A 57,671-nucleotide genomic window follows, 5' to 3' on the forward strand; every position below is an offset into this window, starting at 1 on the left:
GACGAGTTGTTCCATTCCTGTTGCCATTCGGGATCCCTCCGAATAAAGAGTAGACAGTTTCTTCGGACAGATTGTCTCATTCCTGGGCCATCCATGCCCGGGGTGCAGTGTGCCGTTCTGACGGTAAAAGTCGGGGAGCGGCAAGCTGGTCCGATGTTGCGGGTCATCATGCTTACTATGCAACGCAGCGCTTTTAACTTCAATCGATTGGTGGCTTTTTTATGCGCTGGCCGTATGCTGGCGGCCTTGAACGCAGGAAAATTCAGGTCGAATTGGAGGCCGGATAGCCGATTTGAACAAAAAATAGAGTTGACTCGACCGGCCGATTCAGGTAAACGTTAATGAATACAGGCCATTGGCGATTATAGAAGACAGTTATGTTTGTTATGTTCAGCACCACCATCACCACCATTATTACCGGCACCGTGTGTGTTGGGGCGGGCTGACACGCACACGAATTCTACAAAAAGCCCGCACATTCCATGTGCGGGCTTTTTTTTTGACCTTTTTATTTTTGAATAAGTTTGCTTTCTACCGCACTGATTATGCAGTCAGGTCGTCAGTGAATACGGAACGTTGGGAGTAGGGAATGCGAGTACTAAAGTTTGGCGGCTCATCGCTAGCAGATGCGGATCGATTTTTACGGGCGGCAGAAATCATTGCCAATAATGCCCAGCAGGAAGAAGTGGCGGTGGTGCTATCGGCACCGGGCAAGGTGACCAATAAACTGGTGTCGGTGATCGACAATACGGTGAAAACCGGGGAGTCAGAGCTGCAGCTTGCCGACCTGGAAGCCGTGTTTCATGACCTGTTCAGCGGACTGAAAGCCCGGGTTCCCGCTTTTGATAAAGCCCTGGTCGATGCCAAGCTCGCCAGTTCGCTGGGCCAGTTGCGCCAGTATGTCCACGGTATGAAGCTGCTGGGCCTGTGCCCGGACAATGTCTATGCCAAAGTGATCAGCAAAGGCGAGCGCCTGTCGATTGTGGCGATGAAGGCGCTGCTCGAAGCCAAAGGCCAGCCGGCCAGCTTGATTGACCCGGTTGAATACCTGCTGGCGCATGGCGATCATCTGGAAGCGCATGTCGATATTGAAGCCTCAACCCAGAATTTCGTTCAGTCTCCGTTGCCGCAGGGGCATGTCAATATCATGCCGGGCTTTACCGCCGGTAACGATAAAGGGGAACTGGTGACGCTGGGGCGCAACGGCTCGGATTATTCGGCGGCGGTGCTGGCTGCCTGCCTGCGTGCCGAATGCTGTGAGATCTGGACCGATGTCGACGGGGTGTATAACTGCGACCCGCGTCTGGTGCCGGATGCCCGGTTGCTGAAGTCACTCAGCTACCAGGAAGCCATGGAGCTGTCTTACTTCGGCGCCTCGGTGCTGCACCCGAAAACCATCGCTCCGATCGCTCAGTTCCACATTCCGTGTTTAATCAAAAACAGTTTTAACCCGCAAGGGGCCGGTACCCTGATTGGCCAGGACACCGGGGAAGACAAGCTGGCGATCAAAGGGATCACCACGCTGAAAGATCTGACCATGGTCAACGTTTCCGGTCCGGGGATGAAAGGCATGGTCGGGATGGCTGCCCGGGTGTTTGGCGCCATGTCGGCAGCCGGTGTGTCGATTGTCCTGATCACCCAGTCTTCGTCGGAGTACAGCATCAGTTTCTGTATCGAGAGTGAGGACAAAGCGGTGGCCCGTGAGGCGCTGCACAATGTGTTTGAGCTGGAGCTCAAGGAAGGCTTGCTCGAGCCGGTCGAGTTTCTGGACAACTCCGCTATCGTTACCCTGGTCGGTGACGGCATGCGTACCTCCCGCGGCGTCGCATCGCGCTTTTTCACCTCGCTGGCTGAGGTTGATGTCAATGTGATTGCCATTGCCCAGGGCTCGTCCGAGCGGGCGATCTCGGCGGTGATCCCGGTAGAGAAAGTTTCCGAAGCGGTCAAGGCGTGTCACGAAAACCTGTTTAACAGTAAGCACTTCCTCGATGTGTTCGTGATTGGAGTCGGCGGCGTTGGGGGCGAGCTGGTGGAGCAAATCCGCCGCCAGCAAGACAAACTGGCGTCCAGCGGGATTGTGATCCGGGTGTGCGGTCTGGCCAACAGCAAAGGTCTGTTGCTCGACAGCAACGGCCTGCCGCTGGAGAACTGGCGTGATCTGATGGGTCAGGCCCATGAGCCGCTGACGCTGGCGCGAATGATCCAACTGGTGCAGCGCCATCATATTATCAACCCGGTGGTGATCGACTGTACGTCGGATCAAGGCATTGCCGAGCAATATGTGGACTTTTTGGCCGCCGGTTTCCACGTGATCACCCCGAACAAGAAAGCTAATACTGCCAGCATGGCCTACTATCATCAGCTGCGTCAGGCAGCCCGTGGGACTCGCCGAAAATTTATGTACGAGACCACCGTTGGGGCCGGTCTGCCGGTGATTGAGAACCTGCAGAACCTGATGGCGGCCGGTGACGAGCTGGAGCGCTTCTCCGGGATCCTGTCCGGCTCGCTGTCTTATATCTTCGGCAAGCTGGACGAGGGCATGAGCTTTAGCGAAGCGACCACCGTGGCGCGCAATAACGGCTTTACCGAGCCGGATCCGCGTGACGATCTCTCCGGGATGGATGTGGCCCGCAAGCTGTTGATCCTGGCTCGTGAATCGGGACTGGCGTTGGAGCTGGATGATGTTGAGGTGGAGCAGGCGTTGCCGCCGGGCTTCGATGCGTCCGGGAGCGTCGATGACTTTATGGCCCGTCTGCCGCAGGCCGATGCATACTTTAGCCAGCTGTCGGCCGAAGCCGCAGCGGAAGGTAAGGTACTGCGCTATGTCGGAGAGATCGATCACGGTCGTTGCTCGGTGAAGCTTGCTGCGGTGAACCCGGACGATCCGATGTTCAAAATTAAAGACGGTGAGAATGCCCTGGCTTTCTACAGCCGTTACTATCAACCGATCCCTCTGGTCCTGCGTGGTTATGGCGCGGGGACTGAGGTGACAGCCGCCGGTGTGTTTGCCGATCTGATGCGGACCTTGGGCTGGAAGCTAGGAGTTTAAAATGAGTGTTGTTGTTTATGCACCCGCCTCAATTGGCAATGTGAGTGTTGGTTTTGATGTCCTGGGGGCGGCGGTGTCTCCGGTGGACGGCACCCTGCTGGGCGATCGGGTCCAGGTCGCCGCCGGTGAGCAGCCCTTCTCGCTTCGTTGTGTCGGTCATTTTGTCGACAAGCTGCCGCAGGTGACGGAAGAAAACATCGTCTATCGCTGCTGGCAGGTGTTTTGCCGGGAGCTGGAAAAGCGCGCGCTGCCGTGCTTGCCGGTGGCGATGACCCTGGAAAAGAATATGCCGATTGGCTCCGGGCTCGGCTCCAGTGCCTGCTCGATTGTCGCGGCGCTGGATGCGCTGAACCGTTTTCACAATCTGCCGCTTGACGAAACTGAGTTGCTGGCGCTGATGGGCGAGATGGAAGCGGAGATCTCCGGCAGCCTGCACTATGACAATGTGGCACCCTGCTACCTCGGCGGGCTGCAGTTTATGGTCGAGCAGCTCGGGATCATCAGCCAGTCGGTACCGTGCTTCGAACAATGGTACTGGGTGATGGCCTACCCGGGGATCAAGGTCCCGACCGCGGAAGCGCGGGCGATTTTGCCGTCACAGTACCGCCGTCAGGACGTGATTGCCCACGGCCGTTACCTGGGCGGCTTCATTCATGCGTGTCATACCCAACAACCTGAGTTGGCGGCGGCGATGATCAAAGATGTGGTGGCGGAGCCCTATCGTGAACGATTACTGCCGGGGTTTGCCGAAGCCCGGCAATATGCGCTACAAGCTGGGGCGTTGGCCAGCGGGATCTCCGGTTCCGGACCGACCATGTTTAGCATCTGTAACGACATTGGAGTGGCCCAGCGTATTGCACGTTGGCTCGAAGCCCATTATGTTCAGAATGATGAAGGATTTGTCCATGTCTGCCAGCTGGACGGACAGGGATCACAAGTAACTGGAAGTGAGCTATAACCATGAAGTTGTATAACTTAAAAGAGCACCAAGAGCAGGTTTCGTTTGGTCAGGCGGTCCGTCAGGGACTGGGTCGTAACCAAGGTTTATTTTTCCCGAACGAGCTGCCGGAGCTGGGTGATATCGACAGCTTACTCGAGATGGATTTTGTCAGCCGCAGCAGCAAAATTCTGTCGGCTTTTATCGGCGAGGAGCTGGCTGCGGAAACGGTAGCCCAGATGGTCTCGAATGCGTTTCAGTTCCCGGCACCGATCGCCAAAGTCAAAGACGGGGTCTATGCGCTGGAATTGTTCCACGGCCCGACGCTGGCGTTTAAGGATTTCGGTGGCCGGTTCATGGCTCAGTCCCTGGCCGCAGTCACCGACGATGACGGCCACATTACCATTCTGACCGCGACCTCCGGTGATACCGGCGCTGCGGTAGCCCATGCGTTTTACGGCATGGACAAAATCAAGGTGGTGATCCTGTATCCGAAAGGCAAGATCAGCCCGCTGCAGGAAAAACTGTTCTGTACCCTGGGCGGTAACATCACCACGGTGGCTGTCGAAGGCACGTTTGATGACTGTCAGGCGCTGGTGAAGCAGGCGTTTGATGATGAGGCGCTGCGCCAGGATGTGGGCCTGAACTCGGCCAACTCGATCAACATCAGCCGTCTGATGGCGCAGATTTGTTACTACTTTGAAGCGGTTGCCCAACTGCCGAAAGCCGAGCGCGAGAACCTGGTGGTGTCGGTCCCGAGCGGTAACTTCGGCAACCTGACTGCCGGGCTACTGGCCAAAGCACTCGGCTTGCCGGTCAAACGCTTTATTGCCGCCACCAACGTCAATGACACCGTCCCGCGTTACCTGAAAGACGGTGAGTGGGCGCCAAAGCCGACGGTACCGACGCTGTCTAATGCGATGGATGTCAGCCAGCCGAATAACTGGCCGCGAATTGAAGAACTGTGTCAGGTGAAAGGATGGGGCCTGAGTGAGCTGGGTTATGGCGCGGTGACCGATGCCCAGGCGAGTGAGACCCTGCGTCAGATGGATGCCGAAGGCTATTTGTGTGAGCCGCATGGCGCAATTGCTTACCGGGTCCTGACCGAGCAACTGGCCGAAGGCGAAACCGGTCTGTTCCTGTGTACCGCTCACCCGGCGAAGTTCAAAGAAGTCGTTGATGAGATCCTGGGTAAAGACATTGCGCTGCCGGGTCCGCTGGCCAAGCACAATGCCATGGCGCTGTTGTCGCTGGAGCGTGACAATGATTTCGACCAGCTGAAGGCTGTCCTGCGTAGCGTGCAGGACTAACTGGAGCGGTGTTGAATCAGGCTTGAGCTTGGGGGATTCCTTGAGCCGAGCTGAAAAAAACACCAGTCGGTTGGTTCCGGCTGGTGTTTTTGTTTGTGGGCTCGGGAGGCATCGGATCGCAGTGAGAGAGGCTTCGTATGATCCTGAGCGCCAACTGGCTGCCAACCTGCCGCCAACCAACAACGGCGCCCGAGGGCGCCGTTTTAGATCTGTTTTTCTACGATCTGTTTTCTATGATCTGCTTTCGCCGGAAATTACAGGCTGTTGGTGAAGGTGCGGGCGATCACGTCCTGCTGCTGCTCACGAGTCAGTGAGTTAAAGCGAACGGCGTAGCCGGATACGCGGATGGTCAGTTGCGGGTATTTTTCCGGGTGTTTGGCCGCATCTTCCAGAGTTTCGCGTTTGAGCACATTCACATTCAGGTGCTGGCCGCCTTCAATTTTCGCTGGTGCTTCGATAGCCACTTCACGGAACTCATACTCGCCCAGATCAGTTGCTGGGATAACCTGGTCGGCTTCGTAACCAGCTTTCGCTGCAACACAACGCGCTTCATTGTTTTCAGTATCGAGTAGCCAGATCGAGTTGAGTAGATCGTCGTTTGCTGCTTTTGTAATTTGAATACCAGTGATCATGACTTACGCCTCCGCAGGATGTCGTTTAATTATTTCGATTTCGGTGTCGAGCTGGGTAATATATAACCGGTTTGCGATAGGCTGTCGTTGATTTAGATCAATTTACAAAAATAAACCCATATTTAAAAAGTGGTTTTATTTTGAGTTTGGTCAATAAATTGTTAATTTAGATATATTTATTGGGTTTATGTATAAATTCAGCGTTTAATCAAAATCCAATATTTTAGTAATTTTACTACACTTTAGGGTCCTGCGGCTTGAACCGTGGCGGCCTCCGGCAGGGGAACTTGCCGACAAAGGAGCACCATGAAGTTTATTGGAGCACATGTTTCCGCCGCGGGCGGCGTGTTCAATGCGCCGCAGAACGCGGCCCAAATCGGGGCCAACGCCTTTGCCCTGTTTACCAAGAACCAACGCCAGTGGGTTGCCAAGCCGCTGACGGCGGATGTGATTGATGCGTTCAAAGCCCGCTGCCGCCAATATGGTTTTCGGCCGGAGATGATTTTGCCGCATGACTCGTACCTGATTAATCTCGGCGCCCCTGAGGCGGAGAAGCTGGAGAAATCGCGCCAGGCTTTTATTGACGAAATGCAGCGCTGTCAGCAGTTGGGGCTGACCCTGCTGAATTTCCATCCGGGCAGCCATTTGAAGAAGATCTCGGAGCAGGCGTGTCTGGCGCTGATCGCCGAGTCGATCAATGTAGCGCATGCCGCAGTGCCGGATGTGGTCGCCGTGATTGAGAATACGGCCGGGCAGGGCACCAACCTGGGCTGGCGCTTTGAACATCTGGCCGCCATTATTGAGCAGGTCGAGGATCAATCCCGGGTCGGGGTGTGTATCGATACCTGTCATACCTTTGCCGCCGGCTACGATTTACGGACCGCGGCCGCAACAGAAGCCACGTTTGCTGAATTTGATCAGGTGGTCGGGATGCAATACTTGCGGGGCATGCACCTTAATGACTCCAAAGGTGGGCTTGGCAGCCGGATTGACCGCCACCAGTGCCTCGGCGAGGGTGAGATCGGTTGGGAATGTTTCCGCTACCTGATGCAAGACAGCCGATTTGATGACATCCCGCTGGTGCTGGAAACCATTCAGCCCGAACGCTGGGCCGAAGAAATTACGACGTTGCGTCGCTTTGCCTCCGCCTGAATGGCTTGATCCGGCCCGCACGGGTTGGCTCGGGCTTGGTGGGGCGGTATCTTCTTGCTAGAAAGCGCTCTAAAATAGGCGTTTGAGTGAATTTTCAGGAGTCACCACAGCCTTATGATGAGCTGGCAGGACATTCTTACCCGCGAGCAGGCGGAGCCCTATTTTCAGCAACTGACGCAGACGCTGGCAGATGAACGCGCGGCAGGAAAAGCCATTTATCCGCCGGAGTCGGAAGTCTATCGTGCTTTTGACCTGACCCCGTTGTCTCAGGTGAAAGTGGTGATTTTAGGACAAGACCCCTACCACGGACCGGATCAGGCGCACGGGCTGAGCTTCTCGGTCAAGCCCGGGATCAAGCCGCCCCCGTCACTGGCCAATATGTATAAAGAGCTGGCGACCGATATTCCGGGGTTTGAGATCCCGCAGCACGGCTGTCTGACCCACTGGGCAGAGCAGGGGGTGTTGCTGCTCAACACGGTGCTGACGGTAGAGCAGGGCAAGGCGCACTCTCATGCCAAGCTCGGTTGGGAAACCTTCACCGACCGGGTCATCGAAGCGATCGATCAGCAGCTTGATGGCGTGGTATTTCTGCTGTGGGGTAGCCATGCCCAGAAGAAAGGCAAGAAAATTAACCGTGACAAGCACCACGTGCTGACCTCGGCGCACCCGTCCCCGTTGTCGGCTTACCGCGGCTTTTTCGGCTGTCAGCATTTCTCCAAGGCCAATGCGCTGTTACGGCAAATGCACAAACCTGAGATCCACTGGGTGCTGAGCGTTACGGCGTGAGTCGGTTGTACGTCAACTCCGGGTGAGTTGGTTATTAAATAATCAAGATCAAGGCATTATCCGTTTTCAGGGCTTACACTCAAGAGATAACGAGGAGAAGTATCTTGGGAGGGAGCAATAATGATGCTGGAAAGTATTCACACAGAGCATGGCTATATAACCCGGTTGCTGAATATCCTGCAGCAAAAGCTGGTGGCGATTCAGCAAGGCAAGGAAGTGAATTATCAACTGATCAAAGATATTGTGGACTATCTGCAAAAGCATGCAGAGTACTGTCATCATCCGAAGGAAGATGCGCTGTATCACTATTATCAGTCTCATTATGGTGATAGCCGTGAAATGAAAGATTTGGCGTTGGAGCATGCCGAGCTGGCCAAACTGACCCAGGAGTTCTCAGAGACGGTTGATATGATCCTGATGGACGCGGTGATCCCGCTTGATGTGTTCGCTAGTAAGCTCAATACCTTTGTGAAACGGCAAAAAGCCCATCTGGAGTTTGAGGAAAAATACATTTTGCCGTTGATTCGGAAAACTTTTACGGCAGCGGACTGGGTGGCTGTGTCGACGCAATATGAAGAGTATGCCGATCCGTTGTTCGGTGATCAGGTATCGGAGCGCTATCGCTCGCTGGCAGAACGGTTGAATGCCTGAGTCGTTGCTACCGGGCACAACAGGATAGGAAGTAACCGTCACTGGGCGTCAAAGCGTGCCGGCATGGTGCCGGCGCGTGACGTTATCTGGGCATGTATTTGGAAACGAATCGTTAGTTAGAGATCAATCTCGTCGGCATAGTCACGAAACATATCAATTTCTGCCAACTCTTTACGAAGCCGCTGTTTGTCCTTGAGCGCTTCAATCTCACGCCACTTCCGCTTCACCGGTTTGCTGCGGCCCGTACGACGCGGCATGTCTGTTGCAAGAATGTCATCGAATGCATAGCTATCCATAAAGCACCTCTTTCTTACAGGTTGGTCTAAGTTAAATATCATACTGAGGCTAAAAATAAAATCGCGATGTTTCGCAAATGTTACTTATTGATGAAATTTTTATGTGCAGGTGATCGCAATTCGGATCGGATTGATTGAAATGTGTTCAGTTTGCGCGGCGAATTGCCGTCAAAATCGGGAGGACGGACCGGATCGCAGGGCGTTGCGATTGGCTGCTGATAAGGCGATTGGCACATATTCTAAGTGAGCATATTGATTTTTGACGGCGTTCTTTGCATGATCCTGCGCCACCTGCAGTAATCGCCGAGGATGGTTCTCACATCCGGCCGCTGCATTCAGGCCGTGCTGCCGTCTGCGAAAGCACCTGCCTGTCTTAGCACCATACAACAGAATAGCAATGAGAATGGTTGTGCCAAGCAACCCGTTTTAAGGATCCGACCTGTGCACGAACGTGATGACGGGCCGGACTTGTTTTTGATGATTTTCAAGGGGTAGATGTGTCAAGCCAGATTAATTTTATCAACGATCTGTTATGGGGCTCCGTGCTCATTTATCTGCTGATTGGCGTCGGGATTTTCTTCACCTATCGCCTGGGCTTCATTCAGTTTCGCCATTTTGGCCATATGTTCAGTGTGATGAAAAACAGCCGGAAGTCCGATCCGGCCGGGATCTCTTCTTTTCAGGCTCTGTGTACCAGCCTGGCGGCCCGGGTCGGTACCGGGAACATGGCCGGGGTTGCCGTCGCCCTGACGTTCGGCGGACCGGGGGCGATTTTCTGGATGTGGCTGATTGCCATGCTGGGGATGGCGACGGCGTTTGCCGAGAGTGCCCTGGCCCAGCTGTACAAGACCCGCGATGACGATGGCAACTATCGTGGTGGCCCGGCTTATTACATGGAAAAAGGGCTGGGGATGCGTTGGATGGGCGTGGTGTTTTCCGTCTGTCTGATCATTGCTTTCGGCCTGGTGTTTAATTCCGTTCAGGCCAATTCGATCTCCCAAGCGATGAATGTTGCGTTCGGCTGGAACCCGACCTATGTCGGCGTTGGCCTGGTGATAATGGCCGGGGTGATCATCTTTGGCGGCATGCGCACCATTGCCCGTACGGCCGAAGTGCTGGTTCCGGCGATGGCCTTGTGTTACCTGCTGCTGGCTTTGTTCATCATGGCGATGAACCTGGAAAAACTGCCGGAGATCCTGGGGATGATTTTCCGCAGCGCGTTTGGCCTGCAGGAAGCGGCTTCGGGCGCGTTGGGCTATTCGATCGCCCAGGGGATGATCAACGGTTTGCAGCGTGGTCTGTTCTCCAATGAGGCCGGGATGGGCTCGGCTCCGAATGCCGCGGCTTCTGCCACGCCTTATCCGCCGCATCCGGCGTCTCAGGGCTATGTACAGATGCTGGGGGTGTTTATGGACACGCTGGTGATCTGTTCGGCGACGGTGGCGATTATTCTGATGTCGGGCGAGTATGTGCCGCACGGCGAGGTGACCGGGATCGAATTGACCCAGCGCGCACTGAGCGCCCAGGTCGGCGACTGGGGGGCGGTGTTTATCGCGGTAGCGATTTTCTTCTTTGCCTTTACTTCACTGGTGGCCAATTACTCTTATGCGGAAACCAACCTGATCTTCCTCGAGCATAACCATAAGGCCGGGCTGACGGTATTCCGGCTGGTGGTGCTGGGCATGGTGATGTTTGGCGCGATGGCTGATCTGCCGACGGTCTGGAAAATGGCGGACATCTCGATGGGGATGATGGCGATCATCAACCTGCTGGCGATTGTGCTGCTCTCGGGCACGGTGGCGAAGCTGGCCCGTGATTACAACAAGCAACTGAGCCAGGGCAAGGTGCCGACCTTCGACAGCAATGATTACCCGGAGCTGCATGCTCAATTGGAAGAAGGGATCTGGGATCAGTCAGACAAGCGTTAATCGCTGTTGCCTATCAGAGAAATCCATGAAGCCACGCGACAATCGCGTGGTTTTTTTTGTTAGCAATGTTACCCTTCTGGGGAATGAACCTTACGGGAAGAACAGCTTATGTTGATTGTGGTGTCACCCGCCAAAACGCTAGATTATGAATCGCCGCTGGCGACACAAACCTACACCCAGCCGATGCTGACCGACCATGCCGCCGAACTGATCGCCGCCTGCCGCGAGCTAACGCCGATGGACATTGCGAGCCTGATGAAGGTCAGCGATAAGATTGCCGGTCTGAATGCAGCCCGGTTTGCGGACTGGCAGCCGGATTTTACCCCGGACAATGCCCGTCAGGCGATCCTGGCCTTTAAAGGGGATGTCTACACCGGGTTAGATGCCGAGACCATGAGCGAAGCCGATTTTGCCTATGCCCAGCAACACCTGCGGATGCTGTCCGGTTTGTATGGCCTGCTGCGTCCGCTCGATCTGATGCAGCCGTACCGTTTGGAAATGGGGACCAAGCTGGCGAACCCGCGCGGCGCGAACTTGTATCAGTTCTGGGGCGGGATCATCACGGACATGCTCAACGAGGCGCTGGCGGCACAAGGGGATAATATCCTGGTGAACCTGGCATCGAACGAGTATTTCAAGGCGGTGAAGCCCAAGCAACTCAAGGGTGAGGTGATCACCCCGGTGTTTAAAGACTGCAAGAACGGCCAGTACAAGGTGATCAGCTTTTATGCCAAGAAAGCCCGCGGCCTGATGGCACGCTACATCATCGACAAGCAGGTTGATTCGGTCGACCAACTCAAGCAGTTCGATGTGGCCGGGTACTATTTTGCTGCGGATGAATCTACCGCCAAAGAGCTGGTGTTCAAACGCGAAGCGCTGTAGCAGACCGAGAGTCTTGATGAAAAAAAACGGGCCGGTGTATACCGGCCCGTTTGTATGTCACGGATGCCCGCTGTAAAACAGCAAAGCGATTCAAGTCATCGACTTACTTCTTGGTTTTTTTCTTTTTCACCGCCGTGGTTTTCTTGGCGACTTTTTTCTGGGTCTTCTTTTTCACCGTCGATGGCTTCTTATGCTGCGGGCGCATGCCTTCGATGAAGCGCTCCGGCACTTCCTCTTTCATGTAACGGCTGACGCGCTCAATCATCGCCTGATCGTGGGCTTCAATCAGGGAAATTGCGGTGCCTTTTTTACCGGCACGGGCAGTCCGACCGATCCGGTGCAGGTAGATGTCCGCCGTGCGCGGCATATCGAAGTTGATCACGTGGCTGACGTCTGGCAGATCAATCCCGCGGGCGGCGACATCGGTGGCAATCAGCACGTTGACCGTCCCTTCACGGAAGCGGCTGATGGCGCTGTTGCGCGATGCCTGGGCCATTTCACCCTGGATCCAGCAGCATGGGATCTTCATCGCTGTCATTTGGTCGCGCAGGGTTGCCAGACGCTCACGGGTTTTGACAAAGATGATCGTGCGCTCAGCCTGGTGCTTGAGGATGTGCTCCAGCAGGGCCAGCTTGTGTTCCATCTGATCGCAGCGGTGGTAGATTTGGTGGATCTTTTTGCGCTCGCGACGCGGCGGCTCGGCGTTGACTTCGACCGGCTCATTCAAAATGGTGCGGGAGAAATCGCGTACGCCTTTGCCTTCTAAAGTCGCGGAGAACAGCAGGCTCTGGCGGCGCCAGCGGCATTCGTTGTGCAGTCGCTCGACGGTTTTACCAAAGCCCATATCCAGCATCCGGTCGGCTTCATCGAGGATCAGACATTCAATTGCCCGGCAGTCAAAACGCTCGGCCTCGATGTACTCCATCAGGCGGCCCGGGGTTGCGACCACGATATCCTGGGTTTTGCCTAGCAGCTCGGCGTGCTCATCGTACGAGATCCCGCCGGTGATGGTGAAAATCTTCAAATCGGTAAACTGGGCCAGGGCGCGGGCTTGATCGGCAACCTGAATCGCCAGCTCACGGGTGGGTGTCAGTACGAGAACTCGGGCCGGTCCCGGCTTTTTGCGCGGGAAATCCTGCAGGTGCTGGATCATCGGTAATAGAAAAGCGGCCGTCTTTCCGGTGCCGGTCGGAGCGGAAGCCAGTACATCTCGACCGTCCATGGCATGAGGGATAGCCTGGGCTTGAATCGCGGTTGGACGATCGTAGCCGATTTTTTCAATCGCGCGTAATAGCTCGCTATCTAGCTCTAATTCGGAAAAGTCTCTCACCAGTCGTTTCTCCTCGGGTATAAGACGAACGCCGGTCATGCGGGGTGGCTCTGTCGGCACATGACCAAAATGCAGGAACATAAGGGGCGGCATTATAGAGACTATTGCCGCTCCGATCACCGGTTTCCCGGTAAAAACTTTCGCCGGGCCGATTTGCCCCGGTGGCGCTGCCTGTTACAGCTTGAGGTAAAAATCCCGGGTCAGCGCGCAGAAAGCTTCCGAATACTCCCCCTGATGGTGAATGGACAGGTGCTCGATCGTGGGCGGGCTTAGGGGCGGCACCGGGGAAAGCGCGATCAGCAGGCGGCTGATGGGTTTGCGTTCGGTGCTGCGGATTTCGCAGATCCGGTGGCAGAACAGCTGGTGGCTTTCGGCCTCGTGCAGCAATTGGCGGCCTTCATAGTCAGGCAAAATCAGGCTGGCCAGACCGGTCTCGTCCAGCAGGTGGCGGATTGCGGCCAGCAGGCGGTCATGGCTTAAGGTATCGGTATGGCGGGCGGTTGCGCGGGACGGGCAACTGGCTTGCTGGCCATGGTTAAAATAGGGCGGATTGCACACGATGGCGGCGAAGCTGCCGGCCGGTTGCTGTACGCCCCAGGACGTCACATCCTGCGCCGTGCAGTGTAGTCGCTCGGCCCAGGGAGAGCGGGCAAAGTTATGGTCGGCTGCCTGGGCTGCCTGCGGGTCGATGTCGATGGCCGTGATCCGAGCTTGGCCGTGTGCCGTTCGCTGGGCGGCCATCAGGGCCAGCAATCCACTGCCGGTGCCGATATCGAGGATCGAACCGTGGAGCGGCAGTGCTGCCCAAGCGCCGAGCAGGACACCGTCGGTGCTGACCGGCATGCCGCAGCCGAAATCATCGATGTGAAATTGTTTGAATGTAAAGCCTTTGGCCATGGTGTTTACCGTAGAACGCTGTGTTGCCGTTGGGGTCAGGGCACAGGGGAGCCCACTGTGCATGGCGGCCATTATAGCGGGGATTGGTGAGCGGAGCAGCCCCGGTGGCAGCGTTGTGCTTCCGCCCCGCGGCGAATGCGCATGGGGGATGTTTGGTGTGATTGATGCGTTGTTGTATTGTGTTTTTTGTCAATCATAGCGATTGATGCTATTTGATATCTTTTTGATAACATAAATTTATTAGCTGTATACTCTGATACCAAATTTCAATTCGGTTGAATATGTTGGTTTTTGTATATCTACGCCAAAGATTGTGGTGTTTTTGACTGGATGGTTGCTTATTGTTCTCTTTTTCTTCATTATGCTGAGAGGCATATCACATTTAGCAATAAGTAATGAATGCCATATAACTCTAATATCGCAGACACATCATACAGATAACAAACGAGTGGGAAGGTGCAGTTTGAATAAAACACTCAAGATGACAGACATAATAGCGCTGGGTTTCATGACCTTTGCGTTTTTCCTCGGTGCCGGCAACATCATCTTTCCGCCTCAGGCGGGCTTGGCTGCTGGTGACAACCTGCTGCCGGCGATGTTCGGTTTCCTGGTTACTGCGGTTGGCTTGCCGCTGATCGGGATTATTGCGGTCGCGGTTGCCGGCGGTGGCTGGAAAGGTTTGACCCGTGACTTGCCACCGGCGGTGGCGACCCTGATGGCAGTGCTGATCTTCATTATTATTGGTCCCGCTTTTGCAGCACCGCGTACAGGTCTTGTGGCATATGAAATGGCGGTGAAGCCGTTTATCGCCGATGCCGGGCAAACCAGCCTGACGCTTTTCTCTGTAATCTTCTTTGCAGTCGCCCTGTTTTTTGCCTGGTCACGCGGCAAGCTGATCGACATGATCGGGAAGTTCCTGACCCCGGCACTGTTTGCAGTACTGGCGGTGCTGGCTGTGGCTGTGTTCATTAACCCGCAAGGCGAGATTCTGGCGGCGCAGGGTGATTACGCCAATATGGCATTCACCAAAGGCTTCCTGGAAGGTTACAACACCATGGATACCTTCGCGGCCCTGATGTTCGGGATGCTGATTGTTGATGTGATCCGCAAGAAAGGGGTGACGGACGAGAAAGCGACCTGCACCTACCTGATCTATGCCGGGATCATTGCGGCAGCAGGTTTGGCCTTCGTGTACATTTCCCTGTTCTACCTGGGTGCAACCAGCTCGGCAGTTTCTGCCGGTGCCGATAACGGCGGTGCGATCCTGGCTGCCTATGTACAGGCCCTGTTCGGCCCGGTTGGCCAGCTCATCCTGTCGATGATTGTGTTGCTGGCCTGTCTGACCACGGCAATCGGCCTGATCAGTGCGTGTGCGGACTACTTCAGCTCGCTGACGAAGCTGAGCTATGAAAAGTGGGCCGTGATCCTGGCTGTGGTGTGTGCTGTGGTTGCCAATGTCGGCCTGAACCAGCTGATTACGCTGTCGATTCCGGTGCTGTTTGCCCTGTATCCGGTGGCTGTTGCCCTGGTTGCCCTGACCTTTGTCCGTCGCAAGATGGCCAATCCGCGCATGGGCTACCGCATGGTGCTACTGGTATCGCTGGTATTCAGCCTGATTGATGCAGCGAAGTTTGTCGGGATTGACGTTTCCGCGCTGCACGTGCTGCCGCTGTTCGACTACGGCATGGCGTGGGTGCTGCCGACGCTGGCGGCGCTGGTGGTGTCTTTCTTCATTGGCGGCACTGAGCAGGCAGAGGCCCGCACGGCATAAGTTACCCAGTGACTGGATACGAAAACGGGATGCCTTGGCATCCCGTTTTGTTTTATGCGTTTTGGAGTTGGTTTGACCGCGCTTTGGATAACGTTGCTTGGATTGCCGAGCGGGTGTCCCCCGACGGTGTCATTACCGCCGGGCAAACCGGTCAGAGCGTCTCGCTGTACTCGGTCAGGATTTGTTCGCACCACTGGGTAATACGGTCATCGCTCAGCTCGTACTGGCTGTCTTCGTCCAGGGCCAGACCGACGAAGAATTTCCGATCGTCGGTCAGGGCTTTCGAGGCTTCAAAGTTGTAACCTTCGTTCGGCCAGTAGCCGACATACTGAACGCCGGTCGGCAGCAATTGATCATGCAGCATGCCCATGGCGTCGAGGAACCACTCGGTATAGCCCTCCTGATCGCCCAGGCCAAACAGGGCTACGGTTTTGCCGCTCAGCGACAGCCCGTCCAATTGATCCCAGACGGCTTCCCAGTCTTCCTGCAGCTCACCGAAATCCCAGGTTGAAATCCCCAGGATCAGCATGTCGAAATCATTCATCGTGCTGGGATCTGTTTCTTTGATGTTGTGCATTTCGACCAGCTCAGCGCCGATACACTCCCGGATTTTCTCTGCCGCCATTTCGGTATAACAGGTGGTTGAGCCGTAGAATAAGCCAATTTTCATGCTGCGAGTCCAGTTGCTTTGTGCAGTTTAACAGTACCGGGGATTTTACCTAGGTTGATGCCGGTTGCCTAATGCTGTCGATGCAGCTCGCCGCCATGACGACCTTTCCTGACAGAAGAGCCGTTGCTTTTGCCGGGAAATCAACTAACATGTCGAAAAGTACTGTTTATTTATCCATGTTTTTGTGGGTGTAGGTGAGGCGCGCGTGGAAAACGATGCAAGGCTGCTGGAGCAGTTTCTGGATGCCATGTGGATGGAGCGGGGGCTGTCGGAAAATACGTTGACCTCGTATCGTAATGATTTAAATAAGCTCTGTCACTGGATTGAGCAAGAGCGCAGCAGTTTGAGCTCGGTGTCGGTCGATGACTTGCAACGCTATCAGCAATGGCTGTTCGATGCGGATTACAAACAGACTTCCCGGGCCCGGATGTTGTCGGCGATCCGCCGTCTGTTCCAGTATCTGCACCGGGAGAAAATCCGGGAAGATGATCCCAGTGCGCTGCTGATCGGCCCCAAGTTGCCCAAGCGGCTGCCGAAAGACATCACTGAAGCCCAGGTGGATGCGCTGCTTGAGGCGCCGGATCCGAACGATCCGATTGAGCTGCGGGATAAGGCGATGCTGGAGCTGCTGTATGCCACCGGGTTGCGGGTGACTGAGCTGGTCAGCCTGACGATGGAAAATGTCAGCCTGCGCCAGGGCGTGGTCCGGGTTACCGGCAAGGGCGATAAAGAACGCCTGGTGCCGATGGGCGAAAATGCGGTGGACTGGATTGAGCAGTTCCTGGCCAGCGGCCGTCCGACGTTGCTGGGCGAGAAAAGCTCGGATGTGGTGTTTCCGAGCAGGCGCGGTAAGCAGATGACCCGCCAGACCTTCTGGTACCGGATCAAACACTATGCGTTGATTGCCGGGATCGATGCCGACACGCTGTCGCCGCACGTCATGCGCCATGCGTTCGCCACCCATCTGCTCAATTACGGCGCAGATCTGCGGGTGGTGCAAATGCTGCTGGGCCACAGCGACCTGTCGACCACCCAGATTTATACTCATGTTGCCACCGAACGGCTGAAACAACTGCATCAGACGCACCATCCGAGGGCCTGATTTGTGTCCCTGACCAGAGTCGGTACAATGCCTTAAGTTGGTGACAGGCTGACGATGCACTTATACTCAAAAGGTTCGAGGTGGGTCACGGGTTACCCGGTCATTGCCGACGGGGATTGAACTTCGAAAGATTTCCGGACTCTGAGGGTCTTACTGGTTTCTATATTTTTGCTGAATGAAGGAAAGAGTCGATGCACTTATTGGGTCGTACGATACTTGCAACTGCGGTCGCGATGACGGCGTTTACGGCGGCTGCCAAACCGGATGAAGCTGCGATCAAGCGTAAACTGGGGGCCATCGGCCTGGCACCGTCGTCGATCAGCAGCTCGCCCATGCCGGGGATGAATGAAGCGGTCACCGAGCGCGGCATCGTCTATGTTTCTGACGACGGAAACTATTTCCTGGTGGGCCACCTGTATGACAACGCCGCTGCCAGCCCGGTCAACCTGACCGAGCAGAAAATGGCGCAGCTCAACAAGGCGAAACTGGCCGGGATGGAAGATGAGATGATTGTCTATCCGGCCAAAGATGAAAAATATGTGGTGACTGTCTTTACCGACACCACCTGTGGTTACTGCCGCAAGCTGCACAGCGAGATGCAGGCTTATAATGATGCCGGGATCACCATTCGCTACCTGGCGTTTCCACGCGGCGGCGAGCGCTCGCGGAACTTTGGCGAGATGAGCGCGATCTGGGCGGCGAAAGATCCGGCGAAAGCGATGGATGCAGCCAAAGACGGCAGTTTCGACGCCAACGGCCAGCCGCAGCGCGCGGATCTGGTGCGCAAACACTATGAGCTGGGGGTTGCCATGGGTGTGAACGGCACGCCGGCTCTGGTCCTGGAAGACGGTACCATGTTGCCGGGCTACCAACCGGCTAGCCGACTGCGCCAGCTGCTGGATAGCCGCGGCTAAGTCCGGACAGCTCAGCCAACCTGAATCAGACCCGGCTTCGTGTCAGCGAAGCCGGGTTTTTTATCGCGGTTGGATGGTATACTCCCCCTCAATTTTCTTGATTTGGTACAGAGCGCACCTTGTTATGATTGAAATAAAACGTCGCCCGGCGGCGGATATCAGCGGCTTTTCCGATGCCATCCATCCGTTGCTGAAACGCATTTATGCCAGCCGGGGCGCGACCACGGACCGCGATCTGGAGCGTGGTGCCCGGGGACTGCACGGTTTCAATCAACTTCACGGGATTGACGCCGCGGTGGCGCTGCTGGTGTCGGCGCTGGCCGAGCAGCGGCGGATCATCGTGGTCGGCGACTTTGATGCCGACGGCGCGACCAGCTCGGCGTTGTCGGTCCTGGCGCTGCGAATGCTGGGCAGCCGTAATGTCGATTACCTGGTGCCGAACAGGTTTGATGACGGCTACGGCCTGAGCCCGGAAGTGGTTGATCAGGCCGAGGCGCGCGGCGCCGAGCTGATTATGACCGTCGATAACGGGGTCTCGTCGATTGCCGGGGTCGCCGCGGCCAAAGCCAAAGGTATGCAGGTCCTGGTCACTGACCATCACCTGCCGGGCGACACCCTGCCGAACGCAGATGCCATCGTGAATCCGAACCTCCACGCGTGTGATTTTCCGTCCAAGGCGCTATGCGGGGTCGGCGTGGCGTTTTACCTGATGCTGGCGCTGCGGGCAGCCTTGCGGGAAGCCAACTGGTTCGCCGAGCAGGGGCTGGCGGAGCCGAATCTGGCAGAACTGCTCGACTTGGTTGCCCTCGGCACGGTGGCGGACGTGGTGGCGCTGGATGGCAACAACCGGATCCTGGTTCATCAGGGATTGCAGCGGATCCGGGCCGGCAAGTGTCGGCCGGGGATCCGGGCGCTGATCGAGGTGGCGAACCGCGACCCGGCCAAGCTGGTCTCGAGCGACCTCGGGTTTGCGCTCGGGCCGCGCATCAATGCGGCCGGGCGGCTAGACGATATGTCCTTTGGGGTAGAATTGCTGCTGTGCGATAACATGCCGGCCGCGCGGCGCATGGCCTCTGAGCTCGACGCGTTGAACCAGACTCGAAAGGAAATCGAGCAGGGCATGAAAGAAGAGGCGCTGGCAATCTGTGAGCGGCTCAAATTCAATCAGCAGGATATGCCCTACGGCCTGGCGCTGTTCCAGCGTGACTGGCACCAGGGCGTGATTGGCATTCTGGCCTCGCGGATCAAAGAGCTTTATCACCGTCCGGTGATTGCCTTTGCCGATGCCGGAAACGGCGAAATCAAGGGCTCCTGCCGTTCCATTCCCGGGCTGCACATGCGGGATGTGCTGGATGGGATTGATACCCAGAATCCGGGCATGATCCTCAAGTTCGGCGGCCACGCCATGGCGGCGGGGCTGACCATCCCGGAAACCCAGCTCGAAGCGTTCAGCCGGGCGTTCGATCAGGCCGTGCGCCGTGAACTGGATGAAGATGCCCTCAAAGGCGTGTTGCTGAGTGACGGGGAGTTGTCGCCGCAGGAGCTGAACTTGCCGACTGCTGAGCTGCTGCGCGCCGGCGGTCCCTGGGGCCAACAGTTTCCGGAGCCGATGTTTGACGGTGTGTTCCGTCTGCTGCACCAGAAACTGGTGGGGGGCAAACACCTGAAAATGATGTTGGAGCCGGTCAGTGGCGGCAGCGTGATCGACGGGATTGCTTTTAACATCGATCTGCGGCGCTGGCCGGATGCCTCGGTGCAGCAGGTGCATCTGGTCTATCGGCTGGACGTCAACGAGTACCGCGGTAACAGCAGTGCCCAGTTGATGGTCGAGCATCTCGAGCCGCAGTAAGCGCTTAATGCTTGTCCCGGATCGCGCTGCAATGGCCGATCCGGGAAAACAAATTTTGCAAGTCAGTCCGCATGCTGTTTCTGTGATCGGAGTTAAATAATAAAAATCGCCGATTCCCTTTCTTCCCCTCTGTATATTCTATCTACAATTCGATAGAATCCTTCGGTTATGTCCATTTCGGCAGTGAAGATTGGCAATGTTCGAGATTAATCCTATTAAAAATCGTCTTGAGGATGTATCAGCGCGTACTGATGTCCTTAGGGGGTATCTTTGACTACGATGCTAAGAAAGAGCGTCTGGAAGAAGTCAATGCAGAGTTAGAGCAACCGGATGTATGGAACGAGCCTGAGCGCGCCCAAGCGCTGGGGAAAGAGCGTGCATCTCTGGAAGCGGTAGTGGAAACCATTAACCAGCTGGATCAGGGCGTTGAAGACGTCGAAGGTCTGCTGGAGTTGGCGGTTGAAGAAAACGATCAGGAAACGTTTGACGAGGTTGAACCTGAGCTCCAGGAGCTGGAAAGCAAACTGGAGCAACTGGAGTTCCGTCGGATGTTTTCTGGCGACCATGACAGCGCAGACTGTTATATCGACCTTCAGGCTGGCTCGGGCGGTACCGAAGCCCAGGACTGGACTTCAATGATGCTGCGCATGTACCTGCGCTGGGCGGAAGCCAAAGGCTTCAAGACAGAGGTCATCGAAGTGTCCGAAGGCGATGTTGCCGGTTTGAAATCGGCTACGGTCCGTATCAGCGGCGAATATGCCTATGGTTGGCTGCGCACGGAAACCGGCGTTCACCGTTTGGTTCGTAAGTCGCCGTTTGACTCCGGCGGCCGTCGCCACACGTCGTTCGCTTCGGCATTCATCTATCCGGAAGTCGATGAGAATATCGATATCGACATTAACCCATCAGATCTGCGGATTGACGTGTACCGTGCCTCAGGGGCCGGTGGTCAGCACGTCAACACCACTGAATCTGCGGTACGGATTACCCACGTGCCAACCAATACCGTGGTGCAGTGTCAGAACGATCGCTCTCAGCATAAAAACAAAGATCAGGCGATGAAACAGTTGAAAGCAAAACTGTTTGAGCTTGAGATGCAAAAGCAAAATGCTGAGAAGCAAGCCAATGAAGATGCCAAGTCTGACATTGGCTGGGGCAGCCAGATCCGCTCTTACGTGCTGGATGATTCCCGAATTAAAGATTTACGTACCGGGGTGGAAAACCGCAACACCCAGGCCGTACTGGACGGCGATTTGGACCGTTTTATTGAAGCTAGCCTGAAATCAGGTCTGTAACCGTATCCGGTTAATAATTAAAGGGTTTCCCCATGACAGATCAATTACAAGATGAGAATAAGCTGATTGCCGAACGCCGCGCGAAACTGGATAAGATTCGCGAAGGCTGTAAAGCAAGCGGCCACCCGAATGATTTCCGTCGCGACAGCCTGGCGGCAGACCTGCAGGCGCAGTTTGGCGAGTTGAGCAAAGAAGCACTGGAAGAAGCAGGCAACGTGGTTGCCATTGCGGGCCGTGTGATGGCCAAGCGTGGCCCATTCCTGGCGATTCAGGATGTTTCAGGCCGTATTCAGGCGTACGCTGGCAAAGATGTACAGAAAGAGCTGAAAGAAAAGTACTCAGGTCTGGATATCGGTGACATCATTGGTGTGAAGGGCGAGCTGCACAAATCAGGCAAAGGCGACCTGTACGTCAACATGGACGAATACGTGCTGCTGACGAAAGCACTGCGTCCGTTGCCGGAGAAATTCCACGGCCTGACCGATCAGGAAATGCGTTACCGTCAGCGTTATGTTGACCTGATTGTGAACGAGGATTCTCGCAACGCGATGATGATGCGTTCAAAAGTCGTGAGCGCGATCCGTAACTTCATGACGACGAAAGGATTCATGGAAGTTGAAACGCCGATGATGCACGTGATCCCAGGCGGTGCGACGGCCCGTCCGTTTATTACCCATCACAACGCGCTGGACATCGACATGTACCTGCGTGTTGCGCCTGAGCTGTATCTGAAGCGTCTGGTGGTGGGTGGCTTCGAGCGTGTGTTCGAAATCAACCGTAACTTCCGAAACGAAGGTCTGTCGCCACGTCATAACCCTGAATTCACCATGATGGAATTCTACATGGCGTATGCGGACTACCGTGACCTGATGGATTTGACCGAAGAGATGCTGAGCAGCATCGCGCTGGATCTGTGCGGTACGACGAAACTGCCATACGGCGATGAGACGGTGGACTTCGGTGGTCCGTATCCGCGTCTGAGTATGCTGGACGCGATCAAGCAGTACAACCCGAACCATGAAGCGATCCAGCAGATGACTTACGCTGAAGTGAGCGACATCAACTTCATGCGTAACCTGGCGGAGTCGCTGAGCATCTCCGTTGAGAACTTCTGGACCTGTGGTCAGATCCTGGAAGAAGTCTTTGGTGAAACGGCTGAGCCGAAATTGATGCAGCCGACGTTCATCACTGAATATCCGGCTGATATTTCGCCGCTGGCCCGCCGCAATGATGAAAACCCATTCATCACGGATCGCTTTGAGTTCTTCATCGGTGGCCGTGAAGTGGCCAACGGCTTCTCGGAGCTGAATGATGCGGAAGATCAGGACCAACGCTTCAAGGCTCAGGTAGATGCCAAAGATGCCGGTGATGATGAAGCGATGTTCTACGATGCCGATTACATCACGGCACTGGAGCACGGCCTGCCGCCGACGGCGGGTCAGGGGATCGGGATTGATCGCCTGGTGATGTTGTTTACCAACACGCACACCATCCGTGACGTCATCCTGTTCCCGGCGATGCGTCCGCAACAGGGCTAACGGCCTGTCGGTTGTCTGAAAAAAAAGCCACCCTCGGTGGCTTTTTTTATTGCGGTCATGGCCTGAATCCAATGCGATCACTTCGATCTCTTGCATTTCCTGGTGTGTGATATCTGACAACTGTTGTTAATAATCAAATAGATAGATTCACTATGACTCGATTTGAAATCAAAACACGTACCGTCCTGATGGCGCTCGCGGCTGTTGTTCTTTCTGGTTGTCAGGCGATGAAGCTGACGCCTCCGGCTTCTGATTTTGTCGGCAACCTGCCGGATGAATACAAGGAAGAGCTGGTCGCCCTCAATGATGTCCCGTCCCAGCCGTTTCGCGGTGGGGTCCAGACCTTCCAGTTCGATCCGCAGACCTCGCTGCTGACCGTGATTTACCGCTTGCCGAATCCGCGCTGGTACTGGAATACGCATAAGGCGGATGCAGAGCTGGATGTCTTTCCGTATATCTGTGAACAGTTTGGCCGTTCGATCAGCGCAGGGCTCGGTGTACGCTTCTGGTATTCCGGTAACGGCGGTTTTGCCACGGATGTTGTGACGGGTGAAACCTGCCGCCAGCTCAACGCGGTTGAAGCGGGTTAACCCCCCTGTGATCTGTCACGGCTTTGACCGAGGTGGCTCTGCCAGAGCCCCGGGATTCAAAGCCGTGATATCAATTTTCCGATAGTGGAAAAATTCCCACAATTATCCCTATAGTGAATTTTTAAGTGTGACTAAATTCACATTAACGATAATTTAACGCCTGCCAAATAAAACGGTGTTCGCAGATGTTTTTGCTGAGTGCCTTATCTATAACCCCCAGATTTTAAACTGCTTTAGAGATTTATATTGTAATATGTATGATCTTTAAACGTTTGTTTCATGCTGTCTTGATGTAACTGTATTGTAAACATCTCGCTTTTCCCGGTTGTTGAACTGTGTAAAATGTCGCCTAACCCACGAGGAACAGTGGGAACAGGAAGTCAATAAATCCAATGCAAGCACAACAAACTGGAGATGGACGATGCAACAATCGCTATCAGGAAAAATATTTGCAGGCCTTTTCGCGGGCCTGATCATCGGGACTGCGATTCAGTACCTGTTTAACGGCGTGACATTCATGGACACTTATGTCCTGGGGCTGGCGGAAGGTGCCGGCGGCATGTTTGTTTCACTGATTAAACTGCTGGTGGTTCCGTTAGTTTACGTTTCAATTGTATGCGGGATCGTCGAGCTGAAAGACATCACTGCATTTGGTCGCTTAGGTGGAAAAACTTTTGGTCTCTACATTCTGAACACCATTATTGCGATCGCTGCAGCATTGACGGTGGGGATGATCTTCCAGCCGGGTGCAGGTGCTGAGCTGGCCGGGAGCGTGTCAGAAGCGGTGGAACTGACCACGACTGAAACGCCGGATATCTTCTCGCTGATCGTTAATATTGTCCCGAGCAACCCGTTCCAGGCGTTTGCCGACGGTGACATGTTACAAATCATCTTTATGGCCATTCTGACCGGCCTTGCGATCCAGGCCCTGGATCATCGTGGTGGTCCGGCGATTCGCACCTTTAAGATGGCCAATGAGCTGATGATGAAACTGGTCGGCCTGGTGATGAGCCTGGCACCTTACGGTGTATTTGCGCTGATGGTGCAACTGGGTGCGACGCTGGATGCGGCCACGCTGATGTCCGTTGCTGGCTATGTTGCCCTGGTCGTGACCATGCTGGTGTTCTGGATCTTTGTCTTCTATCCGATGATGGTTGGCCTGACGACAGGGATCAAGCCGACAGAGTTCCTGCGTCATACCCGTGAGCAAATCCTGTTCTCGTTGTCGACGGCCAGCTCGAATGCGACCATTCCGGTGACGATGCGCACCCTGACCGACAAACTGGGGGTTTCGAAATCTGTGGCAGGTTTCGGGGTGCCGCTGGGCGCAACGATGAACATGTCCGGTGTCTCGATTTACATTACCCTGGCGACGCTGTTTGTTGCCAATGCCTTCGGTCAGCCGATCAACAGCGCGGACTTGGTAACGCTTGGCCTGACGATTCTGCTGCTGTCGATTGGTGCCGGTGGTGTTCCGGGTGGCGGTGTGGTGATGGTCGGTGTCTTGCTGCACCAACTGGGTCTGCCTGCTGAAGGTCTGGCAATTGTGGCCGCGGTTGATCGGATTAACGATATGTTCTGTACCAGCTCGAATGTGGTCGGTGACACTGCGGTGAACACCATTGTGGCCAAGAGCGAAAACGAGATTGGTGTTGAAACCGAGGACGCTCAGCCGGAGACGGTGACCGTGAGTTAACTCGCAACTAAATGCGGATGTAAAAGCGCCTTCGGGCGCTTTTTGCGTTTCAGGACCATAAATATAATCAAGCTACTATCAAAATGTTAATTATAATAGTAAACAAGTTGCAACATTTTTGGGCAGGTATTTGAGTGTCACGCGCTGAAACAGCGGTGCCATGGCAATATTAATGGCTGGCCTGAGCGTGATGGGGAGTCGCAGGCAAAAGGATAGGCGGTGAAGGATGAGAACAGATGTAAAGCGTACTTCAGCCCTGGGAACGTTAATCGTACTGGGGGGGAATGACATTCCTTGGATCACTGCACTGGAGCAGGCCGGCTGGCGCTGCTACCGATGTTACGATTTGCGTGCGGCTGAAGCCCTGCTGCTGGAAGTCGGCCCCTGTATCGGGGTGGTGGATCTGACCCAGGATAACTTCAGCCTCAACGGGGTCGCCGGGGTGGTCAACCGCAATAAACAAGCACGCTGGCTGGCGTTGGCCCGGGAAGATCAGCTCAACACGGAGGCGATTTGTCAGTTTATCGTGAGCTTCTGCATTGATTACTTCACCTCGCCGGTCCCGGAATCCCAGTTACTCAAAACCATCGGCCACCAACGCGGCATGTTGCAGCTGGAGCGCAAAGTCTGGCCCGAGCTGGGACAGTTCGGCCAGCATGGCTTGCAGGGTAACACGGCGGTGATGAAAAAACTGCGTCACCAGGTGAAACGGATGGCGGCAGCCGATATGCCGGTGTTTGTTCAGGGCGAGATTGGCACCGGAAAAGAGCTGGTGGCCCAGGCCATTTATCAAGCGTCCACCCGGGCCAAGGGGCGTTTTATTACTCTGAGTGGTGAGGGGGTCGGCAGCGACTGGTTGACCGACGGGATTACGCCGTCCGATCCCGGCCGATGCTGCTTCAGTGCGGCAGATAAAGGGGTGCTGTTTCTCGATGAAGTCGCCCTGCTGGATGATGCCCGGCAGCAGGAGTTGTGCCGGTTCCTGGAAGATGGTGGGTTCACGACGACCGGCGGTCGGCAAGTGCATGCCGATGTCCGGCTGATCGTTTCGACACGCTACCCCTTGGAGACGCTGCTGGCCGAAGGGAAAATTCGTGAGGATCTGTATTATCGGCTTAACGTGCTGGGGCTGACGGTGCCGGCGCTGCGTGAACGGGGCGAGGATATCCTATTGTTGGCGGATTATCTGCTGACTAAGTTCTCCCGCCAGTACAACAGTATTGCCAAGTCGCTGTCCGAGGAAGCTCAGAAATTGCTGTTGAGCTATCCCTGGCCGGGGAATGTCCGCGAGCTGATCAGCCAATTGAAGCGGGCGATTTTATTGAGTGAAACCAAGGTGATTGAGCTGGAACATCTCGACTTACCGCGGATCCCCGATGACAAGCAGAGCCTGAAAAAGATTCGTGAAGAGTCTGAGCGCAGCGCATTGTTATCGGTGTTGGAGAATAACAAAGGCCAGATTTCAGCTGCAGCGCGTGAGCTGGGGGTATCTCGGGCGACGATGTATCGCTTGCTCAATAAGCACGATCTGGTCCCGCCGCCCCGACAGCAGTACCGGCAGGGATGATCGCCTGCCAATTTTTAAGATTTCAGTGAGATCTAAGGCATTCACTGAATTAATGCCGGATGAAATGGGACGAAACTATATTTATGCAATTGAGTGCTAATATATGCTTGTTTTATTCGTTTGGCTGGTTAAAATAAAACCATTCTCACCCATTTTTATTTACCAGGAGGAAACAAGATGAAAATCAGTGATCTGAACTCGAAGTGTCCTGCTGGTGATACCTCGAAACACACCAACATTTAACAGTTTTCCGCTGTAACCTCGGGCCGCGGAGATCTGTCGCGGCGACGATTTTATTCAGCCTCTCCCGGCAGACTCTGTGACCCTCCGACTTTTAACATGGAGAGTACACTTATGCGTCAATCAGTCTATTTACGCCTGGCCGTTCTATTGATCCGTCTGGATGTTCAACGGGAAGAAGCCCAGTGGCGGCGCCAACACAGCCGAGTTCGGGTGCATATGCCCAACCTGTCGCTGCATCTGAAACAGGACATCGGGATCGCCGCCGATAACCGGGTTGACTATGCGTTTCCTGCCGATAAAGCCGGTCGTCTGGCCCGCCGTCTCAGACGGGGTTATCAATCGCGATGGGTCACGTAATGTCGGCACCTTGCTGCGGCGTCTGTCGGAGTAAGGTGCAAGCTGAATGTTTAATGCAGAATGCTGAATGAAACAGCCCCCGTGAATCGGGGGCTTTTTCATGGGGTTAATCTGAGCGGGGCACTCAGGGGCACGGATTGGAGTAAGTGATCCCGGCGGCTTCCAAATCACTGAGTACTTCCTCGCTCAGGTGCAGGTCGATACTGTTGATATTGGCTTCGAGCTGGGCCAGGTTGGTGGCGCCGATGATATTGGCGGCCACAAAAGGACGCTGATTGACAAATGCCAGCGCCATTTGAGCCGGATCGAGGCCGTGCTTGCAGGCGATATCCACATAGGCTTGGGTGGCCGCGACGCCCTGCGGCGTGAAATAGCGAGAGAAGCGCTCGAACAGGGTACAGCGGGCCCCGGCTGGGCGTGCGCCATCGAGGTACTTCCCGCTCAGCGTGCCGAAAGCCAGCGGGGAGTAGGCCAGCAGTTCAACGCCCTCATGGTGGCTGATCTCGGACAGCCCGACTTCAAAGCTGCGGTTGAGCAAGTTGTAAGGGTTCTGAATCGAAATGACCCGGGGCAATCCGTGCTTTTCCGCCAGGCGCAGGAAGGACATCACACCCCAGGGCGTTTCGTTGGACAAGCCGATATAACGGACTTTGCCTGCCCGCACCAATTCAGCCAGGGCTTCCAGGCTGTCGGTGAGCGTCACGCCGGAGTGATCCTCCTGGTACTGGTAGTTGAGCTTGCCAAAACAGTTGGTTTCCCGCTGCGGCCAGTGCAGCTGATACAGATCGATGTAGTCGGTTTGCAGCCGGTTCAGGCTGGTTTCTACGGCATCATGAATATTGCGGCGATCCAGTGCCATGTTGTCGCGGATATGCGGAACCCCTCGCGGACCGGCGACCTTGGTTGCTAGCACGACTTTATCCCGATGGCCGGTTTTTTTCAGCCAATTGCCAATGAAAGTTTCGGTCAGGCCCTGCGTGTTCGGTTTCGGCGGCACCGGATACATTTCGGCGGTATCAATGAAATTGACGCCGCGCTCAAAGGCAAAATCCAGTTGGCTGTGCGCGTCGGCTTCCGTGTTTTGTTCACCGAAGGTCATGGTGCCGAGGCAGATCTTACTCACTTCGAGCGAGGAATGGGGGAGTCGATGATAGTCCATGAGCCCTCCTTGGACTGGCGTTTGATTGTCTGACTATAACCTGTCCTGAAGCCAAGGCAATGAAATAAATCGAAATCAAAGTCAATTTACGCCGCGGACCTTGCCGATAGAGCGAACCTGACACATAGTTAAACACGGTACGTGGCGATCCATGAAGGCATCGTGCTGCATGAAGCCGCCCCATTGACAGACCGGCAGTTTGACTGCGGTGTTCCGAGGAGATGCAATGAAATTATCTCAGTTAAAGCACTGGCTGAAGGCGGACGGCGGCAGTGTGCCGACCTGTATTTTAACCAGCTACGCGGGATGCTCTGACTATCTGATGGAAGTGGAGTTCAAAAATCAGCTCGAACCTCTGAAGCATGATAATGAGGAAATGATCCGGTTCCAGTCGATCGAACAGGTGAAGGATCTGCTGCGGCCGTTAGGGGTGACTTCCGTGATCCTGCGGGTGACCGATCCCTATGATGAATTTTCACCCGATGGCCAGGTGTCTGAGTGCCGCCAAGATATGACGATCGCCTTATAGCCGCCGGATTAAAGCAAGAAGGCGCGTGACAGGATCTCGGCGGTAAAGTTGGTTTTCAGGTAAAAGCCGCGGGGACGGGTTTTAATGATTTGGCCGTTGACGCCGTAGGCTTCGGTGAGCGCTTTACCGTTTGCAGCTTTGGGCCGAAGCTGGAGCACCTCACCGTGGCGGGCGGTAATGGTTTCCACCTGGCCCAGCACAATCATATCCATCAGCTCTTCCCAGTCATGGCGTAGCTGTTGCTCCTCGTCTGCCGACGGGCTCCAGAGCAGCGGAGAGCCGACCCGACGATCCCCCAGCGGAATATCCCTTTCACCTTCAACCGGTACCCACAGTACCCGCGCCAGTTTATGCCGGATATGGCTGTTCTCCCAGGTGACGCCTTGCAGGCCGACGAGCGGGGCCACACAGACGAAGGTGGTTTCCAGTGGTTTGCCGGTATAGCTGATCGGAATGGTTTTCAGCTCAATGCCCAGCTCGACAAAATCAGGCACGGGTTTGCTGCCGGCAGATGCACCGAGATGCCATTCGAGCAACTGGCCGACCCAGCCTTTATCGCGGCGAAGATCCGGCGGTGTCACCATCCCGGCCTCGGCTGCCAGTTCATCAAAGGTGCAGCCAGCCAGCGCATGGGCTCGGTCGAGTAGTTCCTGCTCGGAACGGGGAGTTGGGCGCATAGTTTCTCTGGATCAGGTGAAACAATGGGGTTTGAGGGAGGCATACTAACACAGCCCATCTAAGCTGATAATAGGTACGCCTTTGGTGCATCGGGAGCGACGGGGGTACCAGCGACTGGGCGCTGGGGTTGCTGGGGGCGGCAGTACCGGAAAAGCGGAGGATCTGCGGTTTCGGGGCGGCGCAGGGGCAAAGATATCCACAGGGTATCTGAAGAATTATTTCAGCGTGCTGGATCTGGGTATTTATCCAGGGGTTTGTTGCGATAATAGTCACTGTTGTGGTTGGTTTCTGAGCGTTTTGGCGTAATGGATGTGGATAAATTTTAGATTGGTTGATCTTTGACCGATCCGTTTCTCGGGGGGGGAGGATCTTTCCGGAAAGCCTTGGTGTTAATTTGTGTGATGATTTAATTTCATGTTTTTATGTGATTTTATGGTTAGTTTTGTACGTTTGTCTGGGTGGGCTATTAATAGGAGGGTCAGCAAAAGTATGGCAGATGTCAGCTTCTGCACAAATCTATCCACAGAAATCGTGTATAAATGTGGGGTGGGTCTCATTTGCCTGTTTATAAACTCCCCATATCGCGTGAGTTATCCAGAAACTGCGGGTTTTGTAGGAAAAAACAGTTATTAATTAGAATGTTTGTTTACCCATTGCAGCGTCTGTGAAAAAATCACTGTTAATAAAGATTTATACTTGAGGTCGTCCAGTGATTGATGGCGATGGATACCGCCCTAATGTAGGGATTGTGATCTGTAATAGCCATGGCCAAGTATTCTGGGCTCGACGATATGGACAACATTCCTGGCAATTTCCCCAAGGCGGCATCGATGAAGGGGAAACGCCTGAGCAGGCGATGTACCGGGAATTGTATGAGGAAGTAGGGCTTACCAAAAAAGATGTACGGGTTTTGGCATCCAGCCGCCACTGGTTGCGATATAAATTACCGAAACGTCTGGTACGGTGGGACTCGAAGCCTGTTTGTATCGGGCAAAAACAGAAATGGTTTTTGCTCAGCCTGGAATGCGATGAGTCAAAGGTGAATATGCAGCGTGGCAACACGCCGGAGTTTGATGGTTGGCGGTGGGTGAGTTATTGGTACCCGGTGCGACAGGTTGTGTCCTTCAAGCGCGATGTCTACCGACGGGCGTTAAAGGAGTTTGCGGCCATGGCGATGCCGTTCAAAGAAAGGAAGGAGCGCAAAGGGAAGCGCAGAAACCGGCGAGGGTAGCCCGGGCAACCCGGATAAGGTGAATTATGCTGACGCAGCTGAGAGAAATTGTGGAGAAAGTCGCCAGTGCGCCCAGTCTGATCGAAGCGCTCGATCAACTGGTGGTCAGCACTTGCCAGGCCATGAAGACGGATTGCTGCTCGGTGTATATCGCCGATTATGAGCGACGCCAGTTTACCCTGATGGCAACTCAGGGGCTGACCAAGCCCCATCACCAGGTCTCGCTCGCCTTCGATGAAGGGCTGGTCGGACTGGTCGGACGCACGGCTGAGCCGATCAATGTGGCCGACGCCCATCATCATCCCCACTTCAAACATATGCCCGGCATCGGCGAGGAGCTGTTCGGCTCCTTTTTCGGCACCCCCATTATTCATCAGCGCCAGGTATTGGGCGTACTGGTGATCCAGCAGCATCAGCGGCGCGAATTTAATGAAAGTGAAGAATCATTCCTGATCACCCTGGCGGCCCAGCTGGCCATGGTTCTGGCGCACGCCAAGGCGCAGGGGATGTGGCCGGATCAACGTAACGGGCTGCACTTGATCGGCTCAGCAGCCTCAAGCGGGGTGGCTGTCGCCAATGCCTGGTGGGATGACAACCAGCCGCGGTTGGATCATGTCCTGCCCGCGTCCTGCCTGGATATCGAAGCCGAACAAGAGCGGCTGAGTATCGCCATCGAATTGGCCAGTGCCGAGTTTCGCCGTCTGCGCAAGCGTTTTGACAGCGAGCTGCATAAAGAGACGCTGGCGATTTTCGATTTGTTCAGCCATCTGCTCAATGATCCGATGCTGCGCAAGGATTTGTTTGCCCGAGTGGCCAGCCGGGATATGGCCGAGTGGGCGATCCGCCAGGTGGTGGAAGCCTATTCCGATCGTTTTGCCAATATGAAGGACGATTACCTCAAAGAGCGAGCGCAGGATATTCGTGAGCTGGGCCAGCGCTTGTTGTTCTTCCTTTATAACAGTGAAGTGCATGAGCGCGACTGGGACGAGCCGGTTGTGCTGCTGACCCGGGAGCTGACGGCGGCGATGCTGGCCAGCGTCCCGCGTGACAAGCTGGCCGCGGTGGTGGCCCAGGAAGGCGCGGCCAACTCCCATGCGGCAATCCTGTCGCGCGCGCTGGGGATCCCTGCCGTTATGGGGGTGGATTTTGTCCCGGAACTGGTCCATGGCCGCCAGGTGATCGTCGATGGTTATCGCGGCGACTTGCTGGTTAATCCGGACCGTCATGTCCTGACCGAATACCGGCGCCTGATGCGTGAAGAGGACGAGTTGTCGGCACGGGTCGAGCTGGAGTTGGGGAAAGCCACCTACACTCAGGATCAACAGCGCGTTTATATTCATCTCAATGCCGGCCTCAGTGCCGATACCAGTATCGCCGTTAACGAGGGTGTTGACGGGGTGGGCCTGTACCGGACGGAAGTCCCGTTCCTGCTTCAGCGCAGTTTCCCGTCGGAAGAAGAGCAGACGGCCCAGTATCGCTCAATTCTGTCGACTTACCGTGATAAACAGGTAGTGATGCGGACCCTGGATGTGGGGGGAGATAAGCCGCTGCCTTACCTGACCATTGAAGAAGATAATCCGTTTCTCGGCTGGCGGGGGATCCGCTTTACCCTGGATCATCCGGAAATCTTCCTGATCCAGGTGCGGGCCATGCTCAAAGCCAGCATTGGCCTGGACAACATGGATATCCTGTTGCCGATGATTTCCGGCATCGCCGAGCTCGATGATTCCAAGGCCTTGATCGACAGGGCGTATCAGGAAGTCGCCAAGTACGCCCAGGCACAAGGGCAAACCCTGAAGCGGCCGCGGCTCGGGATCATGATCGAGGTGCCGTCGATTTTGTATCAACTCCGAGCGCTGCGCGGCAAGGTTGATTTTATCTCCGTCGGTAGTAATGACTTAACGCAGTATTTACTGGCGGTGGATCGGAACAATGCCCGGGTTGCCAGTGTCTATGATGCGTTGCATCCGGCGGTGTTGCATGCCCTCAAGCAGATTGAAGAAACTGCCGAGGCTATGGGGATGCCGGTCAGCGTTTGTGGTGAATTAGCCGGGGACCCGATTGGTGCGTTGCTGCTGGTGGGAATGGGTTATCGTTCCCTGAGTATGAATACCCGCAACGTCGCCCGGATCAAATATTTATTGCGCCATATCTCCGTTCAGGACATGGAGCAGCTCAGTCAGTTTGCGTTGCAGGCGACGTTTGGCAATGAAGTGCGGGATAAAATTACCGCCTTCGTTGATGCCCAAGGTTTAGGCGGTTTTATCCGCGCAGGTAAGTAGAAGAAAGAGATGACAGAGAGTACCTTGTGGCTGTTTGCCATGTGTTTGGGGTTAGGCGGCTGTGTTGGCCTGCTGGCCGGGTTACTGGGAATTGGCGGTGGTCTGGTGGTTGTGCCGGCGCTGGTCTGGCTGTTGCCGCAGGCGGGAATTGATGCGGGCCTGGTGATGCATATTGCCCTGGCCACATCGCTGGCCAGTATTGTGCTGACTTCCGGCGCATCAGCGCGGAATCATCTTCGCCTGGGGAATGTCGACTTTACGATCGTGAAAAGTCTGGCACCCGGGGTGATTGTTGGCGGGGGATGCGGTAGTGTGATTGCCGAACTGGTGCCGACGGCCTTGTTACCGAAAATATTTGCGGTGATTGTACTGCTGTTAGCGTTGCAGATGCTGATGTCGATGCGCGTGACCAGTCCGCGTCCGCTGCCCGGTCGGCTGGCGACCGTGTGTAGTGGCGGGATGATTGGCGTTGTCTCCAGCTTGGCCGGGATTGGTGGCGGCTCGCTGACGGTGCCTTACCTGAGTGCGCATGGGGTCGAAATGCGGCGGGCCATTGGCAGTGCGTCCCTGTCCGGCGCCCTGATTGCGGTCGCCGGCATGGTCGGGTTTATTGCTGCCGGTGTCGGCGATGAGGCGCTGCCGAGTCTGAGCCTCGGCTATGTGTATTTGCCGGCCCTGGCCGGTATTGTGATCACCTCCATGGTGACTACCCGTTATGGGGCTGCTTTGGTGAGCCAGCTACCGACGGCCACGCTGAAGAAAATTTTTGCGGTCTTTTTGCTGTGTATCAGTATCAAGATGTTTTTGGGATAATGATTGAACGGGCCATCCGCCATCCGGCGGGTGCCTGATTGACTGAGATTGATTGAATGAGCCAAGGTTATTTAACGTTTCCGAATATTGACCCGGTGGTCATTGAACTCGGCCCGCTGGCGGTGCGCTGGTATGGCCTGATGTACTTGCTGGGATTCTTGTTCGCCATGTGGCTGGCCAATCGCCGGGCAGATAAGCCGGGTAGTGGCTGGACCCGCGAGCAGGTCAGCGACTTGTTGTTCGCCGGGTTCCTTGGCGTGGTGCTGGGCGGGCGCATTGGCTATGTCCTGTTTTATAACTTCGACCTGTTCCTGGCCGATCCGCTGTATTTGTTCAAAGTCTGGACCGGCGGCATGTCGTTCCACGGTGGGTTGCTCGGGGTGATCACGGCGATGTTCTGGTATGCCCACAAGCAGGGGCGGACCTTTTTCAATGTGGCTGATTTTGTCGCGCCGCTGGTGCCTTTTGGTCTCGGGGTTGGCCGGCTCGGCAACTTCATCAACGGTGAACTGTGGGGACGGACCACGGACGTGCCGTGGGCCATGGTGTTCCCGACCGGCGGACCGTTGCCGCGCCACCCGTCGCAGCTGTATGAGTTCTTCCTCGAAGGTCTGGTGCTGTTGTTCATCCTCAATATCTTTATTCGCAAGCCGCGTCCGGCCGGGGCGGTTTCCGGTCTGTTCCTGCTCGGCTACGGCAGCTTCCGCTTTATTGTCGAGTATTTCCGCGAACCGGATGCACACCTGGGGCTGTTTGGCGGCTGGATCAGCATGGGCCAGATCCTGTCGCTGCCGATGGTAATCGGCGGTCTGTTGCTGATGCTGTGGGCGTATAAGTTTCAGCCACGCAACAAAACGGCATAAGCCGTGAAAACTCCGGTAACCCCGGGGAAGCAAGCGATTGACCACAGGCAGCCTTTCGGCTGCCTGTTTTCGTTCATTCTGATAAAATTGAGCCAACAGTGTACCGCTGCGGTACGGCTCAACGAACAACGGGTGGGAAAATGAAGCAGTATTTAGCGCTCTGTCAGCGCATTGTTGATGACGGCGTATGGGTTGAAAATGAACGGACCGGGAAGCGTTGTCTGACGGTGGTGAATGCCGATTTGAGCTATGATGTCGCGAACAACCAGTTTCCGTTGATCACTACGCGCAAAAGTTTCTGGAAGGCCGCGATTGCCGAGCTGCTGGGCTATCTGCGCGGCTACGACAGCGCCGCGCAGTTTCGCGCGATTGGCTGTAACACCTGGAATGCCAACGCCAACGAGAATGAAGCCTGGCTGAATAACCCGCACCGGCAAGGTGAGGATGACATGGGCCGGGTATACGGGGTCCAGGGGCGTCGCTGGCAGAAGCCGGACGGCTCGACGGTCGATCAGCTGCGAAAAATCGTCGACGATCTCAGCCGTGGCATCGATGACCGCGGGGAAATCCTGACGTTTTATAACCCGGGCGAGTTTGATCGCGGTTGTCTGCGCCCGTGCATGCACACTCATACCTTCTCCCTGCTGGGGGATACGCTTCATCTCACCAGCTATCAGCGCTCCTGTGATGTCCCGCTGGGGCTGAACTTCAATCAGGTTCAGGTCTTTACGCTGCTGGCGCTGATGGCGCAAATCACGGGCCACAAGCCGGGGCAGGCTTATCACAAGATCATTAACGCGCACATTTATGAGGATCAGCTGCCGCTGATGCGGGATGTACAGCTCAAGCGTGAGCCGTTCCCGTCACCACAGCTGAAAATCAATCCGGATATTCGCTCGCTTGACGATCTTGAAACCTGGGTGACACTGGATGATTTTGAAGTCACGGGCTATCAGCACCACGAGCCGATCAAGTATCCGTTTTCGGTCTAAGCATTTGTTTTCGATCTAAGAGCATTCGTTCTTGGCCTTAAGCATATTCGGGTCTAAGCATAGCTCTGGGCCGCGATAAGCTTGAGGTTATCGCACCGGCCCCAAAACGACAAAAGCCCCGCAATTGCGGGGCTTTTTCATGGGCGACTGCCGGGGAGTCGTTAGGCCGTAAAGGCCAGGATAGAGCCCGGAATCGCGATAAAGACCAGACCCAGGTAGGCAGCAACTGCGGCTTTGTTACGGCTGGCCAGGTCGCTTAGGGAGAACGCAGCCTTCAGCGGGAGTTCGCGCAGGAACGGTACGCCATAAATCAGCAGGGTAGCCAGGACGTTAAACGACAGGTGCACCAGGGCGATTTGCAGCGCAAAGATGGCGTTCTCGCCGGAGATTGCCGTCGCGGCCAGCAGGGCGGTGATACAGGTTCCGATGTTGGCACCCAGAGTGAACGGGTAGACATCACGGACTTTCAGAACGCCGGTCCCAACCAGTGGCACCATCAGGCTGGTGGTGGTTGATGACGACTGAACCAGAACCGTTACCACGGTGCCAGAGGCAATGCCGTGGATCGGACCGCGACCAATGGCGCTTTTCAGAATTTCGCGGGCACGGCCGACCATCAGGCTACGCATCAGTTTGCCCATTACTGTAATGGCCAGGAAGATTAAGGCAATACCGATGACGATCATCACCACGCCACCCATGTTGCCCAGGGCTTCCAGTGGACCTTTGACCGCAGCAACTGCAGGCTTGGTCAGCACCTTCATGAAGTTCATGCCCTTGAGGCTCATATTGCCGGCATCCATCAGCGGCGTCACCAGCCAGGTTGATACTTTATTGAGGATCCCGAACATCATCTCCAGCGGCAGGAAAATCGCAACAGCCAGCAGGTTAAAGAAGTCATGAACAGTGGCACTGGCAAACGCGCGGCGGAACTCATCTTTGCAGCGGGCGTGGCCCAGGCTGACCAGGGTATTGGTCACCGTGGTGCCGATATTGGCCCCCATCACCATTGGAATGGCGGTCTCTACAGGCAGGCCCCCGGCGACCAGGCCGACAATAATGGAAGTAACCGTGCTGGAGGATTGAATCAGAGACGTTGCCACCAGGCCGATCATCAGGCCGGCAATCGGGTGGGACGCGAATTCAAACAGGGTTTTGGCTTGTTCGCCTACTGACCATTTAAAGCCGCTGCTCACCATAGACACAGCAACCAGTAGTATGTAAAGCATGAACGCCAGATTAGCCCAGCGGACCCAACGCATAGAGCTGCTCATCTGTTCAGCAGTAGTGGCTTGGGTAGTCATAATCATTTCTCCATGACAAGAGTATGTCGTTTGGGTTTCATTAAAGTGAAATCTGCGGGCGATGGTAGAGATCGAATATTTCAGAAATATGACATTTCTGACAACAACGGAAATCTGTGGTTGTTTTGTGACCAGTTAAGACGGTTAAAAATGTAACGGCGTCTATACGTTTCAGATTAATTCTATGTTTTATAGATACTTAGTTAGTCATTTATCACTTGGGGAAAGATGGCGTTTTTTGCTCTATTTCCGGTCAAAGCCAGTGCACTCTTGTCTCTATTGAGTGTTTTCATAGTAATTCATAAAGCCAATTTTGGCGCCAGCCATCAATTATGCGGAATATTGCTTTGTATTCCATTTAATACCTCGGTTTTTTCGAGGTCTTATCTCTAAACAAACGATTTTTCAGAGTAGGACGCTGACGTCTAAACTATTTTTACACATTCATTGTGACATTTGTTTCATGCTAAGGAGTGACGGTCGATGACCGATGCAATTCGTAAATTTCTCAAATTAGAGTCTGCCGGCGGGATTATCCTGATCATTGCCGCCGCGATTGCAATGATAATTGCTAACTCGCCTCTGGAGCCTCTGTATAACGGCGCACTGCATACCTATGTCGCCGGGCTTTCTGTGTCGCATTGGATCAACGATGGTCTGATGGCTATCTTCTTCTTGCTGATTGGCCTCGAAGTCAAGCGAGAGCTGATTGAAGGTGCATTGAATACGAAAGAAAAAGCGATTTTCCCGGCCATTGCTGCGCTGGGCGGTATGCTGGCGCCGGCGCTGGTTTATGTGGCGTTTAATGCGGCTGATCCGCTGGCCATCAAAGGTTGGGCGATCCCGGCGGCGACGGATATCGCATTTGCCCTGGGGATCATGGCCTTGTTGGGGAACCGGGTGCCGGTTTCGCTGAAGGTGTTCCTGCTGGCGCTGGCCATTATTGATGACCTGGGTGTGATTGTCATTATTGCTCTGTTCTACAGCAGCGATCTATCGACCATGGCTCTGGCGGTTGCCTTTGCTGCCACGGCAGCCCTGTTCGTGATGAACGCAAAAAATGTCACCAAGCTTTCCTGGTATCTGGTGGTGGGTGCGGTGCTGTGGATCAGCGTGCTGAAGTCCGGGGTTCATGCGACCCTGGCCGGTGTGGTCCTTGGTTTTGCGATTCCGCTCTCCGGTGAGGCATCGGAAGATGGCAAACAGCATTCGCCGCTGAAGCATCTTGAGCATGCCCTGCATCCGTCTGTTGCGTTCTTTATTCTGCCGTTGTTCGCATTTGCCAATGCCGGGATCTCGCTGGAAGGCGTTTCACTGGCTGGACTGACCTCGATGCTGCCGCTGGGGATTGCCCTGGGCCTGTTTATCGGTAAGCCGCTTGGGATCTTCAGTGCCAGCTACCTGGCGGTGAAGAGCGGGATTGCGAAACTGCCTGACGGTATCGGGTTCCGCCACATCTTTGCGGTCTCAGTGCTGTGCGGGATTGGATTTACCATGTCGATCTTTATTTCATCCCTGGCGTTTGTGGGTGCTTCGGAAGATTTCAGCACCTATTCGCGCTTGGGTATTCTGTTAGGTTCCACCGTCTCGGCTGTGATCGGTTATGCCATGTTGAGTCGGTCTTTGCCAAAAGCGGAGGCATAATATGCGTTATCTTCTGAGCGTTGCATTGTTGGTATCGTCAGCGGCGATGGCGGCTCCGGATTATGAGAGCTGTACCACCCACAATAAGGATACGGAAATTTGCCAGGCTTATCTGGCAGGTGTGAGCCAGGGTAAGGCGAGTGTTGAGACTGCAGCAATGATGAAGCAGGAAGATAATTTTCGCTCCCGTGCCCTGGAACAGCGTGTTGGCGAGCGTTACCGCAAATCGGTCAATCTGGAGACAATGTCGGAAACTTCGACCAATTAACCACTCAGGTTTCGGAGAATCCTTGACCCAGGCTATTGAAGACCCCGGAGGCTCAGCGTAAGCTGCGGCTCTGGGGTTTTTTATTGGATTCGTAACGGCGACATGTCTCATCTTAATTACAACCACCTCTATTACTTCTGGATGGTCTGCAAACAAGGGTCGGTGACTAAAGCAGCGGATGCGCTGTTTCTGGCGCCGCAAACGGTCACCGGTCAGATCCGGGCGCTGGAGGAGCGGCTCAAAGGCAAGCTGACCAAACGGGTTGGCCGCAACATCGAGCCGACCGAGTTGGGGCAGCTGGTGTTTAAGTACGCCGATAAGATGTTTGATCTCAGTTATGAGATGCTCGATATCGTCAACTATACCCAGCGGGAGAATCAGCTGCTGGAGGTTGGGGTCGCAGATGCCCTGTCAAAACGCCTGGTTAGCAAGGTCCTGCTGGAAGGGATCCCTGAGGATGAGCGGATCCACCTGCGCTGTTATGAATCCACGCATGAAATGCTGCTGGAGCAGCTGTCACAGCACAAGCTCGATATGATCCTGTCCGACTGTCCGGTCGATTCGACGCAAAGCCCGGGGCTGTATAGTAAGAAGCTGGGCGAGTCGAGCATGAGCTTTTTTTGCTCGTCCCCAACCAAAGCCCTGAACTTTCCGGCCTGTATCGAAGATTATAAGTTGTTGGTGCCGGGACGCCGGACCGCGATGGGGCGGAAATTACACCAGTGGTTCGATCAGCAGGGGATCACGCCGAACATTCTCGGCGAGTTTGATGATGCAGCGCTAATGAAGGCCTTTGGCTCGTATCACCGCTCCATGTTTGTCGCGCCGTCTATCTATGCTTCGGAAATTGAAGGCTCCCACCACATTCAGGAGGTCAAGCGGGTGCGGGAAATCAAGGAGGAGTATTACGTGATTTTTGCCGAGCGGATGATCATGCACCCGGCGGTGAAGAAGATCTGCGAGGCAGATTTTAGGAAATTGTTCCGTTAATGTTGCACCTGGACGGTCGCCGGCACAAAAAACCAACATTTGCGGCTAGAAAACCCTGCTCGAATTAAGTATATTAGCATTATCTTAATTTAAATAATGGTGGCAGTATGGAACTACAGCAAATGGAGCAAAATGCGCCCAAAGCCGTAGCGTTACTGAAAGCCATGGCAAATGAAAGACGTTTGTTTATTCTGTGCTATTTGCTGGAAGGCGAAATGTCGGTTGGGATGATGAGTGAAAAGCTGGGACTGAGCCAGTCTGCACTCTCTCAGCATTTGGCATGGTTGCGTCGTGACGGGCTGGTTGATACCCGCAAAGTGGCGCAGACAGTGTATTACCGACTGAAAAGTGATGAGGTTCGGGCCATGATTGAGTTGCTGCACAAGATGTATTGCAACGTTTAGTTCAGCACCGGAAACTCCGAAAACAGCAACAAAAAAACCGGCTCGAGAGCCGGTTTTTTCATGCTAGCAAATCACAACTCTTACAGAGCTTTGATTTTCGCAGCCAGGCGAGCCTTGTGACGTGCAGCCTTGTTCTTGTGAACCAGGCCTTTAGTCGCCATGCGGTCCATAACAGGTTGCATTTCAGCAAAAGCTTGAGTAGCAGCTTCTTTGTTGCCAGCTTCGATTGCAGCGATAACTTTTTTGAAGAAAGTGCGCATCATAGAACGACGGCTAGCGTTGTGCTGGCGACGTTTCTCAGAAGTGATAGCACGTTTCTTAGCAGATTTGATATTTGCCAAGGGTGTAACTCCCAAATTCTTGGTATGGTGACAATTTAAGGCCGAGGACTATGCCCGCAAAACCAGAGATTGTCAAATGATTTGTGCAAATATCCGCCGGGCCAACAGAATTGGCACTTGCGGATGAACACGGTTAATATGGCGGCAGATTTTACCAGCTTTTCGCCCTATAAGTCACCTTTCTGGGCTATCTTTGTGAGGTTTTTTTTGTGAGCAAGCGTCTATTGCGCTCCGGGATGATTGTCAGCACCATGACACTGGTCTCCCGAGTGCTGGGTTTGGTGCGTGATGTCGTGGTTGCCAACCTGATGGGGGCGGGGGCTGCCGCTGATGTCTTCTTCTTTGCCAATAAAATTCCGAATTTTCTACGCCGGTTGTTTGCCGAAGGGGCCTTCTCCCAGGCATTTGTTCCGGTGTTGACGGAATCTCATGCCGGCGGCGATCTGGACCAAACCCGCCAGTTGATCGCCCGGGCCTCCGGGACTCTGGGCGGGATCGTTACGGTGGTGACACTGCTGGGGGTGTTGTGCTCCGGCGTGGTCACCGCCCTGTTTGGGGCCGGCTGGTTTGTCGACTGGCTCCAGGGTGGCCCGGCGGCACCGAAGTTTGAGCTGGCTTCCCTGCTGCTGAAGATCACCTTCCCGTATTTGTGGTTTATCACTTTTGTGGCACTCTCCGGTGCGATCCTCAATACGTTGGGGAAATTCGCGGTGTCTTCCTTTACCCCGGTGTTTCTGAATGTGGCAATCATTGGCTGTGCCTGGTTCCTGTCGCCTCAGCTGGCGCAACCGGAAATCGGGCTGGCGATTGGGGTGTTCCTTGGCGGGTTAATCCAGTTTCTGTTCCAGTTGCCGTTTCTGTATCGCGCCGGAATGCTGGTCAGGCCGAAGTGGGGCTGGCGGGATCCGGGCGTAGTCAAGATCCGCACTCTGATGATCCCGGCCCTGTTCGGCGTATCGGTCAGCCAGATCAACTTGCTGTTTGACACCTTTATTGCCAGCTTCCTGGCGACCGGCTCGATCAGCTGGCTTTACTACTCGGACCGCTTGCTGGAGTTTCCGCTCGGCCTGTTCGGCATTGCCATTGCCACCGTGATCCTGCCGACCTTGTCCCGCAAGCATGTGGATCAGAGCCGTGAGCATTTCGCCCAGACGATGGACTGGGGGGTGCGGATGGTGTTGCTGCTCGGCTTGCCGGCGATGCTCGGGTTGATGGTCCTGGCCAAGCCGATGCTGATGGTGCTGTTTATGCGGGGAGAATTCTCGCCGACGGATGTCGAGCAGGCCTCCCTGTCGCTGCTGGCCTATGCTTCGGGGCTGTTGAACTTCATGCTGATCAAGGTGCTGGCCCCGGGCTACTATGCCCGTCAGGATACCAAGACCCCGGTTCGTTTCGGCATCATTGCGATGATCAGTAACATGGTCTTCAATGCTATTTTTGCTTATTTCTACGGTTATGTCGGCCTGGCGATGGCCACGGCGCTGTCAGCGCTGGTCAATGCGGCGTTGCTCTATCGCGGCCTGCATCATGCCGAAGTGTACCGACTGACGTCGGCGACCCTGTGGTTTGTCGGCCGGCTCGCGGTTGCCGGTGCGGCAATGGTCGCGGTACTGCTGTGGTTCTGCCCGCCGATGGCCCAATGGCTGGACTGGTCACTGTCGGAGCGGGTGCTGTGGCTGGCGGCTACCATTGGTCTCGGTGCCGGGACGTATTTGGTGACCGTGGTGCTGCTGGGGCTTCGTCTGCATCATCTGAAGGTGGAAGAAGAGGTTGCCCCGAGCCTTGATTGAAGCGGCGAAAACATCAGAAAATGATTCAAATTGGTACGATGGACACAGAGTAGTATATAATCCGTCAGTTTTTCACTCTGCGAACATGAAATCGGCACATGGAATTAATCCGAGGCATACATAACATCAAGCCGGAGCATCACGGTTGCGTGTTGACGATCGGTAACTTTGATGGGGTTCATCTGGGTCATCAGGCAGTGTTACGTCAGGTGCTGGCCAAGGCACAGACGTTGGGTCTGCCGGCGACGGTGATGAGCTTTGAGCCGCAGCCGATGGAACTGTTCGCCGGAGAAAATGCACCGGCCAGACTGACGCGCTTTCGTGATAAATATCTGCAACTCAAGCAGGTCGGCGTTGATCGCCTGCTGTGCGTGAACTTTAACCGCCGTTTTGCCGACATGTCGGCGCATGACTTTGTTCGTCGCTTGTTGGTTGAGCAATTGGGTGTTAAGTTTTTGGTTGTCGGTGATGATTTCCGCTTCGGCCAGGGCCGGCGCGGCGATTTCGCAACCTTGGTTGCGGCCGGCAAGGAATTTGGGTTTACGGTGGTCAGTACCCACAGCTTTTGTGTTTCGGCACAACGGGTGAGCAGTACCGCGATCCGTGAAGCCCTGGCAAATGATAATTTGCCCTTGGCTGAGTCCCTGCTGGGGCGTCCGTATAGTATCAGCGGACGGGTGTCCCATGGCCGGAAACTTGGCCGGACGATCGGTTTCCCGACCGCCAATGTCCCGTTGAAGCGCCGGGTGTCTCCGGTCTCCGGGGTGTATGCGGTTGAGGTGTATGGCGTTAACGGCGAACCGGTTCCCGGGGTTGCCAATGTCGGCCGCCGACCGACCGTCAATGGTGTCCGGCAACAGCTGGAAGTACACCTGTTTGATTTTCAGTCTGATCTCTACGGGCATCAGATTGAGGTCGTGCTGCATCATAAGCTGCGTGACGAAATAAAATTCGAATCATTCGATGCGCTTAAAGCGCAAATAGAGCGTGATGCTCAAACAGCGCGGGTGTGGCTGTCTGAGCGTAAAAATGTCCCACTTCGCCCAAGTAACGGAATCGAGAATCAATGAGCGACTATAAAGATACCCTGAACCTGCCTGAAACAGGGTTTCCGATGCGAGGCAATCTTGCGAATCGCGAACCTGCGATGCTTAAGCGTTGGTATGATGAAGATCTTTACGGTGAAATCCGTAAAGCCAAAAAGGGTAAGAAATCCTTTGTATTACACGACGGCCCGCCATACGCCAACGGTGATATTCACATTGGTCACGCACTGAATAAGATTCTTAAAGACATCATTATTAAGTCGAAGACGTTGTCGGGCTATGACGCGCCTTACATTCCTGGCTGGGACTGCCACGGTCTGCCGATCGAACTGATGGTCGAGAAGAAAGTCGGTAAGCCGGGTCAGAAAGTGACCGCGGCGGAGTTCCGTGAAAAATGCCGTGCCTATGCGGCAGGTCAGGTGGAAGGCCAGAAAGAGAGCTTTATCCGTCTGGGCGTGCTGGGTCAGTGGGACAAGCCATACCGCACCATGGATTTTGCAACCGAAGCGAACATCATTCGCTCGCTGGGCAAAATTGCCGATCAGGGCCACCTGCTCAAAGGCTTTAAGCCGGTCCACTGGTGTACTGACTGTGGCTCTGCACTGGCAGAAGCCGAAGTTGAATATAAAGACAAAATGTCGCCGTCGATTGACGTGAAATTCAAAGCTGCGGACGAAGCTGCCGTGGTTGCTAAGTTCAGCTGCGCCGAAGGCCATCAGGGCCAGGGTCATGTCTCTATCGTGATCTGGACCACCACGCCTTGGACGTTGCCGGCCAACCGTGCCGTTGCCGTGCGTGATGATCTGGAATATGTGCTGATCCAAACGGAAGGCGAGCACCCTGAGCGTCTGATCGTCGCTGCCGAGCTGGCAAGTGATGTGATGGCCCGTGCCGGTGTTGAGCACTACCATAACCTGGGCTTCTGTAAAGGGGCTGATCTGGATCTGCTGCGTTTCCATCACCCGTTCTACAGCTTTGATGTTCCGGTGATCCTGGGCGATCACGTGACCACCGAGTCGGGTACCGGCTGTGTTCACACCGCCCCTGGCCACGGTCAGGAAGACTTCGTGGTGGGCCAGAAGTACGGTCTGGAAGTCGCCAACCCGGTCGGCAGCAACGGCGTTTATCTGCCGGATACCGAGCTGTTTGCCGGTCAGCATGTGTTCAAAGCCAACGATGCTGTGGTTGAAGTGCTGAAAGAGCACGGCGCGCTGCTGCACCACCATGCTTACGAGCACAGCTACCCGCACTGCTGGCGCCACAAAACGCCGATCATCTTCCGTGCCACGCCGCAGTGGTTTGTGTCGATGGATCAGGCCGGTCTGCGTGCCAAAGCGCTGGAAGAGATCAAAGGCGTTCAGTGGATGCCGGAGTGGGGTCAAAGCCGTATCGAGTCGATGGTTGAAGGTCGTCCGGAGTGGTGTATCTCCCGTCAGCGTACCTGGGGTGTGCCAATTGCCCTGTTCGTTCACAAAGAGACGCAGGAACTGCATCCGAACACCGCTGAACTGATTGAGAAAGTTGCTCAACTGGTTGAGCAGAAAGGCATTCAGGCATGGTGGGATCTGGATCCGGCCGAGCTGATGGGCGCTGAAGATGCCGCGAACTACGAAAAAGTGCTGGATACACTGGATGTCTGGTTTGACTCCGGTGTGACGCACTTCTCTGTGGTCGACAGCCGCGAAGAGTATAACGGCCACAGCGCCGATCTGTACCTGGAAGGCTCTGACCAGCACCGTGGTTGGTTCCAGTCGTCACTGATCTCATCGGTCGCGATGAAAGGCAAAGCGCCGTACCGACAAGTGCTGACCCACGGTTTCGTGGTGGATGGCCAGGGCCGTAAGATGTCAAAATCTATCGGTAACGTCGTTGCGCCAAAAGATGTGACCAATAAGCTGGGTGCTGACATCCTGCGCCTGTGGGTTGCATCGACCGATTACACTGGCGAAGTTGCCGTTTCTGATGAAATTCTGAAGCGTTCTGCTGATGCGTACCGTCGTATCCGTAACACCGCACGTTTCTTCCTGGCGAACCTGAGTGGTTTTAACCCTGCGACCGATTGTGTGGCGGCGGAAGACATGGTGGCACTGGATCGTTGGGCTGTGGGTCGGGCGAAAGCGGCGCAGGCTGACATCATCAAAGCCTATGATGAATATAACCTGCACGCGGTAACACAGCGTCTGATGCACTTCTGTTCTATCGAGATGGGCTCTTTCTATCTGGATGTGATCAAAGACCGTCAGTACACAGCAAAACTTGGCGGCCACGCGCAGCGCAGCTGTCAGACGGCACTGTTCTACATCATCGAAGCGATGGTTCGCTGGATGGCACCGATCATGTCGTTCACTGCCGACGAAATCTGGAACGAGATGCCAGCTGCGCAGGGCAACGGTGAGTCGCGCGAGAAGTTTGTCTTCACTGGTGAGTGGTTCGAAGGCCTGTTTGGTCTGGCGGACGGCGAAGCACTGAACAACGAATTCTGGACTGAGATCCAGCAGGTTCGTGGTGCGGTGAACAAACTGCTGGAATCAGCCCGGAACGAAAAAATCATTGGTGGTGCGCTCCAGGCTGAAGTGACCCTGTTCGCTAACCCGGCGCTGGCTGCGAAGCTGAACCAGCTGGAAGATGAGCTGCGTTTCGTCCTGCTGACCTCGAAAGCGGAAGTGGTGGTTGCCGAGAGCCAGCCAGCAGGGGCGCAAGCAACGGAACTGGAAGGTCTGTTTGTTGCGGTTGCCGCGTCTGAGGCTGAGAAGTGTGATCGTTGTTGGCACCATGTTGCCGATGTCGGTGCCATCGCAGGCCACGAATCGATCTGTGGCCGCTGTGTGAGCAACGTCGACGGTGACGGAGAAGAGCGTAAGTTTGCCTAATGACTGATTTATCGCCGAAACAGAAATTATCATGGAAGGATTCTGGCGTGCGCTGGCTGTGGCTGGCGGCTCTGGTCTACCTTGTCGATATTGGCAGCAAGCTGCTGGTGATGAACACCATGGAGTATGGCTGGCCGAACCGGATTGAACTGCTGCCGTTTTTCAACCTGCTGTATGTTCATAATTACGGTGCGGCATTTAGCTTCCTGAGTGATGCCGGTGGCTGGCAACGCTGGTTGTTTACGGCAATCGCATTAGGGGTTTGTAGCTTGCTGGTATTCTGGATGCGTCGCGCGCCGGCCTCACACAAATTGGCCAACAGCGCGTATGCCCTGATTATCGGTGGTGCACTGGGCAATTTGTCCGATCGGCTTTATCACGGCTTTGTCGTGGACTTCCTTGATTTTTATGTCGGGAAGCACCACTGGCCGGCATTTAATATTGCGGATATGGCGATTTGCCTCGGGGCTGGTTTGATTATTTTGGAAGGCTTCCTGGCCGATAAAAAGAAACAACCTGCGAACCACTAATCTCAGTCAGAGACGATAACCCTGAGCGCTGTCCGTTGATACGGGCGGCGCTTTGTTGTTAAATGGGCGCTAATTATACAGGCCCCGGCTGTCCGGGCTCAGGTTATCCCGAGTTTCGGAGCGGCGTGTGCCATCCAATACCAGAAGTTAAGGACCCTACATGTCGGTGATTACACAAAACAGTGAAGTTCTGATGCACTTTGCCATTAAGCTTGAAGATGGTTCGGTTGCAGAATCAACCCAGGCCATGGGCAAACCGGCAAAATTTCGCATGGGTGACGGCAGCCTGACCGACAACTTTGAGCAGTGCTTACTGGGGTTGAAAGCCGGGGACAAAAGCAGCTTTGAACTGGCGCCGGAAGATGCGTTTGGTTTGCCGAACCCGGATAATATTCACCATGTCGATCTGCGTAAGTTCGGGACGGACGCCCCGGCGGAAGTGGGCAATATTATTGCCTTTGCCGGTCCGGACGGGCAGGATATCCCGGGTGTGATCACGGCCGTTGCCGGTGATTCCGTAACTGTAGATTTCAACCATCCGCTCGCCGGGCAACGGGTGACGTTCGACGTTGAAGTCGTGACCATAGAGAACTAAGAGCAATCAGCAATGAAAATCTTACTAGCCAATCCACGCGGGTTCTGTGCCGGTGTTGACCGTGCCATCAGTATTGTTGAACGGGCACTGGAGCTGTATCAGCCGCCGATTTATGTTCGCCATGAAGTGGTGCACAACCGCTTTGTCGTGGAAGGGCTGAAGCAACGCGGTGCGATCTTCGTTGAAGAGTTACACGAAGTGCCGGATGACAACATCGTGATCTTCTCAGCCCACGGTGTTTCGCAGGCGGTCCGCAACGAAGCCAAGGCGCGTCAGCTGACGGTCTTCGATGCCACTTGTCCGCTGGTGACCAAGGTTCATATGGAAGTTGCCCGTGCCAGCCGCCGTAATATGGAAGTGGTGCTGATCGGCCACGCCGGTCACCCGGAAGTGGAAGGCACCATGGGTCAGTATGCCAGCGACACCGGTGGCATGTATCTGGTGGAAACCCCGGCCGATGTTGACAAGCTGGTGGTTAAAGATCCGTCCAACCTGCACTATGTCAGCCAGACCACCTTGTCTGTGGATGAGACGGCCGATGTGATCGACAAACTGCGTGAAGTTTTCCCGCAGATCCAGGGACCGCGTAAAGATGATATCTGCTATGCGACCCAGAACCGTCAGGATGCCGTGCGTGAGATGGCCGAGACTGTCGATGTGATGATCGTGGTCGGCTCGAAGAACTCCTCTAACTCGAACCGCTTGCGTGAGCTGGCAGAAAAACTGGGGACGCCGGGATATTTGACCGATTGCCCGGAAGATGTCCAGCCGGTCTGGTTTGACGGCAAACAGAAAGTCGGGATCACGGCCGGTGCCTCAGCACCGGAAGAGCTGGTGAATCAGATTATTGCCCGGATCCAGGAGATCAGCGGCGCGGAAGTCGAAGAGCTGTCCGGCCGCGAAGAGAACATGTTCTTTGAAGTGCCGCGCGAGCTGCAGGTCAAAAACGTGGGTTAATGGCCCCGAGTGAAGTTTTTTCAGAGCCCCGGTCTGCAGCCGGGGCTTTTTTTATCCGGGTCAACAGGCTACATTGGTGGGCTACCACTTAATCCAGATGATCAGGGAGACTTCACGCAATGGTCAGAATTGCGATTGCAGGCGCGGCAGGGCGCATGGGACGTCAGTTGCTTAAGGCGACACATCTTTCGGAGCAGGCGACATTGGGCGCAGCCACAGAGCGTAGCGGCTCGTCTTTGGTGGGCGTCGATGCCGGAGAGCTGGCCGGGGTTGGCCCCGTGTCGGTCACCATTGTTGATGATCTGGCGGCGGCGAAAGATGATTTTGATGTGCTGATTGACTTTACGGCTCCGGTGGCGACGTTGGCAAACCTGGAATTTTGTCGCCAGCACGGCAAGAAAATCGTGATCGGGACGACGGGGTTCAGCGATGAAGAACGTCAGCAGATCGACGAAGCCGCCAAGCAGGTGCCGGTTGTGATGGCACCGAACTACAGTGTCGGGGTGAACCTGGTCTTTAAGCTGCTGGAAAAAGCAGCCAAGGTGATGGGCGATTATTGTGATATCGAAGTGATCGAAGCGCACCATCGCTACAAAGTCGATGCTCCGTCCGGGACCGCGATCGGGATGGGCGAAGCAATTGCCGGTGCGATGGGCAATAAGCTCAGTGATGTGGCGGTTTATGCCCGTGAAGGGATCACCGGCGAGCGCAGCCGGGATGAAATCGGCTTTGCCACTATTCGTGCCGGTGATATCGTCGGGGAGCACACCGCGATGTTTGCCGATATCGGCGAGCGGGTTGAAATTACCCATAAAGCGACGGATCGGATGACGTTTGCCAACGGTGCCGTTCGCGCGGCCGCTTGGCTCAATGACAAGCAGCCGGGCTTCTATACCATGCAGGATGTTCTCGGACTGGATACGTTGTAAACACGTCTCCTGCTTCCGGCTCTGCTTCTTTCTTCAACAGGGTGATGCGACCATCGACGATGGCCGCATCACCCTGTTTTTTTTTTCGAGTTCATAAATATTATGCACCTCCGGGCTTAAATTGCATAAATAGTGAATTTTATCGTCTGGACATGCTCGTGCATCAAGTTGCGTTTTATCTGGGGTTGAACACTTTGGTTTTCTATTGCTTTTGTCTGTCTGGGTTGTGTTTCGTGTTTTTGGTCGTAAAAAGTAGGTTAAACTGGGTTGATTTTGCCATTTTAAATGGACTTTATTGGGTTTGTTGTGGGCGTGTTTTAGGCAAACGTTAAACTGAAATTGCGTTTCCATTTGGAGCTGCGGATAAACGACTTTAGTGTGATTTATCAGGGTTAGGGGTCAGGTTTTCACTGGTATGGCTAAAAAATTCATTTATTTTTACCGTATTGTTGACACATCCAATAGCGATCTCTAGAATGCGCGCAATTTGTCAAAAATCAGCTTGACTCGCTTTTTGACTTTGTATGGAATGGGTAGTTGCAAGTTTATCTGTTTTAGCTGCATTTTTATTATTCTAAGTATCTGGAGGTTGTCTTGAGCAAATCAGCGCTGTTAGTCCTGGAAGATGGGACAGTGTTCCACGGCGTGTCCATCGGGGCAGATGGTTCGGCTGTTGGTGAAGTCGTTTTTAACACCTCGATGACGGGGTATCAGGAAATCCTCACCGACCCCTCTTATTCTCAACAGATTGTGACTCTCACTTACCCCCATATTGGCAATACCGGAACCACTTCCGAAGACGAAGAATCCTCCTCCATCCACGCGCAAGGCCTGGTCATTCGCGATCTCCCGCTCATCGCTTCCAACTTCCGTAGTCAGCAATCCCTTTCTGATTACCTCAAATCCCAAAACATCGTCGGCATCGCGGACATTGATACCCGTAAACTGACGCGCCTGCTGCGTGAGAAAGGGGCGCAAAATGGCTGCATCATGGCGGGCAATCACCTGGATGAGGCCCTGGCGCTGGCGAAGGCGAAAGATTTCCCGGGTCTGAAAGGCATGGATCTGGCGAAAGTCGTGACGACGGCTGAAGTTTATCCGTGGAAGCAGGGCTCCTGGACCCTGACCGGCGGCCTGCCGGAAGCAAAAGACGACAGCGAGCTGCCGTATCATGTTGTCGCCTATGACTTCGGTGCCAAGCGCAATATCCTGCGTATGCTGGTTGACCGTGGCTGTCGCCTGACGGTGGTACCGGCGCAAACTCCGGCGGAAGAGGTCCTGGCGATGAATCCGGACGGCGTATTCCTGTCTAACGGACCGGGTGACCCGGCGCCGTGTACCTACGCGATTGAAGCGACCAAAGTTTTCCTGGACAAGGGCTTGCCGATTTTCGGTATCTGTCTGGGGCACCAAATTCTGGCTCTGGCCAGTGGTGCGCAAACCGTGAAAATGAAATTCGGCCACCATGGCGCCAACCACCCGGTGAAAGATCTGGACCGCAATGTGGTGATGATCACCAGCCAGAACCACGGCTTTGCGGCGGACGAGGCGACGCTGCCTGAAAACCTGCGTGCCACGCACAAATCGCTGTTTGACGGCTCGCTGCAGGGGATCCACCGCACCGACAAGCCGGCGTTCAGCTTCCAGGGCCACCCGGAAGCCAGCCCTGGCCCGCACGACGCGGCACCACTTTTTGACCACTTTATCGAATTGATTAAACAGCACAGCGCCTAAGCCGGAGTAGTAAACAATGCCAAAACGTACTGACATTAAAAGTGTTCTTATCCTGGGTGCCGGCCCAATCGTGATCGGCCAGGCATGTGAGTTCGACTACTCAGGTGCTCAGGCGTGTAAAGCGCTTCGTGAAGAAGGCTATCGCGTCATTCTGGTGAACTCGAATCCGGCGACCATCATGACCGACCCGGAAATGGCGGATGCAACCTACATTGAGCCGATTCACTGGGAAGTCGTGCGCAAGATCATTGAGAAAGAGCGTCCGGATGCCGTGCTGCCGACCATGGGTGGCCAGACTGCGCTGAACTGTGCGCTGGATCTGGAACGTCACGGCGTACTGGCTGAGTTCGGCGTTGAGATGATTGGTGCGACAGCGGATGCGATTGATAAAGCAGAAGACCGCTCGCGCTTCGATGCGGCGATGAAATCCATCGGTCTGGAATGTCCGCGCGCGGATACCGCGAAAACCATGGAAGATGCCTATAAAGTGCTCGATATGGTGGGCTTCCCATGCATTATCCGCCCGTCGTTTACCATGGGGGGGACCGGGGGCGGTATTGCGTATAACAAAGAAGAATTCGAAGAAATCTGCCGCCGTGGTCTGGACCTGTCGCCAACCAATGAGCTGCTGATTGACGAGTCGCTGATTGGCTGGAAAGAGTACGAGATGGAAGTGGTTCGTGATAAAAACGACAACTGCATCATCGTCTGCTCAATCGAAAACTTCGATGCCATGGGGATCCACACCGGCGACTCTATCACCGTTGCTCCGGCGCAAACCCTGACGGATAAAGAATACCAGCTGATGCGTAATGCTTCGCTGGCGGTTCTGCGCGAAATCGGCGTGGAAACCGGCGGTTCAAACGTTCAATTCGGGATCAACCCGAAAGATGGCCGCATGGTGATCATCGAGATGAACCCGCGTGTTTCGCGCTCTTCTGCGCTGGCCTCGAAAGCGACTGGTTTCCCGATTGCCAAAGTTGCCGCGAAACTGGCGATTGGCTTTACCCTTGATGAGCTGATGAACGACATCACCGGTGGCGCAACACCGGCTTCGTTCGAACCGACCATTGACTACGTGGTTACCAAGATCCCGCGCTTCAACTTCGAGAAATTTGCCGGCGCCAATGACCGTCTGACCACGCAGATGAAGTCTGTCGGTGAGGTGATGGCGATTGGCCGTAACCAGCAGGAATCCTTGCATAAAGCCCTGCGCGGCCTGGAAGTGGGTGCGACCGGTTTCGATGAAATGGTCGACCTGGATGCGCCGGATGCGCTGACCAAAATCCGCCATGAGCTGAAAGATGCAGGTGCAGAGCGGATTTGGTACATCGCCGATGCTTTCCGTGCCGGCATGTCTGTGGATGGCGTGTTTAACCTGACCAACATCGACCGCTGGTTCCTGGTTCAAATCGAAGAGCTGGTGAAGCTGGAGAACGACGTGAAAGAAGGCGGCTTTGCCGGCCTGAATGAAAGCGTGCTGCGTAAGCTGAAGCGTAAAGGTTTTGCCGATGCGCGTCTGGCGAAGCTTCTGGGTGTGGCTGAGACTGAAATCCGCAAGCTGCGTGACCAGTTCAATATTCACCCGGTCTACAAGCGTGTGGATACCTGTGCCGCCGAGTTCTCTTCAGACACCGCGTACATGTACTCATCCTACGATGACGAGTGTGAAGCACAGCCAACCGACAAAGACAAAATCATGGTTTTGGGCGGCGGTCCGAACCGTATTGGCCAGGGCATCGAGTTTGACTACTGCTGTGTGCATGCCTCCCTGGCACTGCGTGAAGACGGTTACGAGACCATTATGGTGAACTGTAACCCGGAAACGGTTTCAACTGACTACGACACGTCAGACCGCCTGTACTTCGAGCCGGTGACGCTGGAAGATGTGCTGTCAATTGTTCGTGTTGAGCAGCCGAAAGGGGTGATTGTGCAGTACGGTGGTCAGACGCCACTGAAACTGGCCCGTGCCCTGGAAGCGGCGGGTGTGCCGATTATCGGGACTAGCCCGGATGCGATTGACCGTGCGGAAGACCGTGAGCGTTTCCAGGCTGCCGTTGAGCGTCTGGGCCTGAAACAGCCGCAGAATGCGACTGTGACGGCGCTGGAGCAAGCGGTTGAGAAGTCGAAAGAAATCGGCTTCCCGCTGGTGGTTCGTCCATCTTACGTCTTGGGTGGCCGGGCGATGGAAATCGTGTATGACGAAGCCGACCTGCGCCGTTACTTCAATGAAGCGGTCAGCGTGTCGAACGAATCGCCGGTGCTGCTGGATCGCTTCCTCGATGACGCCACTGAAGTTGACGTCGACGCGATTTGCGACGGTGAGCGTGTGGTGATTGGCGGGATCATGGAGCACATCGAGCAGGCGGGCGTTCACTCCGGCGACTCGGCATGTTCGCTGCCGGCTTACACCCTGAGCCAGGAAATCCAGGACGAAATGCGCCGTCAGGTTGAGAAACTGGCGTTTGAGCTGGGCGTTCGCGGCCTGATGAACACCCAGTTTGCGGTGAAAGACAACGAAGTGTACCTGATTGAAGTCAACCCACGTGCGGCGCGGACCGTCCCGTTTGTCTCCAAGGCAACCGGCGCCCCGCTGGCTAAGATTGCTGCGCGCGTGATGGCGGGTCAGACTCTGGAATCTCAGGGCTTTACCAAGGAAATTATTCCACCGTACTACTCTGTGAAGGAAGTGGTGCTGCCGTTCAATAAATTCCCGGGTGTTGACCCGCTGTTGGGCCCTGAAATGCGCTCGACTGGCGAGGTGATGGGTGTGGGCGATACCTTTGCCGAAGCCTTCGCCAAAGCGGAATTGGGTTGTGGTAAAGAGAAGCAGGCCAAGGGCCGTGCGCTGCTGTCGGTTCGCGGCAATGACAAGCAACGGGTCGTTGACCTGGCGTCGAAGCTGGTGAAGCAAGGCTACGAACTGGATGCGACTCACGGCACGGCGGTGGTTCTGGGTGAAGCCGGGATCAACCCGCGTCTGGTGAACAAGGTTCACGAGGGCCGTCCGCATATCCTGGATCGGATCAAGAACAACGAGTACACCTACATCGTGAACACGGCAGAAGGCCGCCAGGCGATTGAGGACTCGAAGGTCCTGCGTCGCGGTGCGCTGGCAGAGAAGGTGAACTACACCACGACGCTGAACGCAGCGTTCGCAACCTGCATGGCCTGGTCTGCGGATGACCGCAACAAGGTGACTTCAGTGCAGGAGCTGCATGCCCGGATCAAGCAGGCTTAACGCCATGTCTTGAAAGGCTGTGCCCTGAAAGGCTGCATTATGCTAAAAACAAAGAGCCCGCTTCGTGCGGGCTTTTTTTGTCTGGTGTTTCCGGGCTGCCGGCAGAAGGAAAGTCAGTGTGCCATGCCGGTGGGAAGGCGTGATGTCTTTGCCCCGGGAAGCCCGGGAAGCCCGGGGCGGCAAGGGGAGCTATTAATAGCTGCGGTAGAGGCTCTGGTAGAACTGGCGCTCAAATTGCTCAATCGGTGGCGCAACGCCCGGGGTGTCCTGCTCAGGCGGGTGATAATTGGTGATCAGCTGGACAAACAGCAGATGCTTTCCGGATTGGGTCGTGACGATCCCGGTCAGGTTATGGGTGCCGAACAATGTGCCGCTTTTGGCGAGGATATGCCCTTCCAGCGGCTGGTGGCGGATGCTCTGGCGATATTTCAACGTCCCGCTTTGGCCGCTGACCGGCAGGGTGCGGAGCAAGTTTAACTGTTCGTCATGCTGATAAAGGTAAGTGATCACTTCCATTATCAGGCTCGCAGTCAGGCGGTTGTTGCGCGACAGGCCGGAGCCATCGACCAAGACAGCCTGGCTCAGGTCGAGACCGGCTTTCTCGGTCAGGATCGCTTTCATGGCGGCGACCCCGTTGGCGAAGGTGCCCGGTTGGGTGAAGTACATCCGGCCCAGCGTTTTCAGCAGGTTATCAGCAATGAGGTTATCCGAGTCCTTGACCATGACCTCAAGTAAGGTTGAAAGGGATTCTGAACTATGGCTGGCGAGGCGTTCTCCCCGGGCCTGATCGTCCCGGCGGATTTGGCCCTGAAAGCGGATCCCGGCGCGTTTGAGCTCATCCCGGATCACTGCTGCCGTGTAGTCAACGGTATCCTGAACGGCAAAATTCAGCGGCAGCGGTTTTTTGCGCTCCGGCAAGCAGCCGCTGAGCTGATAGCGGTTACCCGGGGCGGTCATCAGGCTTAACTCGCAATAGCTGGCTTCTTGCTCGGCCTGGGTGACGACCCGGGCATCACTGCTGACGGTGATCGGCTGATGGCGCGGCACATTGACTCGGGTCAGCTCGCCCGGTGTCTGGTTACTGTAGAGCGCGCCCTGCACGCAGTTGTGCTCCAGCGAGATACTGCTCGATGGTGCGCTATAGCAGACCCCCAGAATGTCCCAGGGCCAGCCCGGCGCTTGTTCATAGCCGTCGAACACGGCGCCGTTGAGCAAAATATCTCCTTCAATCCGGGTGAGCTGGTGCTGTTTCAGCTGCCGGAGCAGGTCGGCCAGTTGGGTGCGCGAGAGCAGGGGATCGCCGCTAAAACGGAGAATGATGTCGTCTCCCCGGCGCTCCAGGTCGGTCGTAAAATAAAAGTTATCCGGCAGGTAGAGCCTGGCCGCCAGGGCAGTGAGCAGCTTTTGGGTGCTGGCCGGTGCCTGAAGCTGATGTTCTCGTTGGGAGTACAGGATCTCGCCCGTGGCCGGATCGGCCACGATCAGCGCGGCATCGTGACCGGCCGGGAGCAGGCTCAGCGCCTGTCGGGGGGAGAAAACGGGGGTTGCTAAGGCCTCGGCACAAAGCAGGAAGCTGAGAAAAAACGTCAAAGCACGGAGCATGATCAGCATCTGGTTGGGGAAATGTGGGGGGTATCTTATCGAAAAAAGGCGTCCCCCTGAAAGAGGGACGCCTTTGTCTCAGGCAATTGCCGGAGGATTAGAAGTCGTAGCGGGCACCCAGAACGAACTCGTCAGAGGCCGCGGATTTGCCGACATCTTTCTCGTCCAGGTTATTGAACTTGTAAGATGCGTAGGTGCGGAAGTTCTTGTTGAAGTAGTGCGTCGCGTCGACGGCAATTGAGTCACGCAGGTCGATGTTGTTGTCTTTATCTTCCAGGTAGTTGTAGGTCGCGATAAACACGGTTTTACCCAGGGTATAAGAAGCTGCGAACTCGTAGCCTTGCGAATCTTTGATCAGCACATCGTCTACGACGGTATCTTCAGCATCCTGGTACAGAGCTGCAACGTAGAAATCGCCCAGGGTGTAAGAGATCGCCCCGAAAGCCTGTTTGGCTTTTTCTGTGTTCAGCGCGCCGTAGCCGTCCTGCTCACCGTAACCGGCACCGAAGGCCAGACCCATTTCCATCGCATAGATGGCACTTGCAGAGTAACCGTTGACATCGTACTCACCGGCTGTGTTTTCATTGTCGCCGTCAAACACGTAGTTGGCACCCAGCACCAGGTTGTTGCCGCCCAGGTCAAATGAGCCGACATAGGCCAGGTTGTTACCGGTACGGTCGCCCGCGTCAATTTTATTCCCAGCTTCGTTACCGTGGTAGGCCATGATATCCGTGAAGTCAGTGATCACGCCCAGGGAGCCGTTGGTTTTACCGTAAACGACTTTCCCGAAGTCGCCGCCGATCCCGGCGTTCAGGTGACGGTTGTTGATGTCTTCACCGTCTTTGTACTCGCCTTCCCAGAAGCCGAGACCGTAGATGCTCTCTGTGATGTCGGTTTTACCTGAGATGTTGACACGCACACGGGTTTGGTCTGTCACTTTGTTGCTGCTGGTATCCGTGTCTTTCATCAGCGCACGGGCTTCAAAGCGACCGCCCACAGCCAGGCTCGAAGTTTCATCCGAGTAAACTTCGGCAGCGTTGGTGACGGTAGAAAGAGATGCCGCTGCTACTGCCAGAGCAATCATTTTTTTATTCATTGTCGAATCCTTTTAGAAATCCTTTTTGGAATGAATCAGTTGTATGCATGAGAATGCTAAATGCATGGTGTTCTTTTTACTGGTTCTGCTTTGGCCAGAGGTAGTAAAAAAAACTGAAAAATACTCTTTTAATGGCGGTTTTGTGCTGCTCTTAAGGTGAATATCACTTACTTTCAGGTGGTTAGGGAATCGATGGAAAGTTCTGGCTGCCAGCTGGGTTTTAGTTGTCTTTAGATGGTTTTGAAGTTTTTAGAGCGCGATTAATTTGTAACATTGAATGGATTTGTGACTCGATACGCATCAATTTTTAGCATGTTCTTGTACAGAGATGCTTTTATGCC

General features: G+C 55.0%; 49 protein-coding genes and 1 other annotated feature (1 of these 50 only partly in view). Of the genes, 37 read left to right on the top strand and 12 right to left on the bottom strand.

The genetic code is table 11. The features are described 5' to 3' along the window. Positions 1-27, bottom strand: partial view of a bifunctional isocitrate dehydrogenase kinase/phosphatase gene (aceK, locus tag VV869_RS15915; protein ID WP_337735905.1) — the 5' end (the start) only. Its footprint begins 1,689 nt before the window's first position; 27 of the gene's 1,716 nt are visible here — the first part of the coding sequence; the start codon lies at positions 25-27; its stop codon lies beyond the left edge, outside the window. Positions 28-382: 355 nt separating this feature from the next. After that, positions 383-501 (top strand) — a sequence feature (Thr leader region). A gap of 88 nt (positions 502-589) precedes the next feature. Here aceK and thrA point away from each other — a divergent pair. From thrA to thrC, 3 genes are read left to right on the top strand one after another with little or no spacing between them, the layout of a single operon-like run. Further along, entirely contained in the window at positions 590-3,049 is a 2,460-nt protein-coding gene (gene thrA, locus VV869_RS15920; protein ID WP_337735906.1) for a bifunctional aspartate kinase/homoserine dehydrogenase I, read from the top strand. A gap of 1 nt (position 3,050) precedes the next feature. Further along, complete coding sequence (gene thrB / locus VV869_RS15925; RefSeq protein WP_337735907.1) at positions 3,051-4,007, top strand: homoserine kinase; 957 nt, start codon at positions 3,051-3,053, stop codon at positions 4,005-4,007. A gap of 2 nt (positions 4,008-4,009) precedes the next feature. Continuing rightward, positions 4,010-5,296 carry a threonine synthase gene (gene thrC / locus VV869_RS15930; protein WP_337735908.1) on the top strand — a complete coding sequence of 429 codons (1,287 nt, stop codon included), beginning with the start codon at positions 4,010-4,012 and terminating at the stop codon, positions 5,294-5,296. 254 nt (positions 5,297-5,550) lie between these two features. Here the strand turns inward: thrC and grcA are convergent, their stop codons facing one another. After that, positions 5,551-5,928 (bottom strand): autonomous glycyl radical cofactor GrcA, encoded by a 378-nt coding sequence (grcA, locus tag VV869_RS15935; protein WP_337735909.1) that lies wholly within the window; start codon positions 5,926-5,928, stop codon positions 5,551-5,553. Between the two features lie 306 nt (positions 5,929-6,234). On the opposite strand from grcA, the gene nfo reads away from it, so the two are divergent. From nfo to VV869_RS15950, 3 genes are all read left to right on the top strand, one after another. Further along, a complete protein-coding gene (gene nfo / locus VV869_RS15940; protein ID WP_337735910.1) occupies positions 6,235-7,080 on the top strand; it encodes a deoxyribonuclease IV in 846 nt (281 codons plus the stop codon). 114 nt (positions 7,081-7,194) lie between these two features. After that, positions 7,195-7,866 (top strand): uracil-DNA glycosylase, encoded by a 672-nt coding sequence (gene ung / locus VV869_RS15945; RefSeq protein WP_337735911.1) that lies wholly within the window; start codon positions 7,195-7,197, stop codon positions 7,864-7,866. Between the two features lie 120 nt (positions 7,867-7,986). After that, complete coding sequence (locus VV869_RS15950) at positions 7,987-8,517, top strand: hemerythrin domain-containing protein (protein WP_337735912.1); 531 nt, start codon at positions 7,987-7,989, stop codon at positions 8,515-8,517. A gap of 116 nt (positions 8,518-8,633) precedes the next feature. On the opposite strand, the gene VV869_RS15955 is transcribed toward VV869_RS15950, so the two are convergent. Then, the gene (locus VV869_RS15955; RefSeq protein ID WP_337735913.1) at positions 8,634-8,813 is read right to left on the bottom strand and encodes a DUF3545 family protein; all 180 of its coding nucleotides are present in this window, start codon (positions 8,811-8,813) and stop codon (positions 8,634-8,636) included. A 497-nt stretch (positions 8,814-9,310) separates the two neighbouring features. Here VV869_RS15955 and VV869_RS15960 point away from each other — a divergent pair, with 497 nt between their 5' ends. Both VV869_RS15960 and yaaA read left to right on the top strand, forming a co-directional pair. Further along, positions 9,311-10,741 (top strand): alanine/glycine:cation symporter family protein, encoded by a 1,431-nt coding sequence (locus VV869_RS15960; protein WP_337735914.1) that lies wholly within the window; start codon positions 9,311-9,313, stop codon positions 10,739-10,741. Positions 10,742-10,849: 108 nt separating this feature from the next. Next, positions 10,850-11,623: a peroxide stress protein YaaA gene (yaaA, locus tag VV869_RS15965; RefSeq protein ID WP_337735915.1), complete on the top strand. Its 774-nt coding sequence runs from the start codon at positions 10,850-10,852 to the stop codon at positions 11,621-11,623. A gap of 103 nt (positions 11,624-11,726) precedes the next feature. On the opposite strand, the gene srmB is transcribed toward yaaA, so the two are convergent. Both srmB and VV869_RS15975 read right to left on the bottom strand, forming a co-directional pair. Continuing rightward, a complete protein-coding gene (gene srmB / locus VV869_RS15970) occupies positions 11,727-12,953 on the bottom strand; it encodes an ATP-dependent RNA helicase SrmB (protein ID WP_337735916.1) in 1,227 nt (408 codons plus the stop codon). Positions 12,954-13,127: 174 nt separating this feature from the next. Further along, entirely contained in the window at positions 13,128-13,850 is a 723-nt protein-coding gene (locus VV869_RS15975) for a tRNA1(Val) (adenine(37)-N6)-methyltransferase (protein WP_337735917.1), read from the bottom strand. Between the two features lie 481 nt (positions 13,851-14,331). Here VV869_RS15975 and brnQ point away from each other — a divergent pair, with 481 nt between their 5' ends. After that, on the top strand, positions 14,332-15,621 hold the full coding sequence (brnQ, locus tag VV869_RS15980) for a branched-chain amino acid transport system II carrier protein (RefSeq protein WP_443147330.1): 1,290 nt from the start codon (positions 14,332-14,334) through the stop codon (positions 15,619-15,621). A 151-nt stretch (positions 15,622-15,772) separates the two neighbouring features. Here the strand turns inward: brnQ and fldB are convergent, their stop codons facing one another. Further along, entirely contained in the window at positions 15,773-16,291 is a 519-nt protein-coding gene (gene fldB / locus VV869_RS15985; RefSeq protein ID WP_337735919.1) for a flavodoxin FldB, read from the bottom strand. Between the two features lie 205 nt (positions 16,292-16,496). On the opposite strand from fldB, the gene xerD reads away from it, so the two are divergent. The 9 genes from xerD (at position 16,497) to VV869_RS16030 (ending at position 27,442) form a co-directional block, all read left to right on the top strand. Beyond that, entirely contained in the window at positions 16,497-17,393 is an 897-nt protein-coding gene (gene xerD / locus VV869_RS15990; RefSeq protein ID WP_337735920.1) for a site-specific tyrosine recombinase XerD, read from the top strand. Between the two features lie 191 nt (positions 17,394-17,584). Further along, positions 17,585-18,307 (top strand): bifunctional protein-disulfide isomerase/oxidoreductase DsbC, encoded by a 723-nt coding sequence (gene dsbC / locus VV869_RS15995; protein ID WP_261600902.1) that lies wholly within the window; start codon positions 17,585-17,587, stop codon positions 18,305-18,307. Between the two features lie 124 nt (positions 18,308-18,431). Beyond that, on the top strand, positions 18,432-20,156 hold the full coding sequence (gene recJ, locus VV869_RS16000; RefSeq protein ID WP_337735921.1) for a single-stranded-DNA-specific exonuclease RecJ: 1,725 nt from the start codon (positions 18,432-18,434) through the stop codon (positions 20,154-20,156). Between the two features lie 196 nt (positions 20,157-20,352). Continuing rightward, positions 20,353-21,451, top strand: a protein-coding gene (gene prfB / locus VV869_RS16005; RefSeq protein WP_337735922.1) for a peptide chain release factor 2 whose coding sequence is annotated in 2 segments (ribosomal slippage) — positions 20,353-20,427 and positions 20,429-21,451 — 1,098 coding nt in all. Because the reading frame shifts where the segments join, the coding sequence is not laid out codon by codon here. A gap of 32 nt (positions 21,452-21,483) precedes the next feature. Then, entirely contained in the window at positions 21,484-22,989 is a 1,506-nt protein-coding gene (gene lysS, locus VV869_RS16010; RefSeq protein ID WP_337735923.1) for a lysine--tRNA ligase, read from the top strand. 152 nt (positions 22,990-23,141) lie between these two features. Next, positions 23,142-23,579: a hypothetical protein gene (locus VV869_RS16015; protein ID WP_337735924.1), complete on the top strand. Its 438-nt coding sequence runs from the start codon at positions 23,142-23,144 to the stop codon at positions 23,577-23,579. Positions 23,580-24,000: 421 nt separating this feature from the next. Continuing rightward, positions 24,001-25,275: a dicarboxylate/amino acid:cation symporter gene (locus tag VV869_RS16020; RefSeq protein WP_337735925.1), complete on the top strand. Its 1,275-nt coding sequence runs from the start codon at positions 24,001-24,003 to the stop codon at positions 25,273-25,275. 226 nt (positions 25,276-25,501) lie between these two features. Beyond that, positions 25,502-26,842 (top strand): sigma-54-dependent transcriptional regulator, encoded by a 1,341-nt coding sequence (locus VV869_RS16025; RefSeq protein ID WP_337735926.1) that lies wholly within the window; start codon positions 25,502-25,504, stop codon positions 26,840-26,842. 354 nt (positions 26,843-27,196) lie between these two features. After that, positions 27,197-27,442: a hypothetical protein gene (locus VV869_RS16030; RefSeq protein WP_337735927.1), complete on the top strand. Its 246-nt coding sequence runs from the start codon at positions 27,197-27,199 to the stop codon at positions 27,440-27,442. A 124-nt stretch (positions 27,443-27,566) separates the two neighbouring features. On the opposite strand, the gene VV869_RS16035 is transcribed toward VV869_RS16030, so the two are convergent. Next, the gene (locus VV869_RS16035; RefSeq protein WP_337735928.1) at positions 27,567-28,601 is read right to left on the bottom strand and encodes an NADP(H)-dependent aldo-keto reductase; all 1,035 of its coding nucleotides are present in this window, start codon (positions 28,599-28,601) and stop codon (positions 27,567-27,569) included. Positions 28,602-28,827: 226 nt separating this feature from the next. Between VV869_RS16035 and VV869_RS16040 the strand changes: the two genes are divergently transcribed. Continuing rightward, a complete protein-coding gene (locus tag VV869_RS16040; RefSeq protein WP_337735929.1) occupies positions 28,828-29,130 on the top strand; it encodes a DUF6482 family protein in 303 nt (100 codons plus the stop codon). Between the two features lie 8 nt (positions 29,131-29,138). Here VV869_RS16040 and mutH read toward each other — a convergent pair whose 3' ends face one another. Continuing rightward, on the bottom strand, positions 29,139-29,807 hold the full coding sequence (gene mutH / locus VV869_RS16045) for a DNA mismatch repair endonuclease MutH (RefSeq protein ID WP_337735930.1): 669 nt from the start codon (positions 29,805-29,807) through the stop codon (positions 29,139-29,141). Positions 29,808-30,517: 710 nt separating this feature from the next. Here mutH and rppH point away from each other — a divergent pair. The 5 genes from rppH to VV869_RS16070 all read left to right on the top strand — a co-directional run bounded on the left by rppH (position 30,518) and on the right by VV869_RS16070 (position 35,989). Further along, on the top strand, positions 30,518-31,039 hold the full coding sequence (gene rppH, locus VV869_RS16050) for an RNA pyrophosphohydrolase (RefSeq protein WP_337735931.1): 522 nt from the start codon (positions 30,518-30,520) through the stop codon (positions 31,037-31,039). 26 nt (positions 31,040-31,065) lie between these two features. Further along, complete coding sequence (ptsP, locus tag VV869_RS16055; RefSeq protein WP_337735932.1) at positions 31,066-33,321, top strand: phosphoenolpyruvate--protein phosphotransferase; 2,256 nt, start codon at positions 31,066-31,068, stop codon at positions 33,319-33,321. A 9-nt stretch (positions 33,322-33,330) separates the two neighbouring features. Continuing rightward, positions 33,331-34,134, top strand: a complete 804-nt coding sequence (locus VV869_RS16060) for a sulfite exporter TauE/SafE family protein (RefSeq protein ID WP_337735933.1) — start codon at positions 33,331-33,333, stop codon at positions 34,132-34,134. Positions 34,135-34,190: 56 nt separating this feature from the next. After that, positions 34,191-34,997 (top strand): prolipoprotein diacylglyceryl transferase, encoded by an 807-nt coding sequence (gene lgt / locus VV869_RS16065; protein WP_337735934.1) that lies wholly within the window; start codon positions 34,191-34,193, stop codon positions 34,995-34,997. A 140-nt stretch (positions 34,998-35,137) separates the two neighbouring features. Then, complete coding sequence (locus tag VV869_RS16070; RefSeq protein ID WP_337735935.1) at positions 35,138-35,989, top strand: thymidylate synthase; 852 nt, start codon at positions 35,138-35,140, stop codon at positions 35,987-35,989. A gap of 161 nt (positions 35,990-36,150) precedes the next feature. Here VV869_RS16070 and VV869_RS16075 read toward each other — a convergent pair whose 3' ends face one another. After that, the gene (locus VV869_RS16075) at positions 36,151-37,293 is read right to left on the bottom strand and encodes a Na/Pi symporter (protein ID WP_337735936.1); all 1,143 of its coding nucleotides are present in this window, start codon (positions 37,291-37,293) and stop codon (positions 36,151-36,153) included. A 483-nt stretch (positions 37,294-37,776) separates the two neighbouring features. Here VV869_RS16075 and nhaA point away from each other — a divergent pair, with 483 nt between their 5' ends. The 4 genes from nhaA (at position 37,777) to VV869_RS16095 (ending at position 40,599) form a co-directional block, all read left to right on the top strand. Continuing rightward, on the top strand, positions 37,777-38,937 hold the full coding sequence (nhaA, locus tag VV869_RS16080; protein WP_337735937.1) for a Na+/H+ antiporter NhaA: 1,161 nt from the start codon (positions 37,777-37,779) through the stop codon (positions 38,935-38,937). Position 38,938: 1 nt separating this feature from the next. Further along, entirely contained in the window at positions 38,939-39,205 is a 267-nt protein-coding gene (locus VV869_RS16085; protein WP_337735938.1) for a hypothetical protein, read from the top strand. 102 nt (positions 39,206-39,307) lie between these two features. Beyond that, the gene (gene nhaR / locus VV869_RS16090) at positions 39,308-40,195 is read left to right on the top strand and encodes a transcriptional activator NhaR (RefSeq protein ID WP_337735939.1); all 888 of its coding nucleotides are present in this window, start codon (positions 39,308-39,310) and stop codon (positions 40,193-40,195) included. Between the two features lie 107 nt (positions 40,196-40,302). Continuing rightward, a complete protein-coding gene (locus tag VV869_RS16095) occupies positions 40,303-40,599 on the top strand; it encodes an ArsR/SmtB family transcription factor (protein WP_337735940.1) in 297 nt (98 codons plus the stop codon). Between the two features lie 80 nt (positions 40,600-40,679). On the opposite strand, the gene rpsT is transcribed toward VV869_RS16095, so the two are convergent. After that, positions 40,680-40,940: a 30S ribosomal protein S20 gene (gene rpsT, locus VV869_RS16100; RefSeq protein WP_337735941.1), complete on the bottom strand. Its 261-nt coding sequence runs from the start codon at positions 40,938-40,940 to the stop codon at positions 40,680-40,682. Between the two features lie 209 nt (positions 40,941-41,149). Between rpsT and murJ the strand changes: the two genes are divergently transcribed. The 9 genes from murJ (at position 41,150) to carB (ending at position 54,632) form a co-directional block, all read left to right on the top strand. Beyond that, positions 41,150-42,730, top strand: a complete 1,581-nt coding sequence (gene murJ, locus VV869_RS16105; protein WP_337735942.1) for a murein biosynthesis integral membrane protein MurJ — start codon at positions 41,150-41,152, stop codon at positions 42,728-42,730. Between the two features lie 98 nt (positions 42,731-42,828). Further along, positions 42,829-43,800: a bifunctional riboflavin kinase/FAD synthetase gene (gene ribF, locus VV869_RS16110; RefSeq protein WP_337735943.1), complete on the top strand. Its 972-nt coding sequence runs from the start codon at positions 42,829-42,831 to the stop codon at positions 43,798-43,800. Then, entirely contained in the window at positions 43,797-46,646 is a 2,850-nt protein-coding gene (gene ileS / locus VV869_RS16115; RefSeq protein ID WP_337735944.1) for an isoleucine--tRNA ligase, read from the top strand. Before ribF ends, ileS begins: the two co-directional genes overlap by 4 nt. Beyond that, entirely contained in the window at positions 46,646-47,176 is a 531-nt protein-coding gene (gene lspA, locus VV869_RS16120; protein ID WP_337735945.1) for a signal peptidase II, read from the top strand. Before ileS ends, lspA begins: the two co-directional genes overlap by 1 nt. Positions 47,177-47,336: 160 nt before the next feature. Next, entirely contained in the window at positions 47,337-47,771 is a 435-nt protein-coding gene (gene fkpB, locus VV869_RS16125) for an FKBP-type peptidyl-prolyl cis-trans isomerase (protein WP_337735946.1), read from the top strand. Positions 47,772-47,783: 12 nt separating this feature from the next. Further along, positions 47,784-48,728, top strand: a complete 945-nt coding sequence (gene ispH / locus VV869_RS16130) for a 4-hydroxy-3-methylbut-2-enyl diphosphate reductase (protein ID WP_337735947.1) — start codon at positions 47,784-47,786, stop codon at positions 48,726-48,728. A gap of 119 nt (positions 48,729-48,847) precedes the next feature. After that, positions 48,848-49,657, top strand: a complete 810-nt coding sequence (gene dapB / locus VV869_RS16135; protein WP_337735948.1) for a 4-hydroxy-tetrahydrodipicolinate reductase — start codon at positions 48,848-48,850, stop codon at positions 49,655-49,657. Between the two features lie 594 nt (positions 49,658-50,251). Then, on the top strand, positions 50,252-51,391 hold the full coding sequence (gene carA, locus VV869_RS16140; RefSeq protein ID WP_337735949.1) for a glutamine-hydrolyzing carbamoyl-phosphate synthase small subunit: 1,140 nt from the start codon (positions 50,252-50,254) through the stop codon (positions 51,389-51,391). A 16-nt stretch (positions 51,392-51,407) separates the two neighbouring features. Continuing rightward, positions 51,408-54,632, top strand: coding sequence for a carbamoyl-phosphate synthase large subunit (gene carB / locus VV869_RS16145; protein WP_337735950.1), 3,225 nt, complete (start codon positions 51,408-51,410; stop codon positions 54,630-54,632). A gap of 192 nt (positions 54,633-54,824) precedes the next feature. Here carB and dacB read toward each other — a convergent pair whose 3' ends face one another. Continuing rightward, a complete protein-coding gene (gene dacB / locus VV869_RS16150; protein WP_337735951.1) occupies positions 54,825-56,234 on the bottom strand; it encodes a serine-type D-Ala-D-Ala carboxypeptidase in 1,410 nt (469 codons plus the stop codon). 97 nt (positions 56,235-56,331) lie between these two features. Next, complete coding sequence (locus VV869_RS16155) at positions 56,332-57,330, bottom strand: porin (protein ID WP_337735952.1); 999 nt, start codon at positions 57,328-57,330, stop codon at positions 56,332-56,334. Positions 57,331-57,671 lie beyond the last annotated feature (341 nt).

The organism is Photobacterium sp. MCCC 1A19761 (assembly GCF_037389125.1).
Lineage (GTDB): Bacteria > Pseudomonadota > Gammaproteobacteria > Enterobacterales > Vibrionaceae > Photobacterium.

Coding starts and splice junctions, on each gene's coding strand:
- nfo (WP_337735910.1), top strand. CDS start 6,235: ATGAAGTTTATTGGAGCACATGTTTCCGCCGCGGGCGGCGTGTTCAAT.
- ileS (WP_337735944.1), top strand. CDS start 43,797: ATGAGCGACTATAAAGATACCCTGAACCTGCCTGAAACAGGGTTTCCG.
- dapB (WP_337735948.1), top strand. CDS start 48,848: ATGGTCAGAATTGCGATTGCAGGCGCGGCAGGGCGCATGGGACGTCAG.
- VV869_RS16020 (WP_337735925.1), top strand. CDS start 24,001: ATGCAACAATCGCTATCAGGAAAAATATTTGCAGGCCTTTTCGCGGGC.
- mutH (WP_337735930.1), bottom strand. CDS start 29,807: ATGCGCCCAACTCCCCGTTCCGAGCAGGAACTACTCGACCGAGCCCAT.
- VV869_RS16075 (WP_337735936.1), bottom strand. CDS start 37,293: ATGACTACCCAAGCCACTACTGCTGAACAGATGAGCAGCTCTATGCGT.
- nhaA (WP_337735937.1), top strand. CDS start 37,777: ATGACCGATGCAATTCGTAAATTTCTCAAATTAGAGTCTGCCGGCGGG.
- grcA (WP_337735909.1), bottom strand. CDS start 5,928: ATGATCACTGGTATTCAAATTACAAAAGCAGCAAACGACGATCTACTC.
- ispH (WP_337735947.1), top strand. CDS start 47,784: ATGAAAATCTTACTAGCCAATCCACGCGGGTTCTGTGCCGGTGTTGAC.
- dsbC (WP_261600902.1), top strand. CDS start 17,585: ATGCACTTATTGGGTCGTACGATACTTGCAACTGCGGTCGCGATGACG.
- VV869_RS15950 (WP_337735912.1), top strand. CDS start 7,987: ATGATGCTGGAAAGTATTCACACAGAGCATGGCTATATAACCCGGTTG.
- brnQ (WP_443147330.1), top strand. CDS start 14,332: ATGACAGACATAATAGCGCTGGGTTTCATGACCTTTGCGTTTTTCCTC.
- VV869_RS16060 (WP_337735933.1), top strand. CDS start 33,331: ATGACAGAGAGTACCTTGTGGCTGTTTGCCATGTGTTTGGGGTTAGGC.
- fldB (WP_337735919.1), bottom strand. CDS start 16,291: ATGAAAATTGGCTTATTCTACGGCTCAACCACCTGTTATACCGAAATG.
- nhaR (WP_337735939.1), top strand. CDS start 39,308: ATGTCTCATCTTAATTACAACCACCTCTATTACTTCTGGATGGTCTGC.
- VV869_RS16070 (WP_337735935.1), top strand. CDS start 35,138: ATGAAGCAGTATTTAGCGCTCTGTCAGCGCATTGTTGATGACGGCGTA.
- lspA (WP_337735945.1), top strand. CDS start 46,646: ATGACTGATTTATCGCCGAAACAGAAATTATCATGGAAGGATTCTGGC.
- fkpB (WP_337735946.1), top strand. CDS start 47,337: ATGTCGGTGATTACACAAAACAGTGAAGTTCTGATGCACTTTGCCATT.
- thrA (WP_337735906.1), top strand. CDS start 590: ATGCGAGTACTAAAGTTTGGCGGCTCATCGCTAGCAGATGCGGATCGA.
- lysS (WP_337735923.1), top strand. CDS start 21,484: ATGACAGATCAATTACAAGATGAGAATAAGCTGATTGCCGAACGCCGC.
- VV869_RS16085 (WP_337735938.1), top strand. CDS start 38,939: ATGCGTTATCTTCTGAGCGTTGCATTGTTGGTATCGTCAGCGGCGATG.
- lgt (WP_337735934.1), top strand. CDS start 34,191: ATGAGCCAAGGTTATTTAACGTTTCCGAATATTGACCCGGTGGTCATT.
- ribF (WP_337735943.1), top strand. CDS start 42,829: ATGGAATTAATCCGAGGCATACATAACATCAAGCCGGAGCATCACGGT.
- carB (WP_337735950.1), top strand. CDS start 51,408: ATGCCAAAACGTACTGACATTAAAAGTGTTCTTATCCTGGGTGCCGGC.
- thrC (WP_337735908.1), top strand. CDS start 4,010: ATGAAGTTGTATAACTTAAAAGAGCACCAAGAGCAGGTTTCGTTTGGT.
- VV869_RS16040 (WP_337735929.1), top strand. CDS start 28,828: ATGAAATTATCTCAGTTAAAGCACTGGCTGAAGGCGGACGGCGGCAGT.
- recJ (WP_337735921.1), top strand. CDS start 18,432: ATGATTGAAATAAAACGTCGCCCGGCGGCGGATATCAGCGGCTTTTCC.
- ptsP (WP_337735932.1), top strand. CDS start 31,066: ATGCTGACGCAGCTGAGAGAAATTGTGGAGAAAGTCGCCAGTGCGCCC.
- VV869_RS16095 (WP_337735940.1), top strand. CDS start 40,303: ATGGAACTACAGCAAATGGAGCAAAATGCGCCCAAAGCCGTAGCGTTA.
- VV869_RS16155 (WP_337735952.1), bottom strand. CDS start 57,330: ATGAATAAAAAAATGATTGCTCTGGCAGTAGCAGCGGCATCTCTTTCT.
- thrB (WP_337735907.1), top strand. CDS start 3,051: ATGAGTGTTGTTGTTTATGCACCCGCCTCAATTGGCAATGTGAGTGTT.
- yaaA (WP_337735915.1), top strand. CDS start 10,850: ATGTTGATTGTGGTGTCACCCGCCAAAACGCTAGATTATGAATCGCCG.
- VV869_RS16015 (WP_337735924.1), top strand. CDS start 23,142: ATGACTCGATTTGAAATCAAAACACGTACCGTCCTGATGGCGCTCGCG.
- ung (WP_337735911.1), top strand. CDS start 7,195: ATGATGAGCTGGCAGGACATTCTTACCCGCGAGCAGGCGGAGCCCTAT.
- VV869_RS16025 (WP_337735926.1), top strand. CDS start 25,502: ATGAGAACAGATGTAAAGCGTACTTCAGCCCTGGGAACGTTAATCGTA.
- dacB (WP_337735951.1), bottom strand. CDS start 56,234: ATGCTCCGTGCTTTGACGTTTTTTCTCAGCTTCCTGCTTTGTGCCGAG.
- VV869_RS15955 (WP_337735913.1), bottom strand. CDS start 8,813: ATGGATAGCTATGCATTCGATGACATTCTTGCAACAGACATGCCGCGT.
- VV869_RS16030 (WP_337735927.1), top strand. CDS start 27,197: ATGCGTCAATCAGTCTATTTACGCCTGGCCGTTCTATTGATCCGTCTG.
- VV869_RS15975 (WP_337735917.1), bottom strand. CDS start 13,850: ATGGCCAAAGGCTTTACATTCAAACAATTTCACATCGATGATTTCGGC.
- VV869_RS16035 (WP_337735928.1), bottom strand. CDS start 28,601: ATGGACTATCATCGACTCCCCCATTCCTCGCTCGAAGTGAGTAAGATC.